Genomic DNA, 56,337 nt, shown 5'->3' on the forward strand with positions numbered 1-56,337 from the left:
CAACGAGACCCGGATGACCGTCCGGCTGCGCAACGGCTCACGCATCGAGCTGAAGGGCGCGGACAAGCCCGACAGCCTGCGCGGCGTCGCGCTGAACCTGGTGATCGTCGACGAGGCCCAGGACATCGAGCCCGACACCTGGTTCAAGGTCCTCTACCCGACGCTGACCTCGACCCGCGGTGAGGCGATCATCATCGGGACGCCCAAGGCCTACAACTGGCTCTACGACGTCTACATGAAGGGCCAGCGCGGCGAGACCTACCGCGACAGCAAGGGCCGGCTGCGCAAGAACGACCACAAGTCCTGGCAGTTTCCGACGATCACCTCGCCGTTCATCCCGCTCGAGGAGATCGCGGCCGCGCGCCAGAACATGGACGAGAAGTCGTTCCGCCAGGAGTTCGAGGCGAGCTTCGAGACCATGTCGGGGCGCGTCTACTACGCCTTCGACCGCAACATCCACGTCGGCGACTACGCCTTCAACCCACACCTGCCGATCTGGGTGGGCCAGGACTTCAACATCGACCCGATGTCCTCGGTCATCATGCAGCCGCAGGACAACGGCGAGGTGTGGGTGGTCGGCGAGGCGATCCTGTTCAACTCGTCCACCGCCGAGGTCTGCCTCGAGCTCGACCGGCGCTACTTCAAGCAGCAGAAGTCGGTCATCATCTTCCCCGACCCGGCCGGCGCGCAGCGCGGGCACGGCCGCGGCGAGAGCGATCTCGACATCCTGCGCCAGGGCGGCTTCCGCAAGCTCCAGTATAAGCGCAAGCACCCGCCCGTGGCCGACCGCGTCAACGCGGTGAACCGGATGCTCAAGGCGGCCGACGGCGTGGTGAAGCTGCGGGTCGACCGGAGCTGCAAGCACGTCATCGCGGGCTTCGAGCAGACCATCTACAAGCCGGGCACCCGCGAGGTGGACAAGTCGCAGGGCGTCGAGCACCCGATGGACGCGATCGGCTACTGCATCGACTTCAAGTTCCCGGTCCGGCGGATCAGCGTGCTGGGCGTCTCGGTCTGAGGTTGCAGACAAGTCAGCGCTGACTTATCATTGTGGCCCCAGACCCCTGCAATCGGTGAGGCGCGCGGAACATGCTCTCTGGAGCCAGTCAGAAGCAGCTCCAGGAGTTCCTGAAGCGGCGCCATCCCGAATACGAGAACCGGATCAAGCACTGGAACTTCCTCGAGGCGACCTACGAAGGGTCGCGCGACTGGTTCAAGGCCAACATCCACAAGTATCTCAAGGAGGGGCGCAAGGAGTTCAACGACCGTGTGGCGCGGGCCTACCGCTTCAACCACACGCGCGAGATCGTGGAGCTCGTCCAGAAGTATCTCTTCAAGGGCGACGTCGTGCGCAAGGACGACGCGCCCGACTACGTCAAGACCTTCTGGAAGGCCTCGACCCGCTCCAACCTCAACATCGACCAGTTCATCCGCCTGGTGTCCTCGACCACCTCGCAGCTCGGGCGCTGCGCGGTGTTCGTCGACTCCACGAAGACCGACGCGACGCTGACCAAGGCCGATGAGAAGAAGGCCGGCGCCCGGGTCTACGCCTACATCGTCAAGCCCCAGAACATCCTGGACTACGGCTTCGACGACGACGACGGCGAGCTGCTCTGGATCCTGGTCGCCGAGACCTACCGGGACGACAAGGACCCGATCACGGCCACCGGCAAGGTCAAGGTCCGCTACCGGCTCTGGACCCGCACCAACTGGTATCTCTTCGAGGTCAACACGACCCGGGGCGGCAACGCGCGCGTCGACCAGACCGGCGACGGCGAGGTCGCGATCGGCCGCGTGCCATGCTTCTTCGCCGACCACCTGATCGGCGAGAACCTCTACTGGGCGCCGGGCCTGATCGACGAGATCGCCTACCTGGACCGGGCGACCGCGAACTACCTGTCGAACCTCGACGCCATCATCCAGGACCAGACCTTCTCCCAGCTCGCGATGCCGGCCCAGTCGGTGCTGCCGGGCGAGAAGGGCTACGACGCGCTGATCGAGGCCGGCACCAAGCGGACCTTCCTCTACGACAGCGAGGGCGGTGAGCCGAAGTTCCTGTCGCCGGATCCCAAGCAGGCGCAGCTCATCATCACCGTTATCAACAAGATCATCGCCGAGATCTACCAGACGGCCGGCGCGAGCGGTGAGCGGACCAAGCAGGACAACGCGGTCGGGATCGACAACTCCTCGGGCGTGGCCAAGGCCTACGACTTCGACAAGCTGAACTCGCTGCTCACCTCGAAGGCGCAGTCGCTCCAGCAGGTCGAGAACAAGATCGTGGAGCTGGTCGCGCTCTGGACCGGCGAGACGCCCCCGGAGGAGAACCTCGTCTCCTACCCCGAGACCTTCGACGTCCGCTCGCTGTTCGACGAGTTCACGGTCGCCCAGAACCTCGCGCTCATGGACGCGCCGCAGACGGTGCGCGCCGAGCAGATGAAGCAGGTCATCGAGAAGCTGTTCCCGGGCATCGCCAAGGCGATCAAGGACAAGATGCTCGACGAGCTGAAGGATTGGCCGAAGGACCCGATCGAGCAGGCCCGGCTGATGTTCAACGCCACGTCGCCGGCCGCCGGCGCCGAGGGCGAGAGTTTGACCGCGAGCCGCAGCAACGCGCCGCCCACGGCCTCCAAGACTTCCGGGCAGTCCGACACCAAGAAGACCTCGACGAAGGGTCGGCAGGGTCAGGTGACGGACAAGACCCAGAAGAAGACCGCGGCCTGATCCCCAGGCCCGGCACCACCCCGCGCGCCCGAGAGACTGTGGCGCAAGGAGCATGACAGTGACCAAGTTCTACCAGGCCCGCAGCTTCCCGCTGCACTCGATCTTCACGCACCCCTTCGGCCACTCCCGGCCGGTCTACGACGCCCCGGGCGAGGGCGGTGCAGGCGGTGGTGGAGAGCCCCCGGCGACCCCGCCCGCGACGCCTCCGGCCACTCCCCCGGCCACGCCGCCCGCGACGCCGCCCACGACCCCGGAGCCCAACGCCGAGCCGACCGGGCCCAAGGCCGGCGACACGATCACCGACGAGGTGGCCCGGCTCCTCAAGGACACGATGAAGCACAAGAAGGCGGCCCAGACCGCCCAGGAGAAGCTCGCCGCGTTCGGCCAGGTCACGCCCGAGGAGGTCGCCACGCTGCTCGCCGAGAAGCGCACCGCTGCCGAGAAGAAGGCGGCCGACGAGCTGGCCGCGGCCGAGGCCCGGGGCGAGTTCGACCGCGTGAAGCAGTCGATGACCGAGCAGCACAACACGGCGCTCGAGGCGATCCGCAGCCAGGTGGCCGCCAAGGACACCGAGCTCGCGGCCGCGCAGGCGACGATCTCCGAGCTCACCGTCGGCTCGGCCTTTGGCAACTCGTCGTTCATCCGCGAGAAGCTGGTGCTGACGCCGGCCAAGGCCCGGACCGTCTACGGCTCGCACTTCGAGACCGAGGGCACGAAGGTCGTGGCCTACGACAAGCCGCGCGGCGCCGCTGATCGCACTCCGCTGGTCGACGCCCAGGGCAACAAGCTCGGCTTCGAGGCGGCCATCGCCAAGCTGGTCGAGCTGGATCCCGACAAGGACCACATGCTGCGCTCCACCATGCCGACGGGTGCCGGGTCGAAGACCACGGACAACACCAAGCAGGCGAAGACGGCCGGCGCCGAGACGACCGAGCTGACGGGGGCCGCCCGCATCCGCGCGGCTCTCGCTGCGAAGAAGACCGCGCTCGGGGCCTGAAACCCCTTGCGTGGTGCAAAAAAGTCAGTCAGTGCTGACTGATTTTGCTTGGCGACGAGTCCCGTGCCGGATATCCTATTGTAAGTCACCGCTGACTTATGCCCGGCACGGGCAGTCGCCAAGGAGAATTGGGAATGCCCCTGCTTGTGGAAGAGGCCGCGAAGCTGAGCGTCGATCAGCTCGAGCGCGGCATCATCGAAGAGATCATCGTCCAGGACGACCTGTTCGCCCTGTTCCCGTTCGTCCACGTCAACGGCAAGGCCTACGACTACATTCGTGAGGCCACGCTGTCCGAGGGCGCGTTCCTCGACCCCTACGAGGACATCACCGAGGGCGCCGCGACCTTCGAGGAAGTGCAGGCCAAGCTGCGCATCCTGGCTGGCCACGTCGACCTGGACAACTTCCTGGTCGAGACCCAGTCCGACACCCAGGACCAGCTCGCCGTGCAGCTCGCCGCCAAGGCGAAGGCCCTCGGCATGCAGTTCCGTCGGACGCTGGTGAACGGCGACACCACGAAGAACCGCAAGGAGTTCGACGGCGTCAAGGCGCTGGTTCCGGCCAAGCAGACCCTGATCGCCGGCGCCGACGGCGCGGCCGTCTCCTTCACCATGCTCGACGAGCTGCGTGACGCGGTCATCGGCGGCGCCGACGTGCTCATGATGCGCAAGGGCACCTGGCGCTCGATCAAGGCGCTGCTGCGCGCCATGGGCGGCAACGACGCCGGCACGATCATCGTCAAGGACTTCGGCAAGGCGCTGCCGGCGTTCGATGGGACCCCGGTCATCATCAACGACTACATCACCGCCGACGAGGTCCAGGGCGCGTCGACCGCCTCCACCTCGATCTACGCCCTGCGCCTCAACGAGGTCGACGGCATCCACGGCCTCTACGGCGGCGCCACCGCCGGCCTGCGGGTCGAGGAGATCGGCAAGCTCGAGGGCAAGGACGCCCAGCGCTGGCGCCTCAAGTGGTATTGCGGCACGGCCCTGAAGCGCACGACCTCGGTGGCCCGTCTCAAGGGCGTGACCAACATCTAAGGTCTCGACAATAAGTCACCACTGACTTACCATCAGAGGGCGGGGAGCGATCCCCGCCCTTTCGTCGTCTCGAACCCCTGCAAGGACCCAGATGCCAGCGATCCGCATCTACGGGCAGCCGGACTGCATCTGGTGTGCCCGCGCCAAGGCGCTCTGCGAGAACCGCGCCTACGACCACAGCTACGCCGACATGAAGGCCGACCCGGGCGCCCGCGCCTACGTCGCCGGCCGCGTCGGCTCCGAGACCTTCACCGCCCCGCAGATCTTCGTCGGCGAGCGGCTGATCGGCGGCTTCACCCAGCTCGCGCTGGCCGACAATGACGGCTCGCTCCCGCAGATGATCGCGGGGGCCTGACATGGCGCGCATCAAGATCACCCAGCCCGGCTGGGCCGGCTTCACCGGCGAGATCGGCATCACGCTGTTCAAGGACGGCATCTCGGTCGACCACGTCGGCCGGCGCGAGATCGTCATGATCGGCGCCTCCCTGTCCCTGATCGAGGTGGACGACGAGGGCGACGAGGGCGAGAACCCGGCGCTCCAGCACCGGATGCTCACCGACGGCTCGATGTCGATCCCGGCCGAGGTCCTGACGCCGCTCGCGCGCGCCAGCGACGAGCCGAGCGTCCCGGCCGCGCCCCGCGCCGCCAAGGCCGTCGACCCGACCACGATCACCTTCCACACCAAGGACGAGCTGGAGAAGCTCGCCGAGACCAAGGGCCTCGCCGGGCTCCGGGCGATCATGGACCCGCTCAACATCAAGGCGGTCTCGATCAACAAGGCGATCCAGGTGATCCTGAAGGCCGAGCTGCGGCTCAAGGCCGAGCTGGAGCACGCCGGGCACCTGGTGCGCGAGGACCAGGCCAACGCCGGCGCCTCGACCCCGAACGAGGTCGTCGAGGGTGAGGACGACAAGGCCGGAGAGCAGGGCGGCGAGCAGAGCGGCCAGCAGAACGGCCAGCAGGGCGGCGAGAGCTCCGAGGAGGCCGAGACCGACGAGGACGGCAAGCCGAAGGCCACGACCCCGCCCAGCGCCAAGAACACCGACGCCGGCCCGGGCGCCGACGGCAGCGAGCAGGCCTGATCCCGATGAAGAACCTCCCGGCCGGCTGCGCCTTCTCCGTCACGGTCCCGTTCCAGAACGCCCAGGGCGTCGCGGTCCAGCCGACCGGGATCATCGTCACCGTCCTCAACGAGGACGGCAAGGTCCTGCACGGGCCCGAAATCCCCGATGCGTCCGTGCTCGAGCAGGACGCGATCACCTACAAGGTCCCGGCCTCGGTCAACGCGCTGCCGGTGGACGTGCCGCTGGCCGTGCGCGTCGTCGAGGTGGAGCTCACCACGGCCGACGGCGTGATCGAGCTGCGCGAGAGCGTGCTCCTGCGCGCGGGGCTACGCCTGCGCTACCTCGTGAACTCGTTCGGCACCTACGAGCGCCTGGTCATGGCCGCGGCCGACATGCCGCGGATCGAGAGCTTCAACGCCCTCGAGCAGACCGACCAGGAGCCGGCCCTGATCGAGGCGTTCCGGCGCCTCACCCGCTTCGGCTACCGCGTGCTGCCACCGGGCTACGACGACGGCTGCGACAGGTCCTTCAACACGATCGGCGGCGTCATCGACCGCATCGTGCCGCGCGAGTGGCAGGCGATGACCCCGGAGTGGTTCGAGACGCTGAACCCCGACTTCCGCTCCGCGCTGCTGCGCGCCCAGGTCCAGGAGGCCAACGCGATCCTGACCTCGGGCACGGCCGACGAGGCGCGCTCGCAGGGCCTGCTGTCGAAGACCACCGGCGAGAGCTCGGCGATGTTCCGCTCGGGCAAGCCGCTGGAGCTCGGGATCTCGAAGGAGACGCTCGCCCACCTCACCGGCTTCATCGAGATCCGCTCGAGGCTCGCCCGCGCGTGATGACGCTCAACCTCATGACCCAGGCGGCCGACGCCGCGGGCGCCCGCTACCAGGCGCTCGTAGACGCCTGGGGCGCCCTCTACACGGAGGCGCTGGGGCAGCGCGACGCCGGCTACGTGCCGGCCGTCGAGCGCGCGGGGAGCCGCGCCTACGAGCTCGCCCGGACCTATCTCGCGGCCGAGGAGGGTCACGTCACGAGCGCGATCCGCCAGGTCTCGGCCGACGCGCTCTCAGACGCGGCCGACGATCTGGGCAGCACGACTGAGCGCGCGCTCACGGAAGCTGCCAGCGAGCTGCTGAGCGCGACCGAGCACTATCTCCTGCGCGAGATCACGATCCAGATCGAGCGCGACGTCGCGCAGCTTCAGCAGGCGATCCGGCACACCTTCCTCCAGGCGCAGCTCACCGCCCGGGCCAAAGGCTCGACGGTCCGGCGCGCGCTCATGGAGCATCAGTTCGCGTCCGCCGAGGCGCCGGCCTTCTACTTCCGGGACCGGCGCTCCTCGAAGTGGCCGTCCCGGCTGTTCGTGCGCACGACGTGGCGCCAGGCGCTCCTGTCCGCCTACAACGAGGTGGTGCTCGCCGTGCTCTCGGAAGCCGGCATCGCGGTCGCCGAGGTCGAGCACACCCACGGCAAGGCCGGCGTCCACGGGATGCAGGTGGCGCTCGGCCCGAGCACAGCGCTGCCGGCCTACGGCGAGATCCGCAACGACATCTTCCACCCGAACGCGGAGGCGCGCCTGCGCGTGCCGGCGGCGCTGCGAGGCACGCGATGAACCTGATCGGCAACACGACGGGCACGCTCACCCGCAAGATCGGCACCTCGCGCCGCGGCGAGCCGCTCTACGCAGCCGCCTCCGAGATCGTGCGCTGCGACCTGATCCAGCTCCGCGCCCAGGTGGCGCCGACGAGCGTCCGCACCGATCAGTCGGCGACCCACGGCAACGCCGAGGAGCAGGTGGCCGACGCGCGGGTCCTGTTCCGTGTTGAGACGCGCCCGCAGCGCGGCGACCGCTTCAAGATCGACGGCGTGGTCCTGCGTATCGAGGGCGTCGAGCCCCGGCGCGACGTGTTCGGCAAGCTCGACCACTGGGACACGACCCTGGTGCTCTGGGACGACGACGAGGACAGCGAGGAGGTCGTGTCGTGAATTTCGGGATGCGCATGACCGGGGACGCCGAGCTCCAGGCGCAGCTCCGCTCGACCGGGCTCCTGGTGCCGGCCAACGCCCGCAAGGTGATGCAGGCGGCCGCCGACCGGATCGAGAAGGAGGCCAAGCTCAACGCCCCCGTGGATACCCACGCCCTCGAGGACTCGATCCGGCAGACCAAGAGCTACTCGACCTTCCGGGGCCGGCTTCAGATCGACATCGACGTCGGCGGCTTCGTCGACGGCGTGAACGTCGACCTCTACGCCCTCGAGGTCCACGAGAACTACGACAGCCGCAACCCCGGCCCGGGCACGCTCGCCAAGATGGCGGCCAACCCCGGCCGGCACATCGGCTCCAAGTTCCTCGAGCGCGCGGCCCAGGCCGAGGCGCCCAAGGTGCAGCCCTCGCTCATCCAGGCCGTGCTCGCGGCCATCCGCGGGAAGTCCCTCTGATGCGCATCGACCTGCTCGCCGACCTGCTCGAGGCCGCCAAGATCGGCACGCCCGGCACGTCCATCTTCGAGGACGAGATGCCGGCCGACGCCCGGGCCGGCGTGCTGCTGCGGCTGCCGATCCTCGGCGTGCCGATCGACTGGGAGATCCCGGGCTACCTGAAGGGCCAGGTGCAGGCGATCGTGCGCGCCCAGAAGGTCGCCACCGGCGACGCGCTCGCCAAGAAGGTCGCCGACGCGCTCACCTTCACGGACCGGAGCTTCACCGACGACAAGGGCGTCGAGGTCATGTTCGTGAACTACCTGCGCCCGCGCACGCTGCCGATCATCTACCCTCGCTCCGACGGAAACGGGAAGGAGTGGTCCATCAACCTGGACGCCTGCTACGTGCTGCGATAGAATATAAGTCACCACTGACTCATCTTCGCGAGAGACGATCCGCGAAGGCAGACGACGGCTCGGCGAAGGAGAATTGAGATGGCGTCCGATACCAAGAACGTGAAGATGGGCGTGTGCGCCGTCTTCTTCGGAGACGAGGACCTCGGCTACACCAAGGGCGGCGTGTCCGTCGAGGTGACGACCGACACCCACGAGGTCGAGATCGACCAGTTCGGCAAGTCGCCGATCGACGAGGTCATCATGGGCCGGACCGTGACCGCGAAGGTCCCGCTGGCCGAGACGACCATCGAGAACATGGTCAAGATCATGCCCGGCGCGGTCATCGTGACCGACAAGGACGACCCGACCAAGAAGAAGGTCGTGATCCCCAACGGCGTCGGCACCTCGCTGCTGAAGATCGCCAAGGAGCTGCGGTTCCACCCGAAGTCCAACGCGGCCACCGACACCTCGGACGACTTCGTGATCCCGCTGGCGGCGACCGCCGGTGGCCTCCAGTTCGCCTACGAGCTGGAGAACGAGCGGATCTACAACTGCACGTTCAAGGGCTACCCGGACCCGAAGGACGGCACGCTGTTCTACGTGGGCGACGACGCCGTCGCCGGCGCGTAAGCCCTTGCCTTTCGAAACAAGATAAGTCACCACTGACTTGCCGTGCATCCGCTCGGCAAGTCATTTTCGCGAGCGCAGCAGAAGGGCAGCATGGCCTCCTCCACCACCATCATCGACCTCGACGCGGTCGACCAGTTCCCCGACGTCGTGGCCAAGCTCGGCGGCAAGAAGCACAAGCTGGTGCCGGTGTCCGTCGAGGACTTCATCGCCAACACCAAGCTGCTCCAGACGCTCGGCAAGGACGGGGACATCGACGCCGAGGTCTCCGGCCTGATCCAGATCATCCTGCGGGCCTTCCCGTCGATGACCGAGGAGATGCTGCGCAAGCTGCCGCTCGTGAACCTGAACAAGCTCATGGGCGTCGCCCAGGACAACGACGGCACCAAGAAGGTCCAGAGCGAGGCCTCCGAGGGAAACCCGCAGGCGGCGGCGTAGAGGCGATCGACTTCGGCTTCTTCGTCACCCGCGTCTCGTATCACTACGGGATGAAGTTCCGGGACGTCATGCAGCTCCCGCTGAAGACGTTCTGGCTCTACTCCAAGAATATCGACCGCATCCTCTCGGAAGTCGATCTCCGGCAGTTGCAGTTGGTGGCCTCGGCGACCTCCTCGGAGGCCTACGGCTCGATGCAGGATCGCCTGCGCAAGCAGATGGGCCTGGTCGTCAAGGTCAAGGACGAGGGCAAGGCCACACAGGAGGACCAGCTCGACCGCGCGGGGCTCGCTGACCTGAAGGCGATGGCGCGAGGTTTTTAGACGATGACTGCGATCCGGGTAGAGCTTGAGCTGGACGACGGCTCCTTCACGACCCGGATGGTCCGTGCGGGCCAGTCGATCCAGGACTTCCGCCAGCAGGTCGGCCAGGGCATCCGGTCGCTCAACGGCATGCAGGCCGCCTCGAGCGACCTAGTCTCCTCGCTGCGCGACATCACCGTCATCCTCGGCCAGACCCGGGCCGCCTTCTCACTCCTCCAGTCGGCCACTACCGGCTGGGTCTCCGAGATCGTCAAGGTCAACGCCGGCTTCGAGACCACCCGCAAGACCCTCGAGGGCCTCGCCACCTCGGCCGACAAGGTCCGGGAGGTCGGCGACAGCTTCGCCTACCTGCGCAGCCAGGTGCAGAACACGCCCTACACGTTCCAGGGCCTCACCGACGTCTTCGTGAAGCTCAAGAGCGCCGGCATCGATCCGACCAAGGGCTCGATGCAGGGCCTCGTCGACGCCGTGGCGTCGTTCGGCGGCTCCGAGGACGCGCTGAAGCGCGCCGCGCTCGCGATCCAGCAGATGGCCGGCAAGGGCGTCGTGCAGATGGAGGAGCTGCGCCAGCAGCTCGGTGAGGCGGTCCCGCGCGCGGCCGAGCTGATGGCCCGGTCGATGGGCGTCACCTACTCCGAGCTGACCAAGCTGCTGGCCACCGGCACCGTCGAGGCCCGGAGCGCTATCCAGGCGATGTCGGGCGAGTTCGAGCGCACCTTCGGGGGCGCCTCGGCCGCCCAGATGGACACCTTCAACGGCGTCGTCACCCGGCTGCGCTCGACCTTCCAGGACCTCGCGGTCAAGGTCGGCGAGGGCGGGCAGTTCTTCGACACGGTGCGCGCCAAGGCGACCGAGCTGAACTCGGTGCTGTCGAGCGCCACCGCCGGCAACCTGGCGACCCAGCTCGGCTCCGGGCTGACCCGAGTGATCGGCATCATCGAGACGGTCGTCGGCCGGCTGGTCTACTTCAAGAGCGAGATCCTCGCGGTCGGCGAAGCGCTGGCCGTGGGCTTCGTCGCGTCCCGGGCCGTGCAGGGGCTGACCGCGATCTCCGCGGCGATCTCGGCGGCCGGCGCCCAGGTCTCGACCTTCTACGCCTCGATGCGCAACCTGCCGGAGAGCTTCGCCTCGGTGGAGCGGGCGCTGTCGGGCGCAGGCGCCAGCTTCGTCACCTTCCGGGCGACGCTCGCCACGGTGCGCACAGCCATCGCCGCGACCGCGGTGGCGCTCGTCGAGCTCGCCCCTGTCCTGATCGCCGTCGGCATGGGGATCTCGTTCGCGGTCTCCTACTTCGACCTGTTCGGCTCGAAGGCCAAGGCCGCGCGCGAGGAGGTGGAGAAGTTCGGCGCTGCCGCGTCCAAGGAGAGCCTCAAGAGCTTCGTCAAGCAGATCCAGGACGAGAAGACCCAGCTTCAGGCGCTCGAGGCCGAGAAGAAGCGCGTCCAGAACGTCGGCATCTACGTCGGCGCCGGCACCCGCAACGACCGGCTGGCCGAGCTGACCAAGCAGATCTCCGACCAGCGCGAGAAGATCGCGCAGGATGAGCAGCGCGCGTCGCAGGTCTCGGCCGACTATCAGATCAACCAGGCGCAGCGCACGGCCAACGCGAAGCTACACGTCTTCGACCAGAACGGCCGCGACCAGCTCCGGCTGTTCGACCTCTACGGCAAGGAGCTCGCCGACAAGCAGGAGGCGGCGCTCGCCGCCGCGGCCAAGGCCGGCAAGTCCACCGACGCGCTGAAGGCGGAATACGCCAAGGCCGAGCGCGACCGCGAGCTCGCGACCTACGATCTCCAGATCGCCAACGCCCAGGCGGCCTACGAGGACGCCAAGGCGCACGCCGGCGACTACGCCAAGCTGAACCAGGAGGAGACCGATCAGGTCCTGCAGGGTCTCATTCAGCGCCAGCAGGCCGCCCAGAAGGCGCGCGACACGCTGGCCAAGGCCCCGATGGGTGTCACGCTCCTCGCCAAGCCGATCGACGAGGACAAGCTCTACGCCAAGGGCAAGACGGCGCTCGACAACCTGTCGGCGGCGATCCAGGGCGTGCGCGCGAACCTCGTGGGCGCCTCCGGTGAGGTGGCCGAGCTCCAGGCGAAGCTCGCGGCCGGCAAGTATGGCCCGATCGACTCCGGCCGCGTGCAGGAGCTGATCGGCCAGCTCCTCCAGGCCCAGGCCGAGAAGTCCAAGCTCGACGAGCTGATGGAAGGCCGCAACAAGTTCGACCGCGACGCCACCAACGCCCAGCAGAAGGCCGAGCAGGACCTGTTCGAGGCGCGTAACCGCAACATCTCTGCGGTCGACAAGATCGTCGTCGGCCTGAACAACGACCTCTACAAGGGGATGGGCTCGAACCAGACCCCGATGGAACGCGCCATCGCGGCCGCCCGCACCCAGCTCCAGGCCGCTCAGAAGGAGGCGGCCGACGCCGCGAGCACCGTGTGGGGCAAGCTGCTCGGCGGCCAGGGCGTCGGCGGATCCGACCAGGCGCTGGAGAAGATGAAGGAGCTCGCCCGCTGGATGGGCGTGGTCCGGGGCGACGCCTCGGCGATCACCGAGCTCAACATCGGCGCCAACATCCGCGTGCCGAACTCGCCGGTCTCGCGCAACGGCTCGGTCACGGGCGGCGCGTCGACCGACCCGGTCTCGACGAACCTGCCGGCCGCGGCCATCGCCTTCCTGAACGCGATCTCGGGCCCGGAGAGCGCCGGCCGCTACAACGTGCGCTACACGCCGTCGGGCGGCGCCACGTTCGACAGCTACGACCAGCACCCGCGCATCTACGAGCCGACCCGGGACGGCCGGCAGTCGTCGGCCGCGGGCCGCTACCAGATCGTCTACGACACCTGGAAGTCCCTCGGCATGGACGGGCAGCCGTTCACGCCCGAGAACCAGGACGCGGCCGCCTGGAAGCTCGCCCAGCAGGACTATGCCCGCAACACCGGCGGCGGCGACCTGCTGAAGGAGCTCCAGGACAACGGCTTCACCGACAAGGTGGTCGCCGCTCTCAAGAGCACCTGGGAGGGGCTCCAGTCCGGCGCGGGCGCCGGCAAGGCGCGCGACTGGTATGGCGACACGCTGCGTCGGCAGGGCGGGAACACGGTCGAGCAGGACTCCGGCTACTACCCGGTGAACCCGACGGACAGCCGCGCCAAGATCCCGACCACGATCCCGCAGGCCGACGCCGAGAAGCTGTCGATGGCCCGGGCCGCCGAGCAGCTCGCGACCATCGAGCAGAACGACAACGAGGTGCAGGACGCGCTCAAGAACATCATCAACCTTACCGAGAAGGCCTCGGAGAAGGAGGAGGGCTACGGCAAGCGCGTGTCCGAGACCCGGCGCCTGATCCGCGACGGCAAGTTCGGCTCGGCCGACGGCCAGAAGGACCCGGACAACGAGCGCTACAAGGAGCTGATCGCCTCGGCGCAGAAGCTCGACGAGGTCGAGGCCGCGGCCGCGCGCGCCCAGCAGGAGCGCAACCGGCTGAAGCAGGCCGAGGACCGGCGCGCCAAGCAGAGCGACGAGCTGGACGTGAAGGAGGCCGAGCTCAAGGCGCGGCTGGACGAGGAGGGCACCTACAAGCTGCCGGCCAGCGTCCAGCGCGCCCGGGCCGAGCAGCTCCGCGATCAGCAGCGCTACCAGGAGCTGATGAAGGTCGACCCGTCCTTCACGCAGGAGGGCTACGACGCGCTCGCCGCGGCCAACGACGCCCTGTTCCAGCGCATGAAGGATTACGAGGTCTCCTCGACGATCCAGGCCGAGCAGAAGAAGACCCGCGAGATCAACCGCGGGCTGATGACAGCCGACGAGGCGCGCGAGGCGAGCTACCAGGAGGAGGTGAAGCGGCTCCAGGACCTGCTCAACCAGGTCTCGGGGAACGCCGACCAGCGCGCGGCCGTCGAGAAGGTGCTCGCCGACCGGATCATCGCGGAGCGCAAGCGGATCGAGGCCTCCTCGCCGCTCGGCAAGCAGCAGAAGGAGTGGGCCGACCTCGGCAACAACATGCAGAAGGCCGCGACCGGCTGGCTCGACAGCGCCACCGATCAGCTCGCCACCTTCGTGACCACCGGCAAGGCGAACTTCGCGGACCTGTTCCAGTCGATCGCCAAGGACATCACCAAGATGGGGATCCGGTATCTCCTGTCCTCGGCGCTCGGCGGCTCCGGGGTCGGTGGTGGCCTGAAGTCGCTGCTCGGCGGCGGCAGCGCCAAGGCCGCGGGCTCGGCCGGCGGCGGCGCCAAGCTGTTCGGGGCGATGCACACCGGCGGCATCGTCGGTGCGGGCTTCTCGATGACGCGATCGGTCAACCCGTCGATCTTCGGCCAGGCCCCGCGCTTCCACACGGGCGGCATCATCGGCGCCGACGAGGTGCCGATCATCGCCCAGCGGGGCGAGGGCGTGTTCACCAAGGAGCAGATGAAGGCGATGGGCGGCGCGAGCGCCGGCAACGTCATCACGCTCGCCCCGACGGTCCAGGTGAACGCGGCCGGCGGCACCAAGGAGCAGAACGCCGACCTCGCCCAGCAGACCGCAACGCAGGTCCAGACGATGATGCGCGCGATGATCCAGAAGGAGCTCGCCACGCAGCAGCGCCCGGGCAACATGCTCAACAACTGAGGACCGCGAGATGGCCGTTCCGACCTTCACCCCGCCCTATGCGCCGACCGACAGCACCGACAAGCCGGAGGTGAAGCTCCTGAAGGCCGAGTTCGGTGACGGCTACACCCAGACGGCCGGCGACGGCATGAACCACATCCGCAAGGTGGTGGACCTCTCCTGGGAGGTCCTCACCCCGGCCCAGGCGAAGGAGATCGAGGCGTTCTTCGTCGCCCGGGGCGGGTTCGAGCCGTTCTACTACACGCTCTCGGACGACGACACGCCGATCCTGTGGACCTGCGAGGAGTGGAGCCGCAAGCGCGGCACGCCCAACACGATGGAAGCCACGCTCCGGCAGTGCTTCACCCTCGTGTGACCCTCTGGACGATAAGTCAGCGCTGACTTATAATGGCCGCTCACCCAAGGGCAGCCATGTCGTCGATCCACGCCACCGTCCAGAGCATGTCGCCCGGCGAGCAGGTCTACCTGTTCCGCCTGGACACGACGTCGATCGGCGGCCCGGTCTACTACTTCACGCAGTCGGCGCACCCGGACGGGCAGGTCTCGTTCGGCGGCGTCGTCTACACGGCCGTGGACATCGACTTCTCGGACTACGAGACCAACGGCCAGGGCTCGCTGCCCCAGCCCAAGATCCGCTTCGCCAACTCCAACGAGGTGATCCAGCACCTCGTGAACACCTGGGGCGACGAGCTGATCGGCTGCACGGTGCAGCGGGTGCGCACCTTCGCCCAGTTCCTCGACGGCGGCGCCCAGGCGGATCCGACGGCCTTCTACGGCCCGGACACCTTCGAGGTCGAGCAGCTCACCGACGAGAACCCCGTCTACATCGAGTTCGAGCTGTCGGCCTCGTTCGACCAGCAGGGCCGCAAACTGCCCGGCCGGCAGATGCTGCGCGACACCTGCACCGCCCGCTACCGGCGCTTCAAGAACGGGGCCTTCTCCTACGAGAAGGCGAGCTGCCCTTACACGGGCTCCGCGTGCTTCGACCGCAACGCCAACCCGGTCTCGGACCCGGCCCAGGACGTGTGCGGGCGCCGCCTGGTCGACTGCCAGGCCCGGTTCGGCACCAACGCGGCGCTGCCGACCTGGTCGTTCCCCGGCATGGCCCGCGTGCGGACCCAGTGATGTTCAAGCTGCCCAACGCCGCGCTGAAGGCCGCGCGCGCCCACGCGCTGCGCGACTTCCCCAAGGAGGCCTGCGGGCTCCTGGTCAACGGCCGCTACAAGCCGGTGCCGAACTACGCCGCCGACCCGGAGCGCGACTTCGTTATCCCGGGCGAGGTGTTCGCGCGGCTGCGCGAGCAGGGCAAGGAGGTCCAGGCCGTCATCCATAGCCACCCGAACGGGCCGCTGTTCCCGTCCGAGGCCGACATGCAGGGCCAGATCGACACGGACCTGCCCTGGGTGATCCTCGCCACCGACGGGAAGGACTGCGCCGACCCGATCATCTGGGGCGAGGGCGTCGACCAGGGCCCGCTGATCGGCCGGCCGTTCCGGCACGGCGTCACCGACTGCTACGAGCTCGTGCGCCACGCCTACGCGCTCGGCCGCGAGGGGCTGGCCGCCCAGGACGTCACCAAGGAGTGGCCGCTGCCGCCCGTGCAGCTCCGCGCCCAGGCGCGCGCCGACGGCTGGTGGGATCCGGCCTACGAGGCGGACCACCGCGACCTCTACGCGGCGTTCGCGGACGTCGGCTTCCGGGAGATCCCGGTCTCCGAGGTGATGCCGGGCGACTGCTTCCTGGTGAAGCTCGGGCCCGGCGTGACCCAGCTCAACCACGGCGGGGTCTACCTCGGCTCGAACCTCATCCTCCACCACCTGCCGACCCGGGTGTCGCGTCGCGAGCCCATCGGGATCTGGCTGCGCGCCGTCGAGAAGTGGCTGCGCCACGAGCGCCTCGACGCGCTCCTGAAGGAGAACGCCCATGCGTAGGGTCATCCTGCACGGCCGCCTGAAGCGCGAGTTCGGCCCGGAGTTCCGGCTCGACGCCGCGACCGTGGGCGAGTGCATCCGCGGGATCGGCGTCCAGGTGAAGGGCTTCCTCGAGGCGCTCAAGCAGGGCTCCTACGAGGTGATCCGCGGCGAGCGCCGGACCGGGCTACGGCTCGGCGAGGAGGACATCAACACGCTGCGGCTCGGCCAGGCGGACCTGCACCTGGTGCCGGTCGCCGCCGGCCGCGCCAAGGGCGGCGCGCTCAAGGCCATCCTGGGCGTCGCGCTGGTTGGCGTCGCGATCTTCGCCTCGGGCGGCACGCTGGCCGCCCCGCTCGCGGGTCTGACCTCGGGCGGCATGTGGGGCTCGGTCGCGGTGCTGGGCCTCGGCCTCGCGGTCTCGGGCGCGGCCCAGATGATGACGAAGAAGGAGTCGAGCGACACCGGCAAGAAGGAGGACAGCTTCGCCTTCTCCGGGCCGACGAACGGCACCGAGCAGGGCACGGCCGTGCCCCTCATCTACGGCCGCGTGATGTGCGGCTCGATCGCGGCCTCGACCGGGCTGGACGTCGAGGACATCGCGATGGGCGCGAGCCCGGACGGCACCGTGACCAAGATCAACGAGGACGGCTCGGTCACGACCTCGATCAAGACCGGGCAGACGACGGGCGACACGAAGGGCGGCTTCTAAATGGACGCGATGATCGAGGACCTGCGCGCGCTGGAGTCAGTCAGCGCTGACGTGAGCGGCTCGGGCGGCGGCACTTCGGCCAAGCTCGGCGGCTCGAGCGCGGGCAAGTCGGACGCCAGCAACACGCTGCGCTCGGACGCCAAGGCGCGCCTCGTCGAGGTCCTGGGCGAGGGCGAGATCGTCGGCCTGGTCAACGGCGCGCAGTCGATCTTCTTCGACCAGACCTCGCTCCAGAACGCCGACGGCACCTTCAACTTCGTGGGCGTGACTTGGCAGGAGCGGCACGGCGAGCCCGAGCAGCCGCCGCTGATCGGCATGGCCTCGTCCGAGACCACCTACTCGGTCGGCGTCGAGATCAAGAAGTCCCAGGAGCCGCCGGTCCGGACGATCGCCGACGAGAACGCGACCTCGGTGCGCGTCGTCTGCCAGATCCCGACCCTCGTGGTGCAGAACCCGAAGAACGGCTCCCTGCTGCCGAACGACCTCGACTACATGATCGAGATCCGCCCGAACGGCGGCCAGTGGACCGAGGTCCACCGCGAGCTGCTGCTCCAGCAGAAGACCACCTCGCCCTACGAGCGCGCGAGCGTCGTCAGCCTGCCGCCGGGCGGCCACCCCTACAGTCTGCGCGTGCGCCGGGAGAGCCCGGACCCGACCGTCGACTACATGCAGGCCGGCCTGATCTGGGAGAGCTACACGACGATCGTCGAGGGGCAGTTCACCTATCCCCACACGGCGCTCGTGGCCCTCGAGCTCGACGCCCAGCAGTTCGGCGGCTCGATCCCCTCGCGCTACTACGACGTGAAGGGCCTCATCATCCAGGTGCCCTCGAACTACGACCCCGAGGCCCGGACCTACACCGGCTTCTGGGACGGCACCTTCAAGCGCGCCTGGACCAACAACCCGGCGTGGATCTTCTACGACCTGCTGACCAACGATCGCTACGGCCTCGGCGAGTTCATCGACGAGACCAAGATCGACAAGTTCGGCCTCTACGAGATCGGCGGCTACTGCGACGAGCTGGTCGCCGACGGCAAGGGCGGGCAGGAGCCGCGCTACACCTTCAACGGCGTCATCAACTCGCGCGACGAGGCCTACAAGGTCCTCCAGCAGATCACCGCGGCCTTCCGCGGCATGGCCTTCTGGTCTGTCGGCCAGGTGTTCGCAGTCGCCGACAAGCCGGCCGACCCGGTGAAGCTGCTCGCGCCGGCCAACGTGATCGGCGGCCAGTTCAAGTATTCCCGCACGGCCAAGAAGACCCGCAACACGGTCGCGATGGTCTCGTGGAACGACCCGGAGGACTTCTACCGGAACGCCATCGAGGTCGTGCAGCACGACGAGGGCCTGGACAAGTTCGGCTGGCGCCAGACCGACATCCAGGCGGTCGGCTGCACCTCGCGCGGGCTCGCGCACCGGATCGGCGCCTGGACGCTCGACACCGACTACACGGCCACCGAGAGCGTCGAGTTCGAGATGGGCCTCGACGCCCTCGCGGCCGACCCGCTGCGGCCCGGGCACATCGTGGCCATCGCCGACCCGCGCAAGGCGCAGACCCGCATCGGCGGCCGGGTGATCTCGCACTCGCCCTCGCGGCTGAACCTCGACAAGGCCTTCGAGCCGACGGCCACGGCCACCTACAAGATCTCGGTGGTGAACAAGGCCGGCGTCATCGAGACCCGGGGCGTGATCGGCTGGGAGCAGGGCAACGTCACGGCCGTCCTCGACGCCGAGCTCGAGGGCGAGATCGCGCCCGGCGCCATGTGGGCGATCTCGGGCACCGACGTGGCACCGCGCCAGTATCGCGTGCTCTCGGTCACGGAGCCGAAGAAGAACACCTTCAAGGTCGCGGCCCTGTTCCACGACCCGACGAAGTATGCCCGCATCGAGCAGAACGTCTTCCTCGCGCCGCCGAGCTACGTGCGGCCGTCGACCAAGCTCCTGCCGCCGGTGAACCTGAAGGCGACCGAGACCCAGACGTTCCGGGATGGCCTGCCGCACATCGAGGTGCTCCTGTCCTGGACGCCGGCCTCCGACTGGATGAGCAACGCCTACAGCGTGCTCCTGTCCGGCCCGGACGGCGACGTCGACATGGGCGTCACCTCGAACCCGTCGATCACGCTGCCCGACCTCAAGGCCGGCGACTGGACGGCCTACGTGACCGGCCAGGGCCAGGGGAAGCGGTCGGCGCCGGCCTCGCTCGCCTTCACGGTCGCGGGCTGGGAAGGCCAGCCCGGGCCGGCCGTCGCGAACCTGCGCGTGCGCGGGCAGGACGCCGGCGACGGCGCCTTCGCCGGCAAGGACCTGGTGCTCGACTGGGACGTCACCTGGCCGGACGCGGTGATCCCCTACGCGATCGACTTCGTGGTGCGCATCCTCGACGTCGACACGCAGGAGCTCGTGTCCGACTGGGTCGCGCCCGGCGGCACCTTCACCTACGGCCTCGACGCCAACGCGGCCGACGGCGGCCCGCGCCGCAAGTTCTGGGTCCAGGTCCGGGCCCGGGACGTGCTCGGCCGCGAGAGCGCGCCGGCCACCCTGGTGTGCGAGAACGCGGCGCCCGACGTGATCTCGCCCTCGATCACCACGACGACCGAGAGCCTGTTCGTGTCCTTCGACCGGCCGGCCGACCCGGACTTCGCGGGCGTGCTCGTGTGGCTCGAGCAGGCCTCGGGCTTCGACCCCGCGGCGACCAAGCCGGCCTACGACGGCAACTCCACCCTCGTCTCGTTCAAGGTGACGCCCGAGACCTTCTACTTCGTCCGGGTCGCCGCCTACGACCAGTTCGGCAAGCAGGGGCTCAACGTCGGCCCCGAGCAGAAGGTGTGGGTGTCGAACCGGATCATCGACACCGACGTGCCCGGCGCGCCGACCGGCCTGAAGCTCGAGACCGCAGCCGAGACCGCGATCGACGGCACCCTGACGGCCGTGGTGCGCGCGAGCTGGGACAAGAGCGGGTCCGAGAACCTTGCGGGCTACGAGGTCGAGGTCTCGGTCGAGGGCGGCACCTGGGTGCGCGAGCGCGTCACCGACCCGGCCTGGGAGAAGCACGGCCTGGCGCCCGGGCAGACCTACGCGGTGCGGGTGCGGGCCTATAACGGCTCGGACACGGTCGGCACCTGGTCGGACCCGGTCGCGATCGTCGCCGCGGTGAACGACATTGCCCCGGACCCGGTCACGGGCCTCGCCGTCGCCGCCGCCTTCGAGACGGCCGTGCTGAGCTGGGTCGACCCGGCCCAGGCCGATCTCGCGTATGTCGAGCTGTTCGCGGCTGCTGCCCAGAATGCGCAGCGCGCGTCGCTGGGGCGCGCCGTCGCGGGCGCGCAGACGTTCATCGACAAGACGCTGCCGGTCGGCCAGACGCGCTTCTACTGGGCGCGCACGGTCAACACGTCCGGCACCCAGAGCGAGGTGTTCGCTGGCCCGGTGCAGGCGGTCTCGCCGGTCATCACCAAGGAGCAGATCGCCGGCCAGATCCTGGACCAGACCTCGTTCGCCGACGGGCTGACGGCGATCGGCGTGGTCGACACGCTGCCGGCGCTCGCCGACTACGACGGCCCGCTCGTGCTGCTGCTCAAGACCGACGGCAAGCTCTACCAGATCGAGGACGGTAAATGGGAGCCGGTCGTGGGCAACACCACGGCAGGCGGCATCGTCGGGCAGATCAAGGGCACGCAGATCGAGGACGGCGCCATCTCGACCGAGAAGATGGCCGCCAACTCGATCGACGCCGACCGCCTGGTCGCGAACTCGATCACGGCCGGGCTGATCGCCGCCGGCGCCATCAAGGCCGAGGCCCTGGCAGCGGGCGCGATCACGGCCGACAAGATCGCCGTCGGGCTGTCCTCGGGCAACCTGCTGTTCAACGCCGACTTCCTGGGCGGCGTCTCGGGCTTCGCGCTGCACGGCGCCTCCGACGGCGTGGCCCCGGCGATCACCGCCTCGACCACCTTCGCCCCGCCCGGGATGGGTGCCGCGCTGGTCGCGCGCGCCGACACGCCGGCTGCCGGCGCCTACGCGGACCTGGTGCTGGAGCGCCGGCTCCCGGCCGGCTGGGACGAAGCCTACCCAGTCGCCCCGGGTCAGCGCTACGAGCTGTCGGCCTACGCCTCGATCACCCGCGCGCAGGCGCAGGTCATCCTCCTGTTCCTCGACGCCTCGCGCCAGCCGCTCGCCGCCGCGTCGGGCGACGTGCATGCGGCCGCCCCGGGTGTCGGGCCGCTGGAGACGATGGCGCGCCTGGGCGTGTTCGGGACCGCGCCGGCCGGCGCCGCCTTCGTGGTGCCGGTGCAGCGTGCGATCTGGACGGGGCAGGCGGCCCCGCAGGTCGCCTGGACGGGTCTCTACCTGGCGAAGGCGCTGGCGAACCAGACCGCGTTCGCCCCGTGGGTCGCCAACTCCTCGACCGTGATCGACGGCGGCTCGATCGCCACCAACTCGCTCTCGGCCAACCGCATCGTCGCCGGCTCCATCACCGCGGACCAGGTGAAGGCCGGCACGATCACTGGCGACAAGATCGCCGCCGGCACCATCACGGGCGACAACATCAAGGCCGGCTCGATCCAGGCCGACCGGATCCGCATCGGCGGCGAGGTGACGCTCTCCTCGTGGCTGGGCGGCCCCGACGCGACCCAGATCGACGGCGGCCACATCGCGGCGAACTCCATCGCGGCCAACACCCTCAAGATCGGCGCGCGCGGGCTTCAGACGGTCGGGCTCGACTTCTCGGCGGACAAGGAGGAGGCCACGCTCTCGTGGAGCGCCGGCACGATCCTGTTCACGGGCGATGACGGCGTCGCCGTGGCCGCCGCGGTGGCTGCTGGCAGCGTCCAGACGGGCGGCAAGCACGCCTTCGCGTGGTGGAGCCGGGCCAAGCAGAACGTGGTCCAGGTCGCCCTCGACAGCGCCTCGGCCATCCTCGCCGACCCGGACGCCGTGCTGCTGTGCTCCTACGACGGGTTCGCCGGGCTCAACCCGGTCTACGGCGGCACGATCATCGACGGCTCGCGCATCAACACGGGCTCGATCACGGCCGACCAGATCAAGGCGGGTGCCATCCAGGCGGCCAACATCGCGGCCGGGGCCATCACGGCTGAGAAGATCGCCGCGGGCGAGGTGACGGCCGACAAGCTCGGCGCCGGCACCATCACCGCGGACCTGATCTTCCTCGGCTCGGCCAACTTCCAGCTCGACGCCCGCAACCGCCTGATGCGGATCGTAGCCAACAACGGCGTCGAGCAGGTCTCCATCGGCAACGTCGGCGTCTTCGAGGGCGACGGCAAGACCGAGATCTACGGCATGGAGGTCCGGGACAAGAACGGCCAGGCCGTCCTGAAGATCACCGACGACGAGACCTCGCTGGACGGCAGCTACATCCGCAAGGCGACCATCGACGGCGCCTCGATCAAGGACGCCTCGATCCAGGCGGCTCAGATCGGCGATGCGGCGATCACCAACGCCAAGATCGGCGACCTTCAGGTCAACACGGTCAAGATCGCCGGCAAGGCGGTCTCACAGACCGTCGCGAACGCCGACCCGGGCAAGGTCACTACGGTTCCCATCGCCGCCCGTGAGCTGACCAGCATTTTCCAGATCCTCGCCTACCGGAAGGGCGATGGTGGCACCCCGCACCCGCAGAACGCGTCGACCGGAGCGCTGACGGTCGATTACTCGGCCGACGGCGGCCAGACCTGGACTGTCCTTCGAGGCGTCGTGAACAGCTTCTCCTACCTCTATTCCGTCTCAGCGGGCGGCAGCTTCCAGTTCATGACGCCGACTGTGCTGGTTTTCTCCTGGGAGCCAAAGCAGATCGGCAACCTCATCCTGCGCGTCACCGACAGCAACGGCGAACCGAATGTTGGTGACGTCTACCTTTCAGTCACGGAGCTTACACGATGACCGAGAAGCGCGACTACATCACGCCGGCCGAGGCCGTGCCCTACGACGAGACCGGCCGCATCGTCGGCTACCGCTTCCAGGGCGTCGGCTTCACCGAGGACGAGCAGGAGCGGGGCATCCGCATCCTGTTCGGGGACGGCGGCTGGTGCATGCAGACGTTCACCTCCCGGCGCTACGTGGATCTCTCAGGCGCCGAGCCGGTGATCCAGGACCGCCCGGAGTTCGAGGGCCGCTTCGATCGCCCGATCCTGCCGGCCGGCGAGGAGGCGACGCTCCCGGGCGTGCCGGCCTGCACGATCACGTTCGCCGGTCCGGTCTCGGGCACGCACGAGCACGAGGGCGGCGACCTGAAGATCGGGTTCACCGTGCCCGGCACCTACGCGATCCTGTTCGAGGCGTTCCCGGTGCTGCCGGCCGCCCTCACCCTCACCGTCACGGACTGAGCCATGATCCACGGACCCAGCCTCACCGACGCGCGCGAGCGCGCCAAGGCCATCGTCGCCGCCCACTACGAGGGGCTCGCGCATCAGGACGTGCCGGCCGGTCGGCGCGCCATCTACGTCCGCAAGGCCGAGCAGGCGCGCGTGGTCGTCGAGGGCGGATCCTCGCCGCTGATCGAGCAGGAGGCCCGGCTGCGGCGCATCGACTCGGCGCCGTTCGCGCGGTCCATCCTCGACCGCGCGAACGGCGCCGGCGACGCCATGGAGCTCCAGCGGATCGCCCTCAACGTCGAGATCGAGGCGTGCGAAAGCCACGCTGCCATCGTTCGGCTGCTCGCCAGTCACGGAATGGCCTTCGCCTCATAACCGGGGGAGGGGTGTTCAGAACGGAGCTCTTGGGGCATAATAAGTCAGCGCTTACTCACCCCTTCGGGAGATCTCGCAATGCCTGACATCCCCGATAGCGGGCTGGCGGTTCTAATCGCCAAGATGGAAGTCCTCACCGAGAAGGTGACGGAGGCCCGAGACGAGCTGAAGGAGACCAGCAGGGAGCTGACCAAGGTCAAGGAGCAGCTCCAGGCGACCTCCTTCGAGCTCCAGCAGACCAAGAACGAGCTGGCCTCGACCAAGACCGAGCTGACCACGGCGAAGGTCGAAATCGAGGCCCTCAAGAAGATGATCTCGAACTACCGCGCCGGCGCCGCCGCAATCCTGGGCCTGGGTGGGCTCATCGGCTGGCTCCTCGCCACCGTCACGGGCGTCACGGGCGCGGTGAAGGCCTGGGTCCATTGACCCGGAAAGTCAGTCAGCACTGACTTAACACAAGAGAGAGGAAGCTATGTCCCTGTCCCCGTCCGCCGTCTGGTCCTGGCTCAAGGCTCAGTTCGCGAAGGTCCCGCTCGCCGTTCAGCTCCGCGACGACTGGGTGAACCTCATCAAGAAGACCTGGAGCGTCCGGTTCTCGCTGCTCGCGTCGCTGCTCGCCGCCATCCAGCTCGGCATGCAGGCGCTGCTGGAGAACCCGCCGATCGACAACAAGGTCTTCGTCGCCCTCTACATCCTGGTCAGCGCGGCCGCCGGCTACTCGCGCCTCGTGACGCAGGACGGGATCACCCCGTCCTCGGTCTCGGGCGGCGAGCAGTGAGCCGCCTGACGAAGCGCACCGTGCTCGGTGGTCTGGTCGCCACGGCCCTCGGGGTCGCGGCGATCAGCCAGGTGGGCACCGAGGAGGGTCTGCGGCTGCGGACCTACAAGGACACGGTCGGGGTCAACACCTACTGCTACGGTGAGACCAAGGGCGCCGTGTGGGGCGCGACCTACACCAAGGCGCAGTGCGACGCGCTGCTGCTCAAGCGGATCGACGAGTTCGCCAACAAGGTCGAGAGCTGCGTCAAGCAGCCGATGACGGACAAGACGGAGATCGCCTTCGTCTCGTTCGCCTACAACATCGGGCAGGCCGGCTTCTGCAAGTCGACCACCGTCCGGCTCTACAACCAGGGCCGCAAGGTCGAAGCCTGCAACGCCATGATGGCGTGGACGAAGCAGAAGGAACTGATCGGGCGGCGCACGCGCGAGAAGAACCTCTGCCTCGAGGGGGTGAAATGAGCAGCCTGCTCCTCACCCTCGCCAACGGCTGGACCGCCTTCTCGATCCTCGCGACGCTCTCGGGCATCGCGGGGATCGCGCTCATCGCGCTCGCGGTATTCGGCACGACCTTCCTGCCGAGCTTCATCAAGCAGCCGCTCATCATCGCCGGCATCTGCCTGATCGTGGGCGGCGCCCTCTACCAGGCCGGGCAGGCGAAGGGCGCGCACCTCGCCTTCGAGCAGGAGGCCAGCCGCGCGCTCGACGCCGAGACCAAGCGGGCCGACCTCGCGGAGGCCCAGAACAAGCAGGAGGCGGCGCAGGCCGCGAAGGACCTCGCCGCCGAGAAGGCGGACAACGCCAAGCTGAAGGAGCTGAACGATGTTCTGGCCAAGGACAAGGACCGTGATCGCGAGTGCGTTGATGGCGACGTCGCTCGGCGCCTGCGTAACCTCTAACGCGCCGGCCCCGCTCACCGGGACCAGCATCCGCGTGACGCTGCCGGCGGCGCCCGATGGCGTCCAGGGCTGCCTCGCGCGGGCCTTCCCCGACATCCCGGACCGGGCCCTCTCCAAGGCCGACGTGGTGCGGATCATCGGGGAGGCAAAGGTCCTCGACCGGGCCAAGACCGCCTGCGGTCAGCGCGCCGTGGACTGGATCAACGCCGTGCGCCGGGATTATGCCCGGTAGCCAAGACTTCCCGGTGCCATCGGCCTGTATTTAGATGTTAGTATTAGACTACTACTGATTATCTACATACAGGGCGATGGCGTTGGGCATCCGGGACGAACAAGCGCTCTCGGGCCTCTGGATCGCCGGCTCCTCTCGGGTTATGATAAGTCACCACTGACTTACCGATGCCGGCTCTGCCCGGCCACAGGAGCCCCGAATGGCCGGCAAGAGCACCTACCTCGAGAACGCCCTCCTCAACTGGCTGCGCGGCACCGCCTTCCCGGCCCCGCCCGCTGGCCTGTTCATCGCCCTGTTCAACGGCGACCCGACCGACGCCGGCACCGGCGGCCAGGAGGTCACGACCGCGGTCCGTCCCGACGGGCGCGTCGCTGCGCCGTTCGGCGAGCCGGCCAACAAGACCATCTCCAACTCGGCCATCGTGGACTTCGGCAACGCCGCGGGCGGCACCGACGTGACCCACTTCGCCGTGTTCTCGGCCGCGGCCGGCGGCACCATGCTGGAGTCGGCCCCGCTGACCGGCGGCAAGCAGACGATCAACGCCGGCAACCCGGTGAGCTTCCCGGTCGGCGCCCTCGCCATCACCGAAGACTAAGGTCTCCGGCCCGTGCTTCCCAGCGCCTACACGGCTGCCGCAAGCCGTCGCTACTACGGTGGCGACCGCTTTGCGCTGTCCGGGTCCGCGCTGGGCCGGGCGAGCCTCACAGGCCGCCTCTCGATCACGAGCCGGGCCGACAACCTCGCGGGCGTCGCCGCCGGCCGCACCAGCATCCGGGCGAACCTCTCGACCATCGCGCCGCTGCACGGGACCGCCTCGGGCCGCAGCACGATCACCGGCCGCCTCCGGTCCTCGCTCAGCGACGACATGCACGGCCAGGTCGCGGGCCGCGCGAGCGTCACCGGGCAGCTCGTCGTCGGCAAGCGCCTGGTCGGCTGGGTCTCGGCCCGGGCGAGCGGGGAGGGGACGCTCCAGATCGGCAAGCCGCTCCGCGCAGCGGCCGCCGGCAAGAGCGGGGTCTCGGGCGTCCCGAGCATCGGGCGACAGCTCGCGGGCGAGACCGCCCAGGGCGCCGGTTCCGCGACGGGCCGGCTCCTGGTCGAGAAGCTGCTCGCCGGCACGATCGTCGGCACCGGATCGGCCGCGGGCGAGATCCGGACCGACAGCGCGCTCGAGGGCACGCTGCGCGGCTCCAGCACGGCCGCCGGCGCCCTGGCAGTGGCCAAGCCCCTCGCGGGGGCGACGCACGGCTCTACGAGCCCCGCAGGCGGCTTGCGGGTGGCGAAGGTTCTGGGCGGCCGCCCCGCGGGCGCGGGCAGCCTGACGGGCCACGAGATCATCGCGAAGGCGCTGAAGGGCAGGGCGGACGGCATGGCGACCGTCACCGGCCAGCTCGGCGCCCTGGCAACCTACCGGCTCACCGAGGACGGCGTGCTGCGCCTGACCGAGGCCGGCGACCTTCAGCAGGTCGAGAACGACGACGGCAACTAGGCTCCAGGCAGAGGATCGAACGGTGGCAAACCGCAAGGCGAGTGAGGAGCCGCAGGCAACAGCCCTGGGCTCGGCGGACTTCTGGGCCGCGGTCCAGAGTGGCCGGGACGTGCAGATCAGCGTGGCCGACATCCTGGCCTACCTGCGCACCGTCCTGGTCGCGGCCGACGTCACCGACCTGGCCGGCAAGCTCCAGGCGATCGCCGACACGGCTGCCGGCGACACGGCCGCGGCCAAGGCCGCCATCGAGGCCGAGCTCGGCACGGCCGCCAAGCTCGCAGCGGGCACGGGCGCCGGCCAGGTGCCCGTGCTGGACGCCAACTCGAAGCTCGACGCCTCGATCATCCCGGCGGTGGCGATCACCGACACCTTCCCGGTGGCGTCCGAGGCCGAGATGCTCGCGCTCACGGCCGAGCGCGGCGACATCGCGATCCGGTCCGACCTCAACAAGTGCTTCGTCCTGAAGGTCGAGCCGGCGACGACGCTCGCCAACTGGAAGGAGCTGCTGACGCCGACCGACGCCGTGCTCTCGGTGGCCGGGCTCAAGGGCGCGATCACGGCCGCGGCCCTGAAGACGGCACTGGCCATTGCGGTCGCCGACGTGTCCGGCCTCCAGAGCGCGCTCGCCAGCGTGCGCTCGGACTTCGCCTCGGCCGACACCGCGATCCGCTCGGACATGGCGACGGCGCTCGACGCCAAGTTCGACAAGGCCGGCGGCACGATCGCGGGTGACACCGATTTCGGCACGCGCCCCACGGTGAAGGGCAAGGCCGTCTGGGACGCCGGCAACTTCGACCCGAGCTCCAAGGCTGGGCTGGGCGGCGCCGCCTTCACGGGCGCGATCAGCGCGCCGTCGGTCTCCTCGGCGTCCGGCGCCTTCGACGCGCTCACGGTCGGCAACAAGGCGGTCTGGCACGCGGGCAACTTCGACCCCAGCACCAAGGCCAGCCTGAACTCCAGCGTCAGCTTCTCGGCGCTCACGGTCTCGGGTGCGACCTCGGTCGCCGACCTCTCGGCCAGCGGCACCGGCACGTTCGCGGCCCTGAAGGTCGGCACCAGCGCGGTCTGGCACGCGGGGAACTTTGACCCCTCGACCAAGGCCAACCTCGCCAGCCCGGCCTTCACCGGCGAGGTCACGGCGCCCAAGGTCACGGTGGCCGGCGCCGGCTCGTTCGGCTCGCTCTCGGTCCAGAACCGCCCGAGCTGGGGCGGCCTGACCCCGTGGGACAGCGGCAACTTCGACCCCTCGACCAAGGCGACGCTCGGCGGCGATGCCGGCTTCGCGTCGCTGGCCGTGGGCGGCAAGGCCGTGTGGCACGCTGGGAACTTCGACCCGGCCACCAAGGCGACCCTGGGCGGCGCGGCGAGCTTCGCCTCGCTGGCTGTCTCCGCGCGCCCGACCTGGGCGAACCTGACGCCCTGGGACAACGGGAACTTCGACCCGAACAGCAAGGCGACGCTGGGCGCAGGCGCGAACTTCGCCGGCATCAGCCTCTCGGGCCGGCAGACCTACATCTACGCCGACGGCAACACGGACGACTTCGTGGTTCGCACCGGCGCGGCGGACGCCTACCGCTACACGGTGATCGGCGCCGACGGCTCGTTCACGTCCCCGGGCCAGATCGCGGGCTCGCTCCTGCGCGCCACGGGCGGCGGCGCCGCGCTTCAGCTCGACGACCGGGCCGGCGGCACGGCCGCGACGCTCTACCAGAACGCCAACGTGTTCGGCCTCTTCATGGGCGCCGACGTGTTCCGCGTGGGCAAGGACGGCTCGGTCTGGTCGTCGGCGATCGGCGACTTCGCCAGCGCGCTGCGCAACGCCGGCCCGGACATCTCGGGCAAGTTCGACAAGGTCGGCGGCCAGCTCACGGGCGACATCACGCTTGCGAAGGCGAACCCGCGGATCACCTTCGCCTACACGGGTGGCTTCCAGGCTTACTGGCGCCTCGAGGCAGACGGCTACGTCTACTGGCGGAATGCGGCCGACGACTCGATCATCTTCTGGATCGGGCCGGGCGGTGACTTCGGCTCGAAGCAGTTCGGCACCGGCCCCGCGAACGGCTCCCTGAACCAGCGCATCGAGGACCGGGCGACTGCCTGGGCCCGCTACTACAACTCGATCAAGAACGTCCGCCTCGTGAAGGCCGGCGACAAGACCGCCGTGGACCTGCTGAACGCCACCGGCAACGCCAACGGCACGATCTACGAGCCCTTCGCCGGCGCCGTCGTCACCGGCCTGGCCGCCGACAACTCCTGGAAGCTGCTGAGCAACGCCCGCTGGCGCTACGTCCAGGTCACGGACCCGGACCAGAACTGGGTCACGGTCGCCTACATCAACTGATCCCGAGAAGAAGCCATGTCCTACTCAGTCATCGACCACGGCGCGTTCGAGATCTACCAGCCGACCGAGCCGCCGGATGGCATGTTCGTGCCGCCCGGCACCCTGTTCAGCCGCCGCATCAGCGACGGCCTGGACTGGTATAGCTTCTCGCGGAAGGCCGAGAACTGGACCGAGGGCACGGTCCGGGCGATCCTGGTGTCGACGCCGGCCGGCGACATGGTGCTGTCCGCGGTGCGCGACGAGCACGCGATGTTCCCGGGCAACGGGCGCGTGGTCGAGATCAGCGGCGTCGACCTCGACATCGTCGACGTGGACAGCCTGTTCGCCAACAAGGTCTGCAACCTGGCGACCGGCGAGTTCGTCGATCCGCCCAAGCCGCCCGTCACGAAGGTCTCGGCCGCCCAGGCGGTGACGGCGCTGTTCAACCGCGGGCTGCTGCCCCTGGTCGAGAGCATCGCGCTCAACCACCCCTACCCGCCAGTGAAGATCTTCTTCCAGCGAGCCAACGACTGGGAGATCGCCAACCCCTACGTGCAGGCGATCGGCCTCGAGCTCGGGATGGACGCCACCCAGCTCCAGGTCCTGTTCGACGACGCGGCGAAGATCGTCTGATGCGCCGGATCATCGACAGCTTCCGCTACACGGGGCAGCCCTCGTTGGCGTGGCCGGCCTGGCTCGTGTTCCGCAACTACGCCCGGAGTAGCGACGGCGGCTTGCTCATCATCCACGGCTTCGACTCCGAGCTGCGGGTCCTGCCCGGGCAGACGCTCGCACTGACGGCTACTCAGGAGATCGCGCTCCTGGCCGAATGATCGCTTGCGTCCCGAAGTAAGTCAGTGCTTACTTATGTGCGCTCGCTCTCTTTCCCCACCGACCCTGGAGTCGACATGAGCACCGCGACTAACACCGCCGAGAAGGCGATCCGCCGTAAGCAGCGCCGCGACGCCAAGCGTCAGGGGAAGGGCACTCAGCACGGTCCGCTTCTTCAACTCGTCGCCGAGAACCGGCGCCCGCAGGCGCCGGCCAAGCCCCGGCAGGCACCCGTGAAGCCGCTCAACGCCGCCCAGGCGCGCTTCGACGTCTCGATGAGCTCCAACACGCTCACGATCGCCCTGGGCTCGGCCGGCACCGGCAAGACCTGGTTCGCCGCCGCCCGCATGGCCGAGCGCCTGCGCGACGGCGAGATCGAGCGGGTGGTCATCACCCGGCCTGCGGTCGAGGCCGGCGAGAGCCTCGGCTTCCTGCCCGGCGAGCTGGACGAGAAGTTCGAGCCCTACTTTCGGCCGGTGCGCGAGGCGTTCGAGGACGTCCTGGGCAAGGGCTTCACCGAATACCTCATCAAGGAAGGGCGGATCGAGGCGCGCCCGCTGGCGCTGCTGCGCGGCTCTACACTCAAGGACGCCGACGTGCTGCTCGACGAGGCGCAGAACACCACGCCCGGCCAGATGAAGATGTTCCTCACCCGCATCGGCGAGGGCACCCGCGTGGTGGTCAACGGCGACCCGGCCCAGAAGGACATCCCCGGGCCGTCAGGGCTCATGGACGCCGTCTCGCGCCTGGAGCGCGTGCGCAGCGTCGGGGTCATCCGGTTCGGCCGCGAGGACGTCGTGCGCTCGGGCTTCTGCCAGGACGTGCTGGCCGCGTATGAAAATCCAGTTGCGGATGAACCGGCACCCGACAACGATGACGGCAACGACTATACTCAGGGCCTGAAGAGGACCCTCGGAATTGTCGACGCGGCTTAGTGGCATCTACGCCATCATCCATCACGAAAGCGGGCGGCACTACATCGGGAGTGCCGTCCACATCACGCGACGCTGGTCCGTGCATCGCGCCTACCTCGCCCGGGGCTCGCACCAGAACTCCTACTTCCAGCGGGCCTGGGACAAGCACGGCAAGGAGGCCTTCGGCTTCTTCGTCCTCGAGCTCGTGGAGCCCGAGCGGCTGATCGAGGTCGAGCAGGAGTGGATCGACCGGCTCTGGGCCAAGGGCCTCTACAATCGGCGCCGCGACGCGGCCTCGAACCTCGGCGTGAAGCACCGACCCGAGTCCATCGCCAAGATGCGCGCGGCCGCCAAGGGGAGGGTGCTCTCTGAGGCTGCGCTCGCCGCCCAGAAGGTCGTCATCGCCACGCGCGAGCACACGGCGGCCGAGAAGGCTGCCAGGGTGGCTCACCACCGCGGAGCCCGGCGCAGCGCGGAGAGTATCGAGCGGATCCGCCAGTCGGCCCTGAAGCGCTCGTCAGCGCATCTGGCGGCCATCGCAGCCTCGCTGTCTCGGACCTACGTCGTGACGGCCCCGGACGGCCAGAGGCGCCTGGTCACGAACCTCAAGGCTTTCTGCCGGGAGAACGACCTCTCGCAGGGGCATCTCTCGGCTGTCGCGCGCGGCGAGCGCCGTCATCACAAGGGTTGGATGGCTGCCCCAGCTCACCTATCACCACCGTAACTGCTAAGGATTAGAAGCGGACCCCAACGCTTGAGGGCCATGATGCTGAAATCGGCCATTAGGACGCTAGCAATCGCGGTCCTCGCAGGCGCACTGTTCTTCACCGCGTTCTTCTACGTCATAGCGCACGCTGGCTTGAACAAGCGTGGCTGTGACGTAGGATTGTTCATGACTACCTGTATTGAGTGACCATCCGCTAAGGGCCGGTGGCCGCCGATCCGGTCAACGACGACGAGCCCGACCACGCCGGCCTGCGGCGCTTCATCGGCGCTGACGCCTAGGTCAGAAGACCCGACGCTGCGCGACTATAGCGTGAGCAGCACAGCAACGCGCCCGGCCTCGGGCAGCTCACGCGAAGGTCGACGATGACACCGGGACAAGACACGACAGGGGAGGGGGAGCAGATCGTCTTCGGGACAGACCTCCCCCTCGAGGCCTGCCACGACATCATGCACGCGCTGCCCGACGAATGGGTCGAGCCCGAGCGCTGGCTCATGGCCTCGAAGTGGTTCGACTACCGCTTCATGCACCCGGTCCACGCGACCTACCTGTTCACGGACGCCTACCGCCGGGTCTACCGGCAGATGTATGCCTCGACCTTCGACCGGGCCAAGGCCGACTACGTGAAGGGGATCAAGGCCGAGGATCCGTTCGACCTGGCCAAGCGCAACACCGACCGGGCCGGCCTGTGGAAGGCGCGCCAGATGGCCGACGGGCTGTGCATGCCCTACGACCTCTACATCGGCATCGCGATGCACTGGTCCCTGCGCAAGTGCCGCAAGGAATACCTGCCGCGACCGACCCACCTCTATAACTTCGACCTGCTGACCGCGGTTTCAGACACTTGGAACGATCGGCAGAGCGGCATCCTCTACGTGGCCAAGGACGAGCGCTTCAAGAACGAGCGCTACCAGGCCTCGCCGATCCAGGACGCGCACCACGAGTGGCTGCTCGCCCAGGTGTCGAAGCGCTCCAACATCGTCCACGCCCTCAAGGGCCTGATCTACGACGAGCAGGTGCTCCCGGAGGAGAAGGCCCGCGCGCGCTGGGGCGACGTGGTGATGTCGCGGATCGACGACGTCCGCTGAGAAACCCTGACCTGCGCTCGCTATAGTCGACGCGACGCAACACAACACGAGCGAGAGAACACGCGATGAAGCCCCAGAACCGCCCCGTGATCGAGCGTCGCGGCCCGGGCGCGCCCCGGCAGCCGATGAAGCCGCGCGCCTGGAACCACCAGGACGAGCTGAAGGCCGGCGTCGGCCGGGACGTCACCCTGGCTCTCCTGGACGGCACGACCCGGCGCGGGAAGCTCGTCGCCGCCGACCAGTTCACCATCAAGGCTGCGATCGGAAATCAGTCAGCACTGACTTTCTTTAAGGGCAACCTGCTCGGCTACTGCCTCGAGGACTGATCCATGACCGCGCACGTCACGGTCGAGGAAGACGACGCGGTCCCCGCGAACCCGGGCGCCTTCCAGTTCGACGCCGAGTTTCAGACCAAGGTCGCCGCGCTCCAGGTGCGCGACCCGGTCTTCGCGCAGCGCACGGATGGGCTGATCCAGCCCTTCTACTTCGTCAACGAGGCCGAAGCCGTCCTGGTCAAGCTGACCGGGGAATACTTCGCCAAGTATAAAATGCTGCCCGACAAGGTCACACTTGTCAGGCTGATCGCCAATGGCATCGCGAACAAGTCCATCCGCAAGGACATGGTCGCCGACGTCAAGGAGAAGGTGAAGGAGCTCCTCACCTCCGACATCTCGGACCGCGACTTCGTGGTCGATGAGGTCTCGACCTTCGCCAAGCACCGGGCGCTCGAGGAGGCGATCCTCGCGAGCGTCTCGGACATGGACCGGGGCGACTACGCCAAGGCCTTCGCCCGCATCGAGCAGGCGAAGCTCGTCGGCGTGGCCGAGGACGCGGGCGGCATCGACTACTTCGACCACATCCAGGAGCGCACCGAGCGGCGCAAGATGATCGCGGCCGGGCTCTACAAGCCCGACGGCATCACGACCGGCATCAAGGAGATCGACGACCTCCTCTACCACAAGGGCTGGGGCCGCAAGGAGCTCTCGGCGCTGATGGCGCCGGCCAAGGGCGGCAAGTCGATGGGTCTGGCCGACTTCGGCAAGTATGCGGCCTTCGCCGGCTACAACGTCCTCTACGTCTCCCTCGAGGTCGCCTCGCGCATTATCGCGGATCGTCTCGACGCGAACGTGTCGGACACCCTGATGAAGGGCCTGAACGACAACCCGTTCAAGGTGCAGGAGGCCGTCGAGCTCGCCGCCAAGAAGTCCGGCAAGTTCATCATCCACGAGTTCCCGACCGGGACGATGAAGGGCAGCCAGCTCCGGCGGCTGATCGAGCGCTACCGCGCCCGCGGGATCGTCTTCGACCTCATCATCGTCGACTACGCGGACATCATGGCCGCGGAGCATCGCAACGACAATCCGATCCAGGAGAGCAAGTCGATCTGGGTCGACCTGCGCGCCATCGCCTTCAGCGAGAACGCCGCGGTGCTCACGGCCACGCAGACGAACCGCGACGGCGCCAAGGCAACCAGCGTCAAGGCGACCGACGTGGCCGAGGACTTCAACAAGATCCGCATCGCCGACGTGGTGATCGCGATCTCGGCGACGTCCGAGGAGAAGCAGGTCTCGGAAGCCCGCATCGAGTTCGTCGCGCACCGCAACGGCGAAGAGGGCGTCGTGATCCGCATCCAGCAGGACCGAGCACGCATGAAGTTCCTCTCGAAGGTCCTGGGGGTGAGCCGCTGATGGCCAAGATCACCGTGCTCTGGCGCGAATGCCCGCGCCAGAAGATCAAGATGGACCGGCGCTACCAGCCGCCCGAGCCCTACGAGAGCCAGGCCGAGGTGGACCTGCCCGAGTTCGTGCGCGGGTCCGACGTCGCCGAGATGCTGATCGAGGCCAACGTCGAGAACGATCCCGAGAGCTGGGACGCCTTCGACTACGTGGTCGAGATCCTGGCGCCGGCCCGGATCGCCGGCCGCTACGCCGTCGAGGTGGTGATGGAGCCGCGCTGCGTCGCCATCGAGCTCAACGACGAGGACGAGAGGAGGGCGGCATGAGGACGGGTCGGTTCAGGTTCGTCGAGCGGCGCCGGTTCTGGCTGCCGCCGATCCAGGTGCTCGAGGTCGAGGTGCGCTACCCGGCCGACGTCTGGGCCAGCTCCTACATCCGGGCCTGGATCCCGGCCTCGGGCAGCGACGCGCACGCGATCCAGGCGGCCACGCGCGGCGAGATCCGGGGCAACGCATGATCGACCGCTCGGGCAAGGACTGCATGGGCTACCCGCTGGAGCAGCAGCTCGACGGGTTCACCGACGAGGACATCGGCGCGGCGCGCGTGCTCGCGCGCAACGCCAACTTCCAGTGGGACTGCGTGCTCGAGGATCCGAAGGTCACGGGCCGGCGCTTCCTCGAGCAGGCGCGGAGCGTGCGGGAGACCCTCGAGTCTCTCGGCTGGAGGCGCCCGTGAGCGATTTTCAGGAGCTGTCCGACGAGCTCGACCTGGAGCAATGGTTCGACCGCGAGGGCCTGGCCTACAAGGGGCCCACGCGCGGCTCGTCGGGCATGCAGATCAACGTGAAGGACTGCCCGCAGGACCACTGCCGGGACGGGCGCTACCGGGTCTACCTCAACGCCGAGTCCGGGATCGGCAACTGCTTCGTGTGCGAGACCCGCTTCAACAAGCTGTCCTTCGTTAACGCCTACCTGCACGGCGATAAGGACGCGAAGAAGTGGGGCGAGACCCTCAAGCACGTCAAGGCGGCCTGCGTGGAGCAGGGCTGGCGCCCGAAGCGCACGATCACGGCCGCCGTCGAGGTGCCCGACGAGATCAAGCTCCCCGACAGCTTCGCGCTGCCCACGGCCGACGGCCAGAACCTGAAATACCTCGAGAGCCGCGGGATCGGCGTGGAGCTCGCGGCCTACTTCCGGCTGCGCTACTGCGACAGCGGCTGGTGGAACTGGACGAAGGACGACGGCACCCGGGGCGGCCAGAAGTGGGAGCAGCGCCTGCTGATCCCGGTCTACGACCTCGACGGCAAGCTCGTGACCTTCCAGGGCCGCGACATCATCGGCGACCAGGACGCGAAATACCTGTTCCCGCCCGCGCTGCCCGGCACCGGCCGCTTCCTCTACAACGGCCACAACGCCGTGCGGGCGCGCCGGATCGCGATGGGGGAGGGCGCCTTCGACGTGTTCTCGCTCAAGGCGGCGATCGACGGTGAGAGCGAGCTGCGCGACATCGTCCCCGTCGGCTCCTTCGGCAAGCACCTGTCGACCGGCGACCTCGAGGGCCGTGACCAGCTCGGCCAGCTCCTCGTGCTCAAGGGCTACGGGCTCCAGGAGGTCATCATCTGCTGGGACGGGACGCCCGACGCGCTCGCCGCCGCCGTGAAGGCCGCGGAGTCGATCCGCAAGATCGGGCTCAAGGCGCGCATAGCCCTGCTGCCGCTCGACCAGGACCCGAACGAGGCCAAGCCCGAGGTCGTGCGCAAGGCGCTCTGGCAGGCTCAGGAATACAGCCCGCGGCTCGCTGTCGAATGGCGCCTGCGCAACCCCTACACGGCGCTGCGCCGGGCGAAGGCGCCGCTCACTGCCTGACGCAATAAGTCAGTGGTGACACGAAACCCCGACGTGCGCTCGCTATAGTCAGCGAGCGAGAGACAGACACACGCACAGCAGAGAGGAGCCATGCCGGTCTACCCGATCGCCCTGCGCAAGAAGTCGATGCTGCATCGACAGGGCACCAAGGAATATCACCAAGTGCTGATCGTGAACGGCGAGGGCCGCGCGGTCGTCATCCAGCGCTGGGGCAAGAAGAACGCCGAAGGTCAGATGCGGGTGGATGCGTTCCATCACTCTGACGCGGCCGTCGCTGAGTTCGAGAGCAAGGACCGCGACAAGAAGCGGAACGGCTACGAGCACGACCCGGCCCGGGACACCATCGTGCAGTGCGATGACGAGGCCGATTTCCGCAAGAAGCTCGGCATCCTCTACCTGTCCAAGCTCGGCCCGGACAACCTCGAACACATCGCGCCCGGCGCCGACACCACCGGCGTGCGCACCCCCGATCCGCAGCCCGAGTTCGACCGCGACGGGAAGATCGTCCGCAAGGGCTACCAGCCCCGGCACAAGTTCACCGACTTCGTGGAGCCGGCCGGACCGTCCGTCGCCGACGAGGTCGCCCACAACGAGAACTGGGGGACCTGGTAGATGACGCTCATCAAGACCTACTCGCCGAAGAACGAGGCCCTGATCGTCTGCCCGATCTTCGGGGCCGAGACGCGGCTGGCCGACTGCCTGGAGCTCGAGCAGCAGGTGGCCCGCGGCCGCAAGCCCGACGAGCGGCGCGGCTGCCAGGCCTGCCTGATGTCCTCGAAGTGCCCGGTCTACTGGATCAACCGGGCGATCATCCGCACGGGCGAGGATCCCTACTTCTCGGCCGAGCCGAAGGTGCTCCCGCTCAAGGGCGAGATCCTCGAGGCAGTGCGCCCGATCCTCGTGCGCGACGACGCGGTCAACCGCTACGCGGTCGAGGGCGCCGAAGCGGAGGCGATCCGGGCGGCGAACGAGGCGGCCAGCGCCGGCAAGCCCCGGGCGGCCAAGAAGCCCGCGGGCGTGAAGCTCGCCGCGGTGAAGCGCGAGGAGTCCGCGCCGGCCGGTGATGACGGGCTGAAGGCGGCCGCGCTGTCGGGCGACCTGTCGGCCGCCGTGACCCGGGCCGTCGCCAAGGCCAGCGAGACGCCCCAGGAGGCGCCAGCTCCCGCGCCCGCGCCCAAGGCCGTCGCCCCGGCCCCGAAGCCGCCTGCGGCCGCCCCTGCGCAGCCCAAGCCCGCCCCGAAGCCCGCACCGGCGCCTGCCGGCAAGGGCATGTCGCTCCTCGAGATGGCCCGCGCCCGGGCCGCAGCGCAGCAGAAGGACCAGGCCGCGTGAACTCCTACGACGTCATCACCCTCCTCGACGAGATCGCCGCGACCAGCTCGCGCAACGCCAAGGAGGACCTGCTGCGCAAGCACATCGACGATCCGCTCGTGCAGCGGGTCGTGCGGTTGGCCTACGATCCGTTCGTCACCTTCGGGATCACGCCGCCGACGCTCAGCACCTTCGGCGAGGCCGTCTTCACGATGGACACGCCCGAGGTCTGGTCGCTTCTCGACCGCTTGGCGAAGCGCACGCTCACCGGCAACGCGGCTCGGGAGGAGGTCGAGCAGATGCTCGCCTGGCTCAACAAGCCGGCCGCGCAGCTCCTCTGGCGGATCCTGCGCAAGGATCTGCGCTGCGGCATCTCCGAGAAGACGATCAACCTGGTCCTGCCGAACACGGTGCCGACCTTCGACCTGATGCTGTCCAAGGCCTACGAGGAGAAGCGCATCAAGGCGTTCCCGGTCCCGGTCGAGCCCAAGCTCGACGGCTTCCGGGGCATGAGCCTGGTCTCGGCCGGGGTCTCGAAGGCGTTCTCGCGCGTGGGCAACCACTTCCCGCAGCTCGACTGGGCCGGCCCCTACCTGGTCCAGATGGTCGAGAACGCCCGGGCCAAGGTCCAGAACGCCGAGAGCTGCCCGGGGATGACCGACAAGGTGCGCCGGTTCATCTGGGACGTCCTGGGCGGCGACGCCGGCCCATCGGCGGCGATCGACGGCGAGGCGGTGTCCGGCTCCTACGCGACCACCTCGGGCGATCTGCGCCGCAAGGACGAGGAGGCCACCGACACGATCCTGAACGTGTTCGACATCGTGCCCTACGCCGTCATGCGCGACACCGGCCAGATCGAGTGGAAGGTCCCGCTCAAGATCCGGCGCAAGGTGCTGGAGTTCGTCGTGCGCTGCGCGCCCGAGGGCGCCCCGATCAAGGTGACGGACCTGCGTGAGGCGAGCTCCCACGAGGAGATCCAGGCCATCTACGCCGAGCATCGGGCCAACGGGCTCGAGGGTGCGATGGTGAAGCCCTGGGACGGCCACTACGTGAAGAAGAAGGGCCACCTCTGGATGAAGATCAAGGCCGAGGAGACCAAGGACCTGCGCATCGTCGGCTGGTTCGAGGGCAAGCCCGGCACCCGGCTCGAGGGTAAGTTCGCGGGCTACATCGTCAACCACGAGGGCGTGACCGTGAGCGTGGGCGGCGGCTACAGCCACAAGCAGCTCGAGGAGCTCGGTGCCGAGGCCCTGACCATTCACGCCGGCGAGCCCTTCACCGAGAAGGGGATCGTGAAGCGCATGTTCACCGTCGCGCACCGGCTGTGCGAGGTCGAATTTCACGAGGTCACGCCCGACGGATCGCTGCGCCACCCGCGGTTCATCCGTTTCCGGGACGACAAGGATGAGGCCCTGCGGGTCGCAGCCTAATCGGTAAGTCAGCGTTGACTTACCGATAGGGGACCCGTAGAACCGTCGGGTGGGACCGAAGTGATCGGGTTTCCTTTCTGTGTGTGTGCGGGGCGGCCTCTCTCCTGGGGTCGCCCCTTTTTTGCAACTTTCGGGAGAAAATTACAGAAAACTGGCCGTTCTTCCAACATCCCAGGAGATACCACAACTTTAGTTGGAGTATTCCATTTTATACCGAGCGATGCCCTAGCACACCTATCGGTTGCGGCGAGACAATCAATTTTTTACGTTTTATCTACTTGTATGCACACAAAACGCAGACAGGAGGATTAAACCATGAGTGGAGACGTGCCGCGCTATGAGACGCCGCGCCCGTTCGACCCGACCGCCCGGTGCTACTGGTATCACTCGATGGTCTTCCCCGGCCTCGAGCGCGTGAAGGGGTCCTGGACGATCGAAAATTTCGCCACCTACATCGGAGGCTACGACCTAAAAAGTAAGTCAGTGCTTGATGTTGGCACGGCCTCTGGCTACCTCGCGTTCCACGCCGAGCAGGCCGGCGCGGCGGTCACAGGCCTCGACGCCTCCTCGACCCACGAGTTCCGGCACTTCCCGTTCGCCGACAGCCTCTCCTACAAGGACATCCACGGCTACCGGGCAATGTGGGAGCGCGAGAACCTCGTGCCCATCAAGAACTCCTGGTGGCACGCCTGGCACAAGTTCGGCAGCCGCGCGCGCTGTGTCTACGCGCCGATGGCCGAACTCTACGAGTGGCCCGAGCAGATGTTCGACGTCGTGATGGCCGGCGCCATCGTCGAACACCTGTCCGACCCGGTCTATGCCATCGGCGCCTGGGCCCGGCTCGCGCGTGAGGCGGTGCTCATCCCCTTCACGGACGTCACACCCCTGGACGACCTGACGATGCGGCCGATCACGCCGCTCGACAACCCACAGATCAACTACGTCTGGTGGCACCTCTCGCGCGGGCTCTACAACAAGATCTTCGACAACCTCGGCTTCGATGTCCACTACACCCTGACCCACGCCGATCATCACGACGACGCCTCCGGCACAGTGACCGCGACCCGGCCCTCGATCATTGCGATCCGGCGCGGAACCGAGGCCGCACGCACCTTCGACGCGTCCTCGCTCATCGATCCTTGGCGCCAGGACTACGCCGCGGCTCCCGAGCCGGCAGCGCCCGCACCCCGGCCGCAGGGTCTCCTCAGCCGGCTGCGGAGGAGATGAGCATGGACGGGCGTGAGAAATACGACCGGTTCCGGCGCATCTTCCAGTCGCCGCTCGACGAGCACCCGAGTGGCGCCTTCCCGATTATCGCCGGCGATCGGCATTTCGATCTAAGCCAGTATCAGTCCGAGAGCGCGGGCGCGAACGTCGCCCAGTTCGACCATATGATTCAGCAGCACCCGGACGAGTTGTTCCTGGATCTCGGCTGCGGCCTACGGGAGAAAACCTACGACAACTGCCTCTACCTCGAGGTCTACCCGTCCAACTCGGCTGACCTGATTGTCGACCCGACGGGCTTCTACCCAATCAAGGACCAGTCGCTCTACGGCATCGGCTGTTTCGCCGTCCTCGAGCATGTCCCCAAGCCCTGGCAGGTGATCCAGGAGATGCACCGGATGCTCAAGCCGGGCGGCTGGGTCATGATCGACTGGCCCTTCCTCCAACCGGTCCACGGCTACCCGAGCCACTTCTTCAACGCAACGCGCGAGGGTCTGACCACGATCTTCCAGGACAAGGGCTTCGAGGTCGTCGATGCCTTCACCGGGGATCACCAGACGGCAGCATTCACTGTGCGCTGGATCCTCCAGATGCTTCTCTACCGGCTACCCGAGGCCGAGCGTAAGCGCGTCGCCAAGATGAAGATCCACGAGGTCGTGTCGCTCGACCCGCAGGGTCCAGTGTGGACGCACATCGTGAAGGCATTGCCGCCGGCCGCCCAGTCCGAGCTCGCCTGCGGCAACTTCCTGATCGGCCGCAAGCCCGGCGAGATCGCCGAGGCGCTGCACCGGGACGATCCGCCCCTGCTGATGGGCATCGACGAGGATCCCCTGGAGACCAAGGGGCACCTGCGCTCCATCTTCAAACGGCTCCGGGGTCGCTGACCCCGGGCCTGATGCGAATCTCAAGGCGGCCGCCGGCCGCCTTTTTCATAGCTCCGCCAGCGCCGGCGGCTTGCGGGGCAGAAGCAGCTTGAGCATCGCCTCGTGCTTGTCCCGAGCTCGATCCTTATCGTCGTCGCTCGTGCGCTCATTGCTCTCGCTGCTGTCGTTCCACTCCTTGATCCTGTCCATGACGTAGACTTTGAAGCCGGGATCAGCGTTCTCGGCATAGTAGGCCATGAGCTGAATAGCCCGCTCCTGCGCCTCGGCCTTCCTCTCTAGCTTGTCGAGCCGGAGATAGATCCCCGACATTTCTGCATCCCTGCTCACGTCATCTTCCTTCTACGCATTGCCATGAGCTCGGCCTCGAGCCCGTAGCGCCCCTCTGCCATCAAACGCACGAGCTGCCGGAAGTAGCCGCCCGGGTTCTTGATGCGAATCTCTCCGCGGCGCGTCTCATCGTCGTGGAGCTGGGCGACGATCAGCACCAGGCAGGCGGCGCGGAAGGCGCCGAGAGATTCGCACGCCTCCGACCAGGCCGACGGGTGTGCCCCGATCCCGCCCCGCATCAGGCGCCCGGCCTCGATGACGTCCGCCGCGGTCTTGAGATTCGCAACCATCTCGGCCGCGACAGGACAGGCGGCCGCGACGAGTTCGGCGTCGGGCAGACGGATCGGCCCAGGCTCCTCTCGAGAGCCGTTTGCACAAGGATCGGTAGGAGTATCGGGGTCTTGTTCTATGTGCCGGCCGGAATTGCCGGCAGAGGCGGCTTGATAGAAGCGTTCCTCTGCCATGACCTGCAGCTCTCCCCAGGCCTCGAGCACCAGGTCCGGGTCGGTGCCGGCCGCTCGCCTCCGGGGTGTATCGAGCTCCAGGGACTCGCGTGCAGCGAGCAGATCGCCGACCTCGATCTGGGGAAATCGCATTAGAAGGCCGTGGAGCGCCTCGGCTACCGCCCGGCGTCGGACGGTCAAAAGCTCGAACGAACGCCGCCGGTGGTCATCTCTCGCGGTCGCCTCCATGAGCGCATTCGCCCATTCGCCCTTTCGCGCCACGATTGGCGTCAGGTCGAACCCGAAAGCGTCGATGATCGCCCCGCCCGGGGCGCGCACAGCGAAGCGTTTCCCGTTCGCGCTGTCGCGGGGCGTGACGAGCTCCAGGGCAACGAGGTCGCGCAGCCCGTAGCGCAGTGCGCGCTCGGACAGGCCTGTCATCCCGCACAGGTGCTCGTTCGAGGGCCACACCACCAGGCGCTCCCACTCCTGCTCGCCCCACACGGCACAGAGCGCCGACAGGATCGCGCGCAGGGCAGGGCGCAGGCGCAAGGCCTTGGCCGCGTCCCGGCCGGCGGCCGCGAGCTCCTTGCGGGAGATCGTTCGCCCGTCCTCGAGCGCACGTCTCCGACCGGCGAGCGCGGCGCGCGTGAGCGGCCGGCCACCGGAATGAACCGTCTCCACCTTCCACCTCCTCCTGGAGGCAAAGCGGGATCGTTCACCCGAGAGGGTGTCATTGACGGCGGTGAGGGAGGGGGCTACAAACGGGGTGCGAATCAGTTTGTTGCGGTCCTCCCAGACCGCAATGAAGATCCAAAGGCCCTACGGCTCCCCAGCCGTGGGGCCTTTTGCTTTGCCGGTTACATCTGCTTGGTCTCCGAGAACGTCGCTTCGAGCGCGTGGACGATCGCCAGTCGCCGGTTCGGGAACTTGCCCGCCTCAACGGCCCTATCGATCGCCGTCCGCAGGTGGGCCGGCACCCACACGTTCGTCTCGACCTCGCCAGAGGCCTTTCGCTGCTCGCGCAAGCGTTTGACCCGGGCTTGAGACGCCATGTTGGGCATCAGCATCCTCCTGTGTGGCGCGACTCGTAGCGCGTTACGAGTCGTGGACCGATTCTGTCAGCCCACGCAAGGGCTACCGGAAAATGGACCGGGGATGCAAGAGAAGTCAGCAGTGATTTATCTTCGGGCCCGGGTTGGAACCCGCGGGAAGGGTTGGTGTTCGCGCGGACGAACGCCATGCCCGAGGGCTGGACAAGCTATGCCGTGGCGTGGTTCTCTGAGGGCGTTCGGGCTCTTCGACCGTGCCCAGAACGCTTCAGGAAGGCCGGCCGCGAGGTGAACCCCTCATTCGCGTGCCGGCCTTTCTCGTTTCAGGGCGCCCCATTCGCATAAGCTCAATTATGGAACCTAACGCCCCTTCCGCACTATGTGACTGCGATTGCAGAGGAAGCCAGGGAATATCGGGCCTGTCAAACCCGAAAATCGGGTTCCATAATGCGTCAGACGCGGAATTTTAGGACTGCGCACCTAGTCGTTAACGAATGGGCCCGAACTTCGGTTTAGGGAGCGGAGGCCACTGGAGCTTCGCGCCGCCGGCCTCGGGATCGCCCGACTCCTCTATGAGCTTGTGAACCTCGGCGCGCGTCCCCTTCTCGGGGTTCCAGTCCAGGATGACGCCTGGTCCCCAGCGCCGGCCTCGGCCTTCCATGAAGCGGACGCCTCGATCGTTGAGCGCGCGGCCGATCAGCTCCAGGGAAGTGTCCGCTACCCGCGGCTGACCGTCTACTGCTTCGCATCGTCGTATGGTTTTTTCACTGACACCTGAGCACTCGGCCAATTCAGTAAGCGACAACCGCAGGGCCGCGCGAGCCATGCGGATCTGACAACCTTGCAACCGCAAGTGAAACAACCTTTGGTAAAATCTTAACAACCCCAGATGGCAATTTGATTCGGGGCCGATGTTGGGCCACCCTACACCACTGGGCGCTACGAGTCGCTTACCCCAAGCGTGGCCGCTGCGCTATGCGTAGTGTGTAACAGAAAATTTAGACGGAACGATCTAAGTCAGTGTTGACTTATCCTCAAAACGCGGGTTGATAGAATGCCGCGCAAGACCCGCATCGCAACCCAAACTCGAGCTGCTATATCGAGATCGCTAGAGCGTAGAGAAATCGAAACCGAAGCGATCACACATGCACCCTATTCAATCAACCATAGCAGTTCAGGAGACGAGATTTGACGACGAAGCCAGTTCAGCGCCCCTATGAAAACACCACGATGGCTGTCTATCTGAGAAACCAGATCGACAATCTTGGTGATCTAGGTATCAACCAGCGCGAAATCGCCTTAGCCGCAGGCTACGACAAGCCGAACATTCTTTCCATGTTCAAGCGCGGCGAGACGAAGGTGCCTCTGAATAAGGCCCTCGCGTTGGCCAAGGCGTTGCGCTGCGATCCGAGCTTCTTCTTCCGTCTGGCCGCCCAACAGCCCGACATGCCGATATCTGCCTCGGAAATCGAGAAGATCTTCCCCAACTCGGTCTCGGCCGGGGAGATGAAGATCGTGAACGCGATCCGGACAGCGACCGGCGGCGATGTCGACCCGACGGACGAGCAGCTCGAAGCCGTCTCGGACGTCTTCAGGGTCAAGGAGCGCCGCGGCGTCTCCCCGGTCCCGAAGTCGCTTTAAGCCCATCAACAGCGCGCCCGGTCCGGGCGTGTAGATCGGAAAACGAACCACGCCGCCCAGAAGGGGTGGCTCTATTTTTGACACACCAAGCAAGTCAGCGATGACTTATAAATCGGGGAACAAACCGAAGCCATGAAGACGCCCAATGACACCCTGCTCCTGATCCCCACGCCGCCGGCGATCGAGATCACGGCCGAGCAGTTCAATCCGGTGATCTACAAGATGGATCAGGTCGACGCCCTGGAACAGGTCGCGCTCCTTCGCGAACAGAACTTCACCACCGTCGGCTCGACCGAACTCCACAGCGGTGTTCATCCAGTCTACGGCCGCTGCATCATCATGATCTCGGACTCATCTGCCTCGATTATTCCATTCGCGTAGCCGATATTCGTCGTCTATACAGTAGTAAGTCACTACTGACTTAGAGGTAAGATTGATGAACGACGAAGTGAGGATCCTGCGAGAGGTTGTGGTGAAAGTCACCCAGCTCCTCGCCGGCATGGGCCTGAAGGTCACGCAGCGCGGCACCAAGGCGTTCGTGGGCACCAATCGGGCGACCCACAAGCCCGAGGTGGTCAACATCCCCTACCTGCCGGACAACGCGACCAAGGAGCTGATCCTCGCGATCCAAGGCTTCATCGACCACGAGGTCGCCCACATCCTGGAGACCGACTTCTCGGTCCACGCGGCGATCGACAAGGTGCAGAAGGACTTCCCCTTCCTGCGCGCGGTCTGGAACACGCTGGAGGACACCTTCATCGAGCGCCAGATGGCCCGGCGCTTCGCGGGCTCGGGCTACAACCTCGAGCAGCTCCACAAGTTCTTCCTCTCCGACATCACCACGCCGGTCTACACGGCAGCGCTGGCCAAGGGCGACGTCGACACCGCCTTCTCGGCGCTGTTCGTTCCCGCCTTCCGCGCCTACTCCGGCCAGCGGCTGTTCCAGGACTTCATCGCGGCCGGGCAGTTCGACGCCCACCCGGAGCTCGGCCCCAAGTTCAAGCGCCTCGCGCCGTTCATCGGTGAGGTCGCCAAGCTCAAGAGCACCTGGGAGTGCTTCGAGCTCGCCAAGCGCGTCAGCGAGGCCCTGAAGGCGCCGCCGCCCCCGCCCGCTCCCAAGATGCCCGCGCCGCCCCCTCCCCCGCCCCCGAGCGAGGATGAGGAGCAGCCTGAGGAGCAGGAGAACGAGCCGCAGGGCGAGAACGGCGGCGAGGGCGAGACGCCCGAGGATGAGGGCAAGGGTCCGGCCGAGGAGCCGAAGGACGAGCAGCCCGAGGAGGAGCAGTCCGACGCCGGCAAGCCCGGCGAGAGCGAGGACGCCGACGAGGACGAGGCCGGCGAGGAGGAGCAGGATGCTGACGCTGCGGGCGATGCGGCTGGTGGAGACGAGGCACCCGAGACCGAGGACGACGAGCCCGGTGAAGGCGCCTCCGGCGAAGGCGAGCCCGACGACCAGGACGATACCGGCGAGCCGGGCGATGGCGCCTCCGATGATGGCGATGATGCCGCTGAAGGCGAGGAGCCTGCGTCTGAGGACGATGCTGCCGGTTCGCCCGAGGAGGCTGGCGACAATCAGGAAGGAGATCGTGGCGAGGAGGAAGGCGAGGTCGGAGCCTCCGGCGCTTCCGGTGAGCACGATGATGCGGACGATCACGGCGACGATGAGCCTGGTGAAGCCGCGGAGTCCGACGGAGCGGAAGGCGATGGATCGGATGAGGCTGATGGGGAGGCTCAGGACGGTGAAGGCGGCGCAGCGGGCGGCGCTGAGCCGGGCGAAGAGGACGATGCCGGCGACCAGGGTCCGGTAGAGCAGCACGACGAGGACGCCGAGGGCGAGGGCAACGACGACCCGAACGCCGGCGGCCCGGTCCTGCTGGTCGGTGGCGCCGTCGACTACGACGACGCGATCGCCGCCAAGATCGGCGAGGAGGCCCGCGACATGACCGCGAGCGCCGCCTACCGCATCTACACCAAGGACTTCGACGTCATCGAGCCGTTCCCGACGGACATGGCCAACTACCAGGACGCCTGGCTGACGGCGCTCGACGACCGCACGCGCCAGTCGGTCGGCGTGATGCAGAAGGAGATCCAGCGCATGATGGCCGCGCGCTCGCAGAGCGTGAAGGTCCCGGGCTTCCGCTCGGGCCGCCTGCACACGGCCGGCCTGCACCGCTTGGCCGCGGGCGACGACCGCGTGTTCCGCCGGCTCCACGTCAACGAGAGCAAGGACGTCGCCGTCGGCCTCCTGATCGACAACTCCGGGTCGATGGAAGGCATCAAGGTCCAGACCGCGATGGAGGCGGGCTACGCGCTCTCGACCACCCTCGAGCGCGTCGGGATCCAGCACGAGGTGATGGGCTTCACCACGAAGTGGCACCCCTGGGGCAAGGAGATCCAGGAGGCGCGCGAGGCCGCGACCGCGTCGGGGATCCCCTACACCCGCTACGAGCCGATCTACATGCCCGTCTACAAGGGCTTCGACGAGCGGCTGACCTCCGAGATCAAGCGCCGGTTCGCGGCCGCCCCACACCAGGACTTCATGGGCTCGAACGTCGACGGCGAGAGCCTCGAATACGCCGCCTACCGCCTGCTGCGGCGCAAGGAGACCCGCAAGGTCCTCTTGGTGCTGTCCGACGGCAACCCGGTCGCCGACGGCGACGTGCCCGCGCTGCGCCGGCACCTCAAGGACACGGTGAAGGCGGTCGAGGCCCGCGGCATCGAGACGGTCGGGATCGGCATCCTGACCGACGCCCCGCGGCACTACTTCCCGAAGTTCGCGCTCCTGAACAACGCGGCCGACCTGCCGAAGTGCGTCATGGGCGAGCTCAAGCGGATCCTGCTTGATTAGGACGCAGGCACGGGCCTTACCAACGCCAGCTTTTGCCGATATGGTGGCGTGTTGTCATGGTCGACTCTTTACCAACCCTGAGCGTAATGATGTCACCGGATGGAACTGGGTGATGTGTTTTGGAAGCCGACGTCGCGCTTACACCGCAGCAACATACGAGCGCCCTCGATGCCGTCGCAACATACTTTGCGGCGATGCCCGAAAATGTCATTGAGACAATTAAATTGTCATACGCAATACTGACAAAAGGCAGGATTAACGCGGAAGGTGATTTGACCGGCCCATTCGCTTTTTCTTTGACTTGCCTATCTTTTGGATTCCTTTTTGTGGTCTTAGAATTTTGCGTAAAATATATTAGGCATAGATCGATATTTAAGGTCGCCTACGGGCCTAGAGGAAAACCTGGCCTTCTACTCGCGGTCCCTCTCACAGCCGCGATAGTGGGCTTGCTCGGTTTCTTTTTGGATTTATTGCAGCCCACACGAGCGGCAAGCGTTGCAGTAGGTATCGCTTGGCCTGCTTTTCTGACAGCCTTCTTCAACACAAAAGAGGCAGAGGCTGGCGATGAAGATCCCGATGAAAGCGCGGAGGATCTGTGATGGCCTTATTTGCTGATCTTTTTACAACGTCGTCTGACAGCGACTCCAGTCGGCGCTTCGTAGCTCGTGACATGATCGTGTCACAGCTCAAATCAAAGAATCCGGGCGAATTGTTTCGACCGGGCTGTGAGATCATGATATTCGAAACGATGAGGCAGCATACATGGTTTATTGTATCTGATAAAAAGCTGTATTGCATCATAGATAACTTACGCGACAATGGCCCTAAAATATCTTGGTCCGTTCCATTGTCACAGTTTAGCAGCAATGTCGAGGCTGACATCATAGCGCAAAATACGAATAATTCATACGGACTTATTGGTGTCCTCGATCGCAAGGTAAGAAAATTTTCTAAAAGCTTATACTCAGCGGACGAATTGAAAGACAAATTGGCGAGACTTATCAAAGGTGCAAAACCTGCTGCACGACCGGCCTTAAGTCGTGCTGAGTATGAGACGGTGTGAGGCTGATCGACACTTTCTAAAGCGAGCGATCAGGCTCGCTGCCGACTTAGAAAATAAGTCAGGACTGACTTGTGTCCCGCGACGAGATCAGCGATAACTGACTCGCACACAGAGAGCGCACCCAGCGCACAACCCAGGAGAGTTCCACCAGATGAACACGCCCGCCCCCGCAGCCCTGTCCGACGGCAAGATCGAGTGCCTGCTCGACGGGGCCCGCGTCCATGTCATCCAGGCGCACCTGAAGACGCACCACCCCGAATGGACGGTGGAGCGCTACCGCGCCACCTACCCCGACGCGCCGCTGCTGTCGCCGGCCGCCGAGAAGCGTCAGAAGGAGCGCCTCGTGGAGCAGAAGAAGGCCGCCGAGGACGGCGCCGTCACCCAGCTCGTGGACAAAATGCCGCTGGCGGCCGTGTTCGAGACCGGCGACGTGCCCGCGACCAAGAATAAGCGCGGCGAGCCGATCCTGATCTCGGTGATGAAGGGGCACGACGCCGAGGCGCTCGCCCTCGTGCCGGACATCGACCCGAACTACGTGTTCAACCTCGACCTGGTGAAGACGGCGCTCATGGGCCTCGAGATGGGCATGAACGTCTACTTCTGGGGCTTCCACGGCACCGGCAAGACCACCGCCTTCGAGCAAGTCTGCGCCCGCACCAAGCGGCCGTTCATGCGGGTCCAGCACACCGCCAACACCGAAGAGGCGCACATCGTCGGGCAGTATGTCGTCCAGGCGGTCGAGCGCGTCACGAAGAACCAGACGACCGGCGAGGACGTCGCGGTGCTCTCCACCGAGACCGTGTTCCAGCCCGGCCCGCTCACGATCGCCATGCTCAACGGCTACGTCTACTGCGCCGACGAGTATGACTTCGCCCTCCCCTCGGTCCTGTCGGTCTACCAGCCGATCCTCGAGGGCAAGGCGCTGTTCATCAAGGACGCGCCGCCAGACATGCGCGTGATCCGCCCGCACAAGAACTTCCGCTTCGTGGCGACCGGCAACACCAACGGCGGCGGCGACGAGACGGGCCTCTACCAGGGCACCCAGATCCAGAACGCCGCGAACTACTCCCGCATGCACATCGTCGAGGAGGTCCCCTACATGGAGCCCGACGTGGAGACGGCCGTCATCGTCAGCCAGGCGCGCGTGAAGAAGGACGACGCGGCGAAGCTGGTGAAGTTCGCCAACGACATCCGCGAGGCGTTCAAGGGCGGCCGGATCGGCATGACGATCTCGCCCCGCGAGCTCATCACCGCGGGCCGGCTCGGCGTGATGCGCGGCGCCGACTACTCGGCCGGCCTGCGCCAGGGCTTCATGAACCGCATGAGCCGGGTCGACCGCGAGGCCGCCTCCCAGCTCGCGCAGCGCTACTTCGGGTGACGCCATGCGCGACACCCACCCGATCCAATGGGGCGACTGGAGCAAGGTCGTCGAGCGGTCCGCCTACCGCTACCTGAAACGGGCGCACGCGGCCGGCGCGCGCACCGTGCTCCTGGCCGACGTGGTCTCGGAGCTGTCGCTCGCCTGGGTGATCGCCCGGGACAAGTTCGACCCGACCAAGGGCGTGCCGTTCGGGGCCTACCTCCAGCTCGGCATGCGCAACCACATCAACGCCTGGATCGACCGGCAGATCGGCCACTCCAGCGCTCTCGACCTCGACGAGGAGCACGGCGACGAGGACGGCTCGGACCTGCACGAGGTGATCGCCGACGGCAGCCCGCTCCAGGATGAGGTGCTCGGCGACGAGCAGGAGTTCGAGCGCAACATCGCCCAGCTCTCGCCCGAGGCGCGCCAGTTCGTCGAGCTCCTCGCGAACCCGCCTCTGGCCCTCTACGAGGAGATGACCGCGATCCAGGCCCGGGCCGAGTTCGCGAACGCCCGCGGGATCCGCACGGGCGTGCCCAGCCACATCACCGGCGCCCTCGTCCTCGACCTGATGGGTGCGGACCGGGTCGAACGCAACCGCATCTACGGCGAGGTCAAAGGCCTCGCGCGGCAGATCCTTCGCTGAGGAAGTAAGTCAGTGCTGACTTCGAGACTCCGTCCGGGCTGTTTCGGCTTCGCCCTCGCCTATCGCGCGGAGGCGGCCGAGTGCATCTCGTGCCCGTTCGCCGCCGACTGCGCGCAGGTCGGCGCCGAGCAGCTCACGCGGCGGCGCGCGGAGCTCGGCATCAAGCCCAAGGAGCCGCGCGCGCCGCGCCCTCCCCGCCCGCGGGCTCCCGTGGAAGCGCACGCGACCGGCGTGCTGACCGAGGGCCTGCCCAAGAAGGTCGAGGAGCTGATCGGCCGTATCGAGCGCGCCGGCATCTCGGTGACGGCCGCCCTGTCGCGCGGCGAGAACCCGTTCACGACGAGCCCGGCCTTCCTGCGCGTCACCTGTCACCTGCTGCTGCACATGAAGGCCGGCATCGACCGCGCGACGCTCAAGACCGCCTTCATGCGCAAACTCGAATGGAGCGAGGGCACCGCAGCCGCCCACGCGACCCAGGCCTTCCAGGCGCTCACCGCGCTCGGCGCAGCCATCGAGCAGAACGGCCGCCTCACACTCAGGACCGAAGGCTGATGGGCCGGCTGGTCGATCTTACGGGCCAGACCTTCGGGCGCCTGACAGTAAACGCGCGCGACGGAGTCATGGGTGGCAACGCCGCGTGGCGATGCCGTTGCACCTGCGGCGGCTCAGCGAGGGCGTCCGGCCGTGATCTGCAAAACGGTCACACGTCGTCCTGCGGCTGCGCCAAGAGCGAAGCGACGAGCGAACGGTCCCTCAAGCACGGGCACAGCCACACCCGCCGCTCACCCACCTACGTCTGCTGGACCAACATGATCCAGCGGACGACGAACCCGAACAATCGGTCCTACAAGGACTACGGCGCCCGCGGGATCACCGTGTGCGAGCGCTGGAAGACCTTCGAGAATTTCATCGCCGACATGGGCGAGCGCCCGCGCAATCTCACGATCGAGCGGAAGAACAACGACGGCCCCTACGAGCCAGGCAACTGCATCTGGGCCACCCGAAAAGTTCAAGCCAACAACCGGAGGTCTCCATGCACGCGGTCCTAGCGGCTCGCACCAGTTTCTCGATCGGCGAGAGCATCCTGTCGATCGAAGGGCTCGTGGACCGGGCTGTTGGCGCCGGTGCCAAGGTTGTCGGCGTGACAGACACCATGTCAGCGACCTGCCTGATCGAGCTGACCCAGAAGGCGCAGAAGGCCGGGATCAAGCCCGTGATCGGCTGCCGGCTCCGGCTCGTGGACGACGTCACCTGGCGCAAGACCAAGGAGGACAAGAAGGCCCCGCGGGAGTTTTTCGTGACCTGGTATGTGCTCAGCCAGGCCGGGCTGATGGCGCTCTACCGCCTGCTGTCGCTCGCCAACTCCGAGGACCGCTTCTACAACAACGCCAAGCTGTCGTTCGATGATATCTATTCAGAGCTTGCGAACGTGACTTCGGCAGACGTCGCAATCGCGACAAGCGACGCGCACAGCGTCGTCGCGCACAAATCAGCGTCGCAGATACTGACGAAAATTTCCGACACTCTGAGCGCGTCTAATACGTTCTGCACGCTGGTGCCCGTCGACACGCCCTACTGGGACACCCAGAACGTGCGCGCGCTCCAGCTCGCCGAGGAGCTCGGCCTGCCGACGCTGGTCGCCGCGCCCGCCCTCTACGAGGAGGGCAGCGCCGACGCGGCCGACATCATGAACGCCGTCACCCGCAACGTGAAGCTCACCGAGCCCTGGGCGTGGTTCAACCCGGTGCGCGACCTGCATCCGAAGACCCTGCAGGAGCTGGTGCGGGACGTGAAGGCGGCCGCGAAGCGCCTGGAGGAGTTTCGGGGCGTGCCGACCAAGGGGCGCTTCTCGGAAGGCATGAAGAACACCGCGCGCCTGGTCGACATGGTCACGTTCGCCTGGGCCAAGTCCGCGCTCTCGCTGCCGATCATGGCGCCCGACGAGTTCAAGGCGGTCGTAGAGGCCTGCACGAAGGGCTGGCACGAGCGGTTCACGGCGCCCGTGTTCGGCCACCGGCCCTCGAATGAGGAACTCAAGGCGGTCTACCAGCCGCGGCTGCGCTACGAGCTGACCGTGCTCAAGAACCTCAGCTTCTCGGGCTACTTCCTCCTCGTGCAGGACGTGGTCGTGTGGGCCAAGAGCCAGGGGATCCTAGTTGGCCCCGGCCGCGGCTCCGTGGGTGGCTCCCTCGTCGCCTACCTGATGGGGATCACCGACTGCGACCCGCTCCGCTTCGAGCTCCTGTTCGAGCGCTTCATCAACCCCGAGCGTATCGACCTTCCCGACGCCGACCTCGACTTCATGTCCGAGCGCCGGCACGAGGTGTTCCAGTATCTCATCCGCAAGTATGGCACCGCCCGCGTGGCCGGCGTCTCGAACTACGGGCGGCTGGGTGCGAGCTCCGCGATCCGGGACGTGAGCCGCGTGTTCGGCCTCAACGAGGAGCTCTATCGCTGCTCCAAGTTCGTGCCGAAGAAGCACGGCCAACCGGTCAAGCTCGCCGAGGCCGCCGCAGAGGTGACGGAGATCGGCGCGTTCGCGGCCGGCAACCCTGAGATCTGGGACACGGCCAAGAAGCTCGAAGGCTGCCTGCGCAACCTCTCGCAGCACGCGGCCGGCGTCGTCGTCGGCGGCGTCGACCTGGTCGAGCGGGCCGTCATCGAGCGGCGCAAGGCGCCCTCGAAGCCGAAGGAGGGCGAGGAGCCGGTCCCGGATCTGCCGGTGGTGTGCTGGGACAAGCGCATCGTCGAGGACCAGGGCCTGGTGAAGATGGACATCCTGGGCCTCAACACCCTGGACCTGATCGCGCTCACCCTCGACTACATCCGCAAGCGGCGCGGCAAGAAGGTCGACCTGCTGCGGATCCCGCTCGACGAGCCGAAGGTGCTCGACAACTTCGCCCGCGCGATCTCCACGGGCATCTTCCAGTTCGAGGGCGGCGGCATGCGCCGGCTGCTCAAGGAGCTGGGCCGGGACGGCACCATCACCTTCGACGACATCACGGCCGCGACCGCGCTCTACCGCCCGGGCCCGATGGAGTCGGGCATGATGGACAGCTACTGGAAGCGCAAGCAGGGCATCGAGAGCGTGGACTATGACCACCCGCTCCTCGAGCCGGTGCTCAGCCCGACTTACGGCGTGTTCGTCTACCAGGAGCAGGTCATGAAGGCCTCCCAGGTGATCGCCGGCTACTCGGGCGCGCAGGCCGACAAGCTCCGCAAGATCATGGGTAAAAAGCTCCCCGAGGAGATGAAGAAGGAGCGCGGCAAGTTCGTCGAGGGCTGCGTCGCGACCGTGGACTGCACGCCCGAATGGGCCGGCCTGCTGTTCGACAAGATCGAGGGCTTCGCCGGCTACGGCTTCAACAAGAGCCACTCGGTCGAATACACGCTGATCTCCTACCAGGCGATGTATCTCAAGACCCACTACCCGGTGGAGTTCTTCGCGGCTGCGCTGACCCTGATGCCCCAGGACAAGTTGCCCGGCCTGATGAAGGACGCCGAGCGGATGGGGATCGAGGTGGACCTGCCCGACATCAACCACTCGACCAACCAGTTCGAGATCGTGACCGACACGCGGCTGTGCATGCCGTTCAACCGGATCAAGGGCATCTCCGCGCTGACCACCGAGGCGATCCTGAAGGCGAGGAACGACGGGGCCGGCCCGTTCAAGTCGAAGGAGGACCTCACCGCCCGCGTCGAGCGCCGCCGCTGCAACGTCAAGCACGTCGGGCTCCTCGACCTCGTGGGCGCCTTCGCCGACATCGAGCCAGGCCAGCTACCTCGACGGCACCCGGACCGGATCAAGGACCAGCGCGAGCTGATCCCGGGCCTCATCACGGCGCACGTCCCGATCAACCGCGAGATGCACAAGGACCGGGACAGCCGGATCAAGATCCTGGAGGTGTTCGCCGACTACTCGGACGGCTGCGCCGAGGATGGCATGCCGGTGAAGATGACCACGGGCAAGAACATGCGCTTCATAGTGATCCTCGACGCGCCCTCGAAGGGCGAGGACGCCTCCGGTCGCATGAGCTACGACAACCGCGGTTCCTACTGCGTCAGCGAGTGGGTCCAGGAGGCGCTCGACGCCAACGACCTGTCGCGGGCCGACGCCTACTGGACCGCGCTCATCAAGCGGCCCAAGGCCGGCAAGCAGGTCTCGGCCAGCGAGATCGCCACCTACGGGCCCTACCTCGCCCGCGAGATCGAGATCCTGAAGCCGCCGGTGATCGTGCTGCTCGGCTCGACCACGGTCCGGCAGTTCATCCCCGACTTCAAGGGCAAGGCGTCCGAGGTCGCCGGCGAGGTCGTCTACCACAAGGGCCTCGACGCCAATCTCGTGATCGGCTTCGCCCCGGGCGAGATCTTCCACGAGGCCTCCAAGCAGGCGAAGCTCAACGAGGTGTTCGAGGTGGCCGCCGCCCTCACGAGCGACTGATCGCGCCTGTCAAGCCCACACCGGCCGACGTGCCCCGAGAATGCGTCAGTCAATAGGCGCTCTTGGGGATACCGGGGACAAGAGACGGCCGACCCCCGCAAAACGGTGGATGTTGGGGACGAGACGCTCGGCCGGTTTTGTAGACTCGGAGTTGCCTGCTACATTGGCCTCGTTGGGTCTCCTCCCTACGCGACCCCCTTGGACCGAGGGTTAACGGCGAGTGCCGCCGCCGTCTTGAGAAGGCAGGGGAGGAGGTGATGCAATGTGCTGATGATCCCGCTTCTGCGGGTCACGGTTACACGAAACCCGAGCGGTGAGTGGTCTGTGACCATCACGCTCGGGCTCATGTAACGAGTAGCGCTGCCAGCTACCAACATCGAGGGACGCGGGCGGCCACCTGCGTCCCTCACCCCCTAAGATAGCACAAACGTCGATTTTTCAAACCAATTCAGCGCTGACTTATCTTGCTGTGGATGGCCATAGCTACCCACACCAGAAGCCAGCGCGACCCACGCAAAACCCGACGCGCGCTCGCTATAAAAGATCAGTCAGCACTTACTCATGCAGCGGAGGCAGCCATGCCCGCACACCAGCGTCCCAGCGTCGGACGCATCGTCCACTACCACCCCAGGGACGCCGAGCGCGTCTCGATCTCGGATCAGCCCTACGGGGCGATCGTCACCGGCGTGTTCGAGGCCGGCGACGGCGCCGACATCTGCTCGCTGACGGTGTTCGCGCCCGGCCGGAAGGCCGAGCCGCTGCCGGAATGCGTGCGTGAGGGTGGCCCGGATCAGCCGGGCACCTGGCCATTCCCGCCGAGGGTCTAAGCCATGAGCGACGAAGCCCAGACCGACGAGACATCGGCCACGCCGACGCCGCCCGCGCCC

61 protein-coding genes (2 of these 61 running past the window's edge) are annotated in these 56,337 nt (G+C 67.3%); 58 read left to right on the forward strand and 3 right to left on the reverse strand.

Features of this window, described 5'->3' with window-relative positions:
- From LXM90_RS31050 to LXM90_RS31275, 46 genes are all read left to right on the forward strand, one after another.
- Positions 1-1,018 carry the 3' portion of a phage terminase large subunit gene (locus LXM90_RS31050; RefSeq protein ID WP_234083594.1) on the forward strand. It extends 287 nt beyond the left edge of the window, so the window shows 1,018 of its 1,305 coding nt (coding positions 288-1,305); its start codon lies beyond the left edge, outside the window; the stop codon is at positions 1,016-1,018.
- Positions 1,019-1,089: 71 nt separating this feature from the next.
- Positions 1,090-2,721, forward strand: coding sequence for a hypothetical protein (locus LXM90_RS31055; protein WP_234083325.1), 1,632 nt, complete (start codon positions 1,090-1,092; stop codon positions 2,719-2,721).
- Between the two features lie 58 nt (positions 2,722-2,779).
- Positions 2,780-3,718, forward strand: coding sequence for a DUF6651 domain-containing protein (locus LXM90_RS31060; protein ID WP_234083327.1), 939 nt, complete (start codon positions 2,780-2,782; stop codon positions 3,716-3,718).
- A gap of 134 nt (positions 3,719-3,852) precedes the next feature.
- Entirely contained in the window at positions 3,853-4,755 is a 903-nt protein-coding gene (locus tag LXM90_RS31065; protein WP_209651035.1) for a major capsid protein, read from the forward strand.
- 91 nt (positions 4,756-4,846) lie between these two features.
- Complete coding sequence (locus LXM90_RS31070) at positions 4,847-5,110, forward strand: glutaredoxin domain-containing protein (protein ID WP_234083328.1); 264 nt, start codon at positions 4,847-4,849, stop codon at positions 5,108-5,110.
- A 1-nt stretch (position 5,111) separates the two neighbouring features.
- Positions 5,112-5,837: a hypothetical protein gene (locus LXM90_RS31075; protein ID WP_234083330.1), complete on the forward strand. Its 726-nt coding sequence runs from the start codon at positions 5,112-5,114 to the stop codon at positions 5,835-5,837.
- Between the two features lie 5 nt (positions 5,838-5,842).
- The gene (locus LXM90_RS31080) at positions 5,843-6,658 is read left to right on the forward strand and encodes a hypothetical protein (protein WP_234083331.1); all 816 of its coding nucleotides are present in this window, start codon (positions 5,843-5,845) and stop codon (positions 6,656-6,658) included.
- Complete coding sequence (locus LXM90_RS31085; RefSeq protein WP_234083332.1) at positions 6,658-7,434, forward strand: hypothetical protein; 777 nt, start codon at positions 6,658-6,660, stop codon at positions 7,432-7,434. The genes LXM90_RS31080 and LXM90_RS31085 overlap by 1 nt, the downstream gene beginning before the upstream one ends.
- A complete protein-coding gene (locus tag LXM90_RS31090) occupies positions 7,431-7,808 on the forward strand; it encodes a hypothetical protein (RefSeq protein WP_234083333.1) in 378 nt (125 codons plus the stop codon). The genes LXM90_RS31085 and LXM90_RS31090 overlap by 4 nt, the downstream gene beginning before the upstream one ends.
- On the forward strand, positions 7,805-8,260 hold the full coding sequence (locus tag LXM90_RS31095; RefSeq protein WP_234083335.1) for an HK97-gp10 family putative phage morphogenesis protein: 456 nt from the start codon (positions 7,805-7,807) through the stop codon (positions 8,258-8,260). Before LXM90_RS31090 ends, LXM90_RS31095 begins: the two co-directional genes overlap by 4 nt.
- Positions 8,260-8,658, forward strand: a complete 399-nt coding sequence (locus LXM90_RS31100) for a minor capsid protein (protein WP_234083337.1) — start codon at positions 8,260-8,262, stop codon at positions 8,656-8,658. The genes LXM90_RS31095 and LXM90_RS31100 overlap by 1 nt, the downstream gene beginning before the upstream one ends.
- A 78-nt stretch (positions 8,659-8,736) precedes the next feature.
- Positions 8,737-9,267: a hypothetical protein gene (locus LXM90_RS31105; protein ID WP_042670045.1), complete on the forward strand. Its 531-nt coding sequence runs from the start codon at positions 8,737-8,739 to the stop codon at positions 9,265-9,267.
- Between the two features lie 90 nt (positions 9,268-9,357).
- Positions 9,358-9,702, forward strand: a complete 345-nt coding sequence (locus LXM90_RS31110) for a hypothetical protein (RefSeq protein WP_234083338.1) — start codon at positions 9,358-9,360, stop codon at positions 9,700-9,702.
- A gap of 50 nt (positions 9,703-9,752) precedes the next feature.
- Positions 9,753-10,022 (forward strand): hypothetical protein, encoded by a 270-nt coding sequence (locus LXM90_RS31115; RefSeq protein ID WP_234083339.1) that lies wholly within the window; start codon positions 9,753-9,755, stop codon positions 10,020-10,022.
- A 3-nt stretch (positions 10,023-10,025) separates the two neighbouring features.
- Complete coding sequence (locus tag LXM90_RS31120; RefSeq protein ID WP_234083340.1) at positions 10,026-14,639, forward strand: tape measure protein; 4,614 nt, start codon at positions 10,026-10,028, stop codon at positions 14,637-14,639.
- 10 nt (positions 14,640-14,649) lie between these two features.
- Positions 14,650-14,994: a phage tail protein gene (locus LXM90_RS31125; protein ID WP_234083342.1), complete on the forward strand. Its 345-nt coding sequence runs from the start codon at positions 14,650-14,652 to the stop codon at positions 14,992-14,994.
- Positions 14,995-15,050: 56 nt separating this feature from the next.
- Positions 15,051-15,764 carry a phage minor tail protein L gene (locus tag LXM90_RS31130; RefSeq protein WP_234083344.1) on the forward strand — a complete coding sequence of 238 codons (714 nt, stop codon included), beginning with the start codon at positions 15,051-15,053 and terminating at the stop codon, positions 15,762-15,764.
- Positions 15,764-16,570: a C40 family peptidase gene (locus LXM90_RS31135; RefSeq protein WP_234083345.1), complete on the forward strand. Its 807-nt coding sequence runs from the start codon at positions 15,764-15,766 to the stop codon at positions 16,568-16,570. Before LXM90_RS31130 ends, LXM90_RS31135 begins: the two co-directional genes overlap by 1 nt.
- On the forward strand, positions 16,563-17,261 hold the full coding sequence (locus LXM90_RS31140) for a tail assembly protein (RefSeq protein WP_209735477.1): 699 nt from the start codon (positions 16,563-16,565) through the stop codon (positions 17,259-17,261). Before LXM90_RS31135 ends, LXM90_RS31140 begins: the two co-directional genes overlap by 8 nt.
- The gene (gene gpJ / locus LXM90_RS31145) at positions 17,262-23,156 is read left to right on the forward strand and encodes a TipJ family phage tail tip protein (protein WP_234083346.1); all 5,895 of its coding nucleotides are present in this window, start codon (positions 17,262-17,264) and stop codon (positions 23,154-23,156) included.
- Positions 23,153-23,599, forward strand: a complete 447-nt coding sequence (locus LXM90_RS31150; RefSeq protein WP_234083348.1) for a hypothetical protein — start codon at positions 23,153-23,155, stop codon at positions 23,597-23,599. Before gpJ ends, LXM90_RS31150 begins: the two co-directional genes overlap by 4 nt.
- Before the next feature lie 3 nt (positions 23,600-23,602).
- Positions 23,603-23,962: a hypothetical protein gene (locus tag LXM90_RS31155; protein WP_234083349.1), complete on the forward strand. Its 360-nt coding sequence runs from the start codon at positions 23,603-23,605 to the stop codon at positions 23,960-23,962.
- A 78-nt stretch (positions 23,963-24,040) separates the two neighbouring features.
- Positions 24,041-24,388 carry a hypothetical protein gene (locus LXM90_RS31160; RefSeq protein WP_234083351.1) on the forward strand — a complete coding sequence of 116 codons (348 nt, stop codon included), beginning with the start codon at positions 24,041-24,043 and terminating at the stop codon, positions 24,386-24,388.
- A 46-nt stretch (positions 24,389-24,434) separates the two neighbouring features.
- A complete protein-coding gene (locus LXM90_RS31165; RefSeq protein WP_234083352.1) occupies positions 24,435-24,740 on the forward strand; it encodes a hypothetical protein in 306 nt (101 codons plus the stop codon).
- Positions 24,737-25,201 carry a lysozyme gene (locus LXM90_RS31170; protein ID WP_209651201.1) on the forward strand — a complete coding sequence of 155 codons (465 nt, stop codon included), beginning with the start codon at positions 24,737-24,739 and terminating at the stop codon, positions 25,199-25,201. Before LXM90_RS31165 ends, LXM90_RS31170 begins: the two co-directional genes overlap by 4 nt.
- A complete protein-coding gene (locus LXM90_RS31175) occupies positions 25,198-25,638 on the forward strand; it encodes a hypothetical protein (RefSeq protein ID WP_234083354.1) in 441 nt (146 codons plus the stop codon). Before LXM90_RS31170 ends, LXM90_RS31175 begins: the two co-directional genes overlap by 4 nt.
- Positions 25,604-25,870, forward strand: coding sequence for a hypothetical protein (locus LXM90_RS31180; RefSeq protein ID WP_234083355.1), 267 nt, complete (start codon positions 25,604-25,606; stop codon positions 25,868-25,870). The genes LXM90_RS31175 and LXM90_RS31180 overlap by 35 nt, the downstream gene beginning before the upstream one ends.
- Before the next feature lie 199 nt (positions 25,871-26,069).
- Positions 26,070-26,465, forward strand: a complete 396-nt coding sequence (locus LXM90_RS31185; protein WP_234083357.1) for a phage tail fiber protein — start codon at positions 26,070-26,072, stop codon at positions 26,463-26,465.
- Between the two features lie 12 nt (positions 26,466-26,477).
- On the forward strand, positions 26,478-27,359 hold the full coding sequence (locus tag LXM90_RS31190; RefSeq protein WP_234083358.1) for a hypothetical protein: 882 nt from the start codon (positions 26,478-26,480) through the stop codon (positions 27,357-27,359).
- 22 nt (positions 27,360-27,381) lie between these two features.
- Entirely contained in the window at positions 27,382-29,700 is a 2,319-nt protein-coding gene (locus LXM90_RS31195) for a hypothetical protein (protein ID WP_234083359.1), read from the forward strand.
- Between the two features lie 15 nt (positions 29,701-29,715).
- Positions 29,716-30,312, forward strand: a complete 597-nt coding sequence (locus LXM90_RS31200; protein ID WP_234083361.1) for a hypothetical protein — start codon at positions 29,716-29,718, stop codon at positions 30,310-30,312.
- A complete protein-coding gene (locus tag LXM90_RS31205) occupies positions 30,312-30,512 on the forward strand; it encodes a hypothetical protein (RefSeq protein ID WP_234083362.1) in 201 nt (66 codons plus the stop codon). The genes LXM90_RS31200 and LXM90_RS31205 overlap by 1 nt, the downstream gene beginning before the upstream one ends.
- A gap of 75 nt (positions 30,513-30,587) precedes the next feature.
- Positions 30,588-31,445 carry a PhoH family protein gene (locus LXM90_RS31210; protein WP_234083364.1) on the forward strand — a complete coding sequence of 286 codons (858 nt, stop codon included), beginning with the start codon at positions 30,588-30,590 and terminating at the stop codon, positions 31,443-31,445.
- Positions 31,429-32,148 (forward strand): GIY-YIG nuclease family protein, encoded by a 720-nt coding sequence (locus LXM90_RS31215; RefSeq protein ID WP_234083365.1) that lies wholly within the window; start codon positions 31,429-31,431, stop codon positions 32,146-32,148. Before LXM90_RS31210 ends, LXM90_RS31215 begins: the two co-directional genes overlap by 17 nt.
- A 365-nt stretch (positions 32,149-32,513) precedes the next feature.
- The gene (locus LXM90_RS31220; RefSeq protein ID WP_234083366.1) at positions 32,514-33,236 is read left to right on the forward strand and encodes a hypothetical protein; all 723 of its coding nucleotides are present in this window, start codon (positions 32,514-32,516) and stop codon (positions 33,234-33,236) included.
- A gap of 65 nt (positions 33,237-33,301) precedes the next feature.
- Positions 33,302-33,562, forward strand: a complete 261-nt coding sequence (locus tag LXM90_RS31225) for a hypothetical protein (protein WP_234083368.1) — start codon at positions 33,302-33,304, stop codon at positions 33,560-33,562.
- Between the two features lie 3 nt (positions 33,563-33,565).
- A complete protein-coding gene (locus LXM90_RS31230; RefSeq protein ID WP_234083370.1) occupies positions 33,566-34,924 on the forward strand; it encodes a DnaB-like helicase C-terminal domain-containing protein in 1,359 nt (452 codons plus the stop codon).
- Entirely contained in the window at positions 34,924-35,238 is a 315-nt protein-coding gene (locus tag LXM90_RS31235; protein WP_209651189.1) for a hypothetical protein, read from the forward strand. The genes LXM90_RS31230 and LXM90_RS31235 overlap by 1 nt, the downstream gene beginning before the upstream one ends.
- Positions 35,235-35,429: a hypothetical protein gene (locus LXM90_RS31240; RefSeq protein ID WP_234083371.1), complete on the forward strand. Its 195-nt coding sequence runs from the start codon at positions 35,235-35,237 to the stop codon at positions 35,427-35,429. The genes LXM90_RS31235 and LXM90_RS31240 overlap by 4 nt, the downstream gene beginning before the upstream one ends.
- Positions 35,426-35,647 carry a hypothetical protein gene (locus LXM90_RS31245; RefSeq protein WP_234083372.1) on the forward strand — a complete coding sequence of 74 codons (222 nt, stop codon included), beginning with the start codon at positions 35,426-35,428 and terminating at the stop codon, positions 35,645-35,647. Before LXM90_RS31240 ends, LXM90_RS31245 begins: the two co-directional genes overlap by 4 nt.
- A complete protein-coding gene (locus LXM90_RS31250) occupies positions 35,644-36,777 on the forward strand; it encodes a hypothetical protein (protein WP_234083373.1) in 1,134 nt (377 codons plus the stop codon). The genes LXM90_RS31245 and LXM90_RS31250 overlap by 4 nt, the downstream gene beginning before the upstream one ends.
- A 90-nt stretch (positions 36,778-36,867) precedes the next feature.
- On the forward strand, positions 36,868-37,389 hold the full coding sequence (locus LXM90_RS31255; RefSeq protein ID WP_234083375.1) for a WGR domain-containing protein: 522 nt from the start codon (positions 36,868-36,870) through the stop codon (positions 37,387-37,389).
- A complete protein-coding gene (locus LXM90_RS31260) occupies positions 37,390-38,109 on the forward strand; it encodes a hypothetical protein (RefSeq protein WP_234083377.1) in 720 nt (239 codons plus the stop codon). It abuts the gene before it with no gap.
- Positions 38,106-39,518, forward strand: coding sequence for a hypothetical protein (locus LXM90_RS31265; RefSeq protein WP_234083378.1), 1,413 nt, complete (start codon positions 38,106-38,108; stop codon positions 39,516-39,518). Before LXM90_RS31260 ends, LXM90_RS31265 begins: the two co-directional genes overlap by 4 nt.
- A gap of 315 nt (positions 39,519-39,833) precedes the next feature.
- Complete coding sequence (locus LXM90_RS31270; RefSeq protein WP_234083379.1) at positions 39,834-40,745, forward strand: class I SAM-dependent methyltransferase; 912 nt, start codon at positions 39,834-39,836, stop codon at positions 40,743-40,745.
- Positions 40,746-40,747: 2 nt separating this feature from the next.
- Positions 40,748-41,626 carry a methyltransferase domain-containing protein gene (locus LXM90_RS31275; protein WP_234083380.1) on the forward strand — a complete coding sequence of 293 codons (879 nt, stop codon included), beginning with the start codon at positions 40,748-40,750 and terminating at the stop codon, positions 41,624-41,626.
- Between the two features lie 45 nt (positions 41,627-41,671).
- Here LXM90_RS31275 and LXM90_RS31280 read toward each other — a convergent pair whose 3' ends face one another.
- The 3 genes from LXM90_RS31280 to LXM90_RS31290 all read right to left on the reverse strand — a co-directional run bounded on the left by LXM90_RS31280 (position 41,672) and on the right by LXM90_RS31290 (position 43,460).
- Positions 41,672-41,953 carry a hypothetical protein gene (locus tag LXM90_RS31280; RefSeq protein WP_234083382.1) on the reverse strand — a complete coding sequence of 94 codons (282 nt, stop codon included), beginning with the start codon at positions 41,951-41,953 and terminating at the stop codon, positions 41,672-41,674.
- Complete coding sequence (gene repC, locus LXM90_RS31285; RefSeq protein ID WP_234083384.1) at positions 41,950-43,080, reverse strand: replication initiation protein RepC; 1,131 nt, start codon at positions 43,078-43,080, stop codon at positions 41,950-41,952. Before repC ends, LXM90_RS31280 begins: the two co-directional genes overlap by 4 nt.
- A gap of 176 nt (positions 43,081-43,256) precedes the next feature.
- Positions 43,257-43,460, reverse strand: coding sequence for a hypothetical protein (locus LXM90_RS31290; RefSeq protein ID WP_234083385.1), 204 nt, complete (start codon positions 43,458-43,460; stop codon positions 43,257-43,259).
- Positions 43,461-44,636: 1,176 nt separating this feature from the next.
- On the opposite strand from LXM90_RS31290, the gene LXM90_RS31295 reads away from it, so the two are divergent.
- The 12 genes from LXM90_RS31295 to LXM90_RS31350 all read left to right on the forward strand — a co-directional run.
- Positions 44,637-45,089 (forward strand): helix-turn-helix domain-containing protein, encoded by a 453-nt coding sequence (locus LXM90_RS31295; RefSeq protein WP_234083386.1) that lies wholly within the window; start codon positions 44,637-44,639, stop codon positions 45,087-45,089.
- A gap of 132 nt (positions 45,090-45,221) precedes the next feature.
- On the forward strand, positions 45,222-45,470 hold the full coding sequence (locus LXM90_RS31300) for a hypothetical protein (RefSeq protein WP_234083389.1): 249 nt from the start codon (positions 45,222-45,224) through the stop codon (positions 45,468-45,470).
- A 55-nt stretch (positions 45,471-45,525) separates the two neighbouring features.
- Entirely contained in the window at positions 45,526-47,937 is a 2,412-nt protein-coding gene (locus LXM90_RS31305) for a cobaltochelatase CobT-related protein (RefSeq protein ID WP_234083390.1), read from the forward strand.
- A 119-nt stretch (positions 47,938-48,056) separates the two neighbouring features.
- On the forward strand, positions 48,057-48,536 hold the full coding sequence (locus LXM90_RS31310; RefSeq protein ID WP_234083391.1) for a hypothetical protein: 480 nt from the start codon (positions 48,057-48,059) through the stop codon (positions 48,534-48,536).
- Positions 48,536-49,000, forward strand: coding sequence for a hypothetical protein (locus tag LXM90_RS31315; RefSeq protein WP_234083393.1), 465 nt, complete (start codon positions 48,536-48,538; stop codon positions 48,998-49,000). Before LXM90_RS31310 ends, LXM90_RS31315 begins: the two co-directional genes overlap by 1 nt.
- Before the next feature lie 151 nt (positions 49,001-49,151).
- A complete protein-coding gene (locus tag LXM90_RS31320; RefSeq protein ID WP_234083394.1) occupies positions 49,152-50,378 on the forward strand; it encodes an AAA family ATPase in 1,227 nt (408 codons plus the stop codon).
- A gap of 4 nt (positions 50,379-50,382) precedes the next feature.
- Positions 50,383-51,009 (forward strand): sigma factor, encoded by a 627-nt coding sequence (locus LXM90_RS31325; RefSeq protein WP_234083395.1) that lies wholly within the window; start codon positions 50,383-50,385, stop codon positions 51,007-51,009.
- Positions 51,010-51,021: 12 nt separating this feature from the next.
- The gene (locus LXM90_RS31330) at positions 51,022-51,561 is read left to right on the forward strand and encodes a hypothetical protein (protein WP_234083396.1); all 540 of its coding nucleotides are present in this window, start codon (positions 51,022-51,024) and stop codon (positions 51,559-51,561) included.
- Positions 51,561-52,058 (forward strand): hypothetical protein, encoded by a 498-nt coding sequence (locus LXM90_RS31335; RefSeq protein ID WP_234083398.1) that lies wholly within the window; start codon positions 51,561-51,563, stop codon positions 52,056-52,058. The genes LXM90_RS31330 and LXM90_RS31335 overlap by 1 nt, the downstream gene beginning before the upstream one ends.
- A complete protein-coding gene (dnaE, locus tag LXM90_RS31340; protein ID WP_234083399.1) occupies positions 52,043-55,450 on the forward strand; it encodes a DNA polymerase III subunit alpha in 3,408 nt (1,135 codons plus the stop codon). The genes LXM90_RS31335 and dnaE overlap by 16 nt, the downstream gene beginning before the upstream one ends.
- A gap of 578 nt (positions 55,451-56,028) precedes the next feature.
- The gene (locus LXM90_RS31345) at positions 56,029-56,277 is read left to right on the forward strand and encodes a hypothetical protein (RefSeq protein ID WP_234083400.1); all 249 of its coding nucleotides are present in this window, start codon (positions 56,029-56,031) and stop codon (positions 56,275-56,277) included.
- Positions 56,278-56,280: 3 nt separating this feature from the next.
- A protein-coding gene (locus LXM90_RS31350; RefSeq protein WP_234083401.1) for a hypothetical protein crosses the window boundary here: on the forward strand, positions 56,281-56,337 show its 5' portion. The gene runs 531 nt beyond the window's last position; the window shows 57 of its 588 coding nt (coding positions 1-57); its start codon is at positions 56,281-56,283; its stop codon lies off the right edge, out of view.

The organism is Methylobacterium oryzae, from assembly GCF_021398735.1.
Taxonomy (GTDB): Bacteria; Pseudomonadota; Alphaproteobacteria; order Rhizobiales; family Beijerinckiaceae; genus Methylobacterium.

Coding starts and splice junctions, on each gene's coding strand:
- LXM90_RS31240 (WP_234083371.1), top strand. CDS start 35,235: ATGAGGACGGGTCGGTTCAGGTTCGTCGAGCGGCGCCGGTTCTGGCTG.
- LXM90_RS31130 (WP_234083344.1), top strand. CDS start 15,051: ATGTCGTCGATCCACGCCACCGTCCAGAGCATGTCGCCCGGCGAGCAG.
- LXM90_RS31115 (WP_234083339.1), top strand. CDS start 9,753: ATGAAGTTCCGGGACGTCATGCAGCTCCCGCTGAAGACGTTCTGGCTC.
- LXM90_RS31075 (WP_234083330.1), top strand. CDS start 5,112: ATGGCGCGCATCAAGATCACCCAGCCCGGCTGGGCCGGCTTCACCGGC.
- LXM90_RS31305 (WP_234083390.1), top strand. CDS start 45,526: ATGAACGACGAAGTGAGGATCCTGCGAGAGGTTGTGGTGAAAGTCACC.
- LXM90_RS31235 (WP_209651189.1), top strand. CDS start 34,924: ATGGCCAAGATCACCGTGCTCTGGCGCGAATGCCCGCGCCAGAAGATC.
- LXM90_RS31110 (WP_234083338.1), top strand. CDS start 9,358: ATGGCCTCCTCCACCACCATCATCGACCTCGACGCGGTCGACCAGTTC.
- LXM90_RS31220 (WP_234083366.1), top strand. CDS start 32,514: ATGACACCGGGACAAGACACGACAGGGGAGGGGGAGCAGATCGTCTTC.
- LXM90_RS31055 (WP_234083325.1), top strand. CDS start 1,090: ATGCTCTCTGGAGCCAGTCAGAAGCAGCTCCAGGAGTTCCTGAAGCGG.
- LXM90_RS31125 (WP_234083342.1), top strand. CDS start 14,650: ATGGCCGTTCCGACCTTCACCCCGCCCTATGCGCCGACCGACAGCACC.
- LXM90_RS31225 (WP_234083368.1), top strand. CDS start 33,302: ATGAAGCCCCAGAACCGCCCCGTGATCGAGCGTCGCGGCCCGGGCGCG.
- LXM90_RS31105 (WP_042670045.1), top strand. CDS start 8,737: ATGGCGTCCGATACCAAGAACGTGAAGATGGGCGTGTGCGCCGTCTTC.
- dnaE (WP_234083399.1), top strand. CDS start 52,043: ATGCACGCGGTCCTAGCGGCTCGCACCAGTTTCTCGATCGGCGAGAGC.
- LXM90_RS31270 (WP_234083379.1), top strand. CDS start 39,834: ATGAGTGGAGACGTGCCGCGCTATGAGACGCCGCGCCCGTTCGACCCG.
- LXM90_RS31120 (WP_234083340.1), top strand. CDS start 10,026: ATGACTGCGATCCGGGTAGAGCTTGAGCTGGACGACGGCTCCTTCACG.
- LXM90_RS31200 (WP_234083361.1), top strand. CDS start 29,716: ATGTCCTACTCAGTCATCGACCACGGCGCGTTCGAGATCTACCAGCCG.
- LXM90_RS31315 (WP_234083393.1), top strand. CDS start 48,536: ATGGCCTTATTTGCTGATCTTTTTACAACGTCGTCTGACAGCGACTCC.
- LXM90_RS31180 (WP_234083355.1), top strand. CDS start 25,604: ATGGCGACGTCGCTCGGCGCCTGCGTAACCTCTAACGCGCCGGCCCCG.
- LXM90_RS31140 (WP_209735477.1), top strand. CDS start 16,563: ATGCGTAGGGTCATCCTGCACGGCCGCCTGAAGCGCGAGTTCGGCCCG.
- LXM90_RS31080 (WP_234083331.1), top strand. CDS start 5,843: ATGAAGAACCTCCCGGCCGGCTGCGCCTTCTCCGTCACGGTCCCGTTC.
- LXM90_RS31290 (WP_234083385.1), bottom strand. CDS start 43,460: ATGCCCAACATGGCGTCTCAAGCCCGGGTCAAACGCTTGCGCGAGCAG.
- LXM90_RS31325 (WP_234083395.1), top strand. CDS start 50,383: ATGCGCGACACCCACCCGATCCAATGGGGCGACTGGAGCAAGGTCGTC.
- LXM90_RS31185 (WP_234083357.1), top strand. CDS start 26,070: ATGGCCGGCAAGAGCACCTACCTCGAGAACGCCCTCCTCAACTGGCTG.
- LXM90_RS31085 (WP_234083332.1), top strand. CDS start 6,658: ATGACGCTCAACCTCATGACCCAGGCGGCCGACGCCGCGGGCGCCCGC.
- LXM90_RS31165 (WP_234083352.1), top strand. CDS start 24,435: ATGTCCCTGTCCCCGTCCGCCGTCTGGTCCTGGCTCAAGGCTCAGTTC.
- LXM90_RS31160 (WP_234083351.1), top strand. CDS start 24,041: ATGCCTGACATCCCCGATAGCGGGCTGGCGGTTCTAATCGCCAAGATG.
- LXM90_RS31345 (WP_234083400.1), top strand. CDS start 56,029: ATGCCCGCACACCAGCGTCCCAGCGTCGGACGCATCGTCCACTACCAC.
- LXM90_RS31255 (WP_234083375.1), top strand. CDS start 36,868: ATGCCGGTCTACCCGATCGCCCTGCGCAAGAAGTCGATGCTGCATCGA.
- LXM90_RS31320 (WP_234083394.1), top strand. CDS start 49,152: ATGAACACGCCCGCCCCCGCAGCCCTGTCCGACGGCAAGATCGAGTGC.
- LXM90_RS31090 (WP_234083333.1), top strand. CDS start 7,431: ATGAACCTGATCGGCAACACGACGGGCACGCTCACCCGCAAGATCGGC.
- LXM90_RS31300 (WP_234083389.1), top strand. CDS start 45,222: ATGAAGACGCCCAATGACACCCTGCTCCTGATCCCCACGCCGCCGGCG.
- gpJ (WP_234083346.1), top strand. CDS start 17,262: ATGGACGCGATGATCGAGGACCTGCGCGCGCTGGAGTCAGTCAGCGCT.
- LXM90_RS31275 (WP_234083380.1), top strand. CDS start 40,748: ATGGACGGGCGTGAGAAATACGACCGGTTCCGGCGCATCTTCCAGTCG.
- LXM90_RS31155 (WP_234083349.1), top strand. CDS start 23,603: ATGATCCACGGACCCAGCCTCACCGACGCGCGCGAGCGCGCCAAGGCC.
- LXM90_RS31260 (WP_234083377.1), top strand. CDS start 37,390: ATGACGCTCATCAAGACCTACTCGCCGAAGAACGAGGCCCTGATCGTC.
- LXM90_RS31065 (WP_209651035.1), top strand. CDS start 3,853: ATGCCCCTGCTTGTGGAAGAGGCCGCGAAGCTGAGCGTCGATCAGCTC.
- LXM90_RS31205 (WP_234083362.1), top strand. CDS start 30,312: ATGCGCCGGATCATCGACAGCTTCCGCTACACGGGGCAGCCCTCGTTG.
- LXM90_RS31135 (WP_234083345.1), top strand. CDS start 15,764: ATGTTCAAGCTGCCCAACGCCGCGCTGAAGGCCGCGCGCGCCCACGCG.
- LXM90_RS31210 (WP_234083364.1), top strand. CDS start 30,588: ATGAGCACCGCGACTAACACCGCCGAGAAGGCGATCCGCCGTAAGCAG.
- LXM90_RS31070 (WP_234083328.1), top strand. CDS start 4,847: ATGCCAGCGATCCGCATCTACGGGCAGCCGGACTGCATCTGGTGTGCC.
- LXM90_RS31150 (WP_234083348.1), top strand. CDS start 23,153: ATGACCGAGAAGCGCGACTACATCACGCCGGCCGAGGCCGTGCCCTAC.
- LXM90_RS31230 (WP_234083370.1), top strand. CDS start 33,566: ATGACCGCGCACGTCACGGTCGAGGAAGACGACGCGGTCCCCGCGAAC.
- LXM90_RS31335 (WP_234083398.1), top strand. CDS start 51,561: ATGGGCCGGCTGGTCGATCTTACGGGCCAGACCTTCGGGCGCCTGACA.
- LXM90_RS31245 (WP_234083372.1), top strand. CDS start 35,426: ATGATCGACCGCTCGGGCAAGGACTGCATGGGCTACCCGCTGGAGCAG.
- LXM90_RS31175 (WP_234083354.1), top strand. CDS start 25,198: ATGAGCAGCCTGCTCCTCACCCTCGCCAACGGCTGGACCGCCTTCTCG.
- LXM90_RS31100 (WP_234083337.1), top strand. CDS start 8,260: ATGCGCATCGACCTGCTCGCCGACCTGCTCGAGGCCGCCAAGATCGGC.